The 57,671-nt window shown below is 70.8% G+C and carries 41 protein-coding genes and 3 rRNA genes (2 of these 44 running past the window's edge); 22 read left to right on the top strand and 22 right to left on the bottom strand.

Going from position 1 to position 57,671, the window contains the following annotated elements; genetic code table 11:
• Together SCAB_RS26530 and SCAB_RS26525 are read left to right on the top strand one after the other, a co-directional pair.
• Nucleotides 1-1,091, top strand: the 3' portion of a protein-coding gene (locus tag SCAB_RS26530) for a bifunctional glycosyltransferase/CDP-glycerol:glycerophosphate glycerophosphotransferase (RefSeq protein ID WP_013003162.1). 1,150 nt of this gene lie to the left of the window's left edge; only the last 1,091 of its 2,241 coding nucleotides appear in the window; the start codon falls outside the window, past its left edge; the stop codon is at nucleotides 1,089-1,091.
• Nucleotides 1,088-2,416, top strand: coding sequence for a hypothetical protein (locus tag SCAB_RS26525; RefSeq protein WP_013003161.1), 1,329 nt, complete (start codon nucleotides 1,088-1,090; stop codon nucleotides 2,414-2,416). Before SCAB_RS26530 ends, SCAB_RS26525 begins: the two co-directional genes overlap by 4 nt.
• 78 nt (nucleotides 2,417-2,494) lie before the next feature.
• On the opposite strand, the gene SCAB_RS26520 is transcribed toward SCAB_RS26525, so the two are convergent.
• On the bottom strand, nucleotides 2,495-2,908 hold the full coding sequence (locus SCAB_RS26520; protein ID WP_005486852.1) for an organic hydroperoxide resistance protein: 414 nt from the start codon (nucleotides 2,906-2,908) through the stop codon (nucleotides 2,495-2,497).
• Nucleotides 2,909-3,037: 129 nt separating this feature from the next.
• Here SCAB_RS26520 and SCAB_RS26515 point away from each other — a divergent pair, with 129 nt between their 5' ends.
• The 6 genes from SCAB_RS26515 to SCAB_RS26490 all read left to right on the top strand — a co-directional run bounded on the left by SCAB_RS26515 (nucleotide 3,038) and on the right by SCAB_RS26490 (nucleotide 10,206).
• Nucleotides 3,038-3,556, top strand: a complete 519-nt coding sequence (locus SCAB_RS26515) for a MarR family winged helix-turn-helix transcriptional regulator (RefSeq protein WP_013003160.1) — start codon at nucleotides 3,038-3,040, stop codon at nucleotides 3,554-3,556.
• Between the two features lie 265 nt (nucleotides 3,557-3,821).
• The gene (locus SCAB_RS26510) at nucleotides 3,822-5,414 is read left to right on the top strand and encodes a glycosyltransferase family 2 protein (protein WP_013003159.1); all 1,593 of its coding nucleotides are present in this window, start codon (nucleotides 3,822-3,824) and stop codon (nucleotides 5,412-5,414) included.
• Between the two features lie 73 nt (nucleotides 5,415-5,487).
• Entirely contained in the window at nucleotides 5,488-6,459 is a 972-nt protein-coding gene (galE, locus tag SCAB_RS26505) for a UDP-glucose 4-epimerase GalE (RefSeq protein ID WP_013003158.1), read from the top strand.
• 200 nt (nucleotides 6,460-6,659) lie between these two features.
• Nucleotides 6,660-7,094 carry a DUF6507 family protein gene (locus SCAB_RS26500; RefSeq protein ID WP_013003157.1) on the top strand — a complete coding sequence of 145 codons (435 nt, stop codon included), beginning with the start codon at nucleotides 6,660-6,662 and terminating at the stop codon, nucleotides 7,092-7,094.
• Nucleotides 7,091-9,556, top strand: coding sequence for a hypothetical protein (locus SCAB_RS26495; RefSeq protein ID WP_013003156.1), 2,466 nt, complete (start codon nucleotides 7,091-7,093; stop codon nucleotides 9,554-9,556). Before SCAB_RS26500 ends, SCAB_RS26495 begins: the two co-directional genes overlap by 4 nt.
• Nucleotides 9,557-9,576: 20 nt before the next feature.
• Nucleotides 9,577-10,206: a hypothetical protein gene (locus SCAB_RS26490; protein ID WP_013003155.1), complete on the top strand. Its 630-nt coding sequence runs from the start codon at nucleotides 9,577-9,579 to the stop codon at nucleotides 10,204-10,206.
• Nucleotides 10,207-10,248: 42 nt separating this feature from the next.
• Here the strand turns inward: SCAB_RS26490 and SCAB_RS26485 are convergent, their stop codons facing one another.
• The gene (locus tag SCAB_RS26485) at nucleotides 10,249-10,746 is read right to left on the bottom strand and encodes a DUF6174 domain-containing protein (RefSeq protein WP_013003154.1); all 498 of its coding nucleotides are present in this window, start codon (nucleotides 10,744-10,746) and stop codon (nucleotides 10,249-10,251) included.
• Nucleotides 10,747-10,826: 80 nt separating this feature from the next.
• Nucleotides 10,827-11,465 (bottom strand): TetR/AcrR family transcriptional regulator, encoded by a 639-nt coding sequence (locus SCAB_RS26480; RefSeq protein WP_013003153.1) that lies wholly within the window; start codon nucleotides 11,463-11,465, stop codon nucleotides 10,827-10,829.
• Nucleotides 11,466-11,641: 176 nt separating this feature from the next.
• Between SCAB_RS26480 and SCAB_RS26475 the strand changes: the two genes are divergently transcribed.
• A complete protein-coding gene (locus tag SCAB_RS26475; protein WP_013003152.1) occupies nucleotides 11,642-12,586 on the top strand; it encodes an ABC transporter permease in 945 nt (314 codons plus the stop codon).
• Nucleotides 12,579-13,424, top strand: a complete 846-nt coding sequence (locus tag SCAB_RS26470; RefSeq protein ID WP_013003151.1) for an ABC transporter ATP-binding protein — start codon at nucleotides 12,579-12,581, stop codon at nucleotides 13,422-13,424. Before SCAB_RS26475 ends, SCAB_RS26470 begins: the two co-directional genes overlap by 8 nt.
• Before the next feature lie 18 nt (nucleotides 13,425-13,442).
• Here SCAB_RS26470 and SCAB_RS26465 read toward each other — a convergent pair whose 3' ends face one another.
• Together SCAB_RS26465 and SCAB_RS26460 are read right to left on the bottom strand one after the other, a co-directional pair.
• Nucleotides 13,443-14,561 carry a glycosyltransferase gene (locus SCAB_RS26465; RefSeq protein ID WP_041669682.1) on the bottom strand — a complete coding sequence of 373 codons (1,119 nt, stop codon included), beginning with the start codon at nucleotides 14,559-14,561 and terminating at the stop codon, nucleotides 13,443-13,445.
• Nucleotides 14,558-17,455, bottom strand: a complete 2,898-nt coding sequence (locus SCAB_RS26460) for a bifunctional glycosyltransferase/CDP-glycerol:glycerophosphate glycerophosphotransferase (RefSeq protein WP_041669677.1) — start codon at nucleotides 17,453-17,455, stop codon at nucleotides 14,558-14,560. Before SCAB_RS26460 ends, SCAB_RS26465 begins: the two co-directional genes overlap by 4 nt.
• A 168-nt stretch (nucleotides 17,456-17,623) precedes the next feature.
• Between SCAB_RS26460 and SCAB_RS26455 the strand changes: the two genes are divergently transcribed.
• Nucleotides 17,624-18,667, top strand: coding sequence for a serine/threonine-protein kinase (locus SCAB_RS26455; RefSeq protein ID WP_173402907.1), 1,044 nt, complete (start codon nucleotides 17,624-17,626; stop codon nucleotides 18,665-18,667).
• A gap of 399 nt (nucleotides 18,668-19,066) precedes the next feature.
• Nucleotides 19,067-20,851, top strand: a complete 1,785-nt coding sequence (locus SCAB_RS26450) for a serine/threonine-protein kinase (RefSeq protein WP_269450654.1) — start codon at nucleotides 19,067-19,069, stop codon at nucleotides 20,849-20,851.
• Between the two features lie 62 nt (nucleotides 20,852-20,913).
• Here SCAB_RS26450 and SCAB_RS26445 read toward each other — a convergent pair whose 3' ends face one another.
• Nucleotides 20,914-25,887, bottom strand: coding sequence for an NAD-glutamate dehydrogenase (locus SCAB_RS26445; protein ID WP_013003146.1), 4,974 nt, complete (start codon nucleotides 25,885-25,887; stop codon nucleotides 20,914-20,916).
• A 607-nt stretch (nucleotides 25,888-26,494) separates the two neighbouring features.
• Here SCAB_RS26445 and SCAB_RS26440 point away from each other — a divergent pair.
• On the top strand, nucleotides 26,495-27,061 hold the full coding sequence (locus SCAB_RS26440) for a DJ-1/PfpI family protein (protein ID WP_013003145.1): 567 nt from the start codon (nucleotides 26,495-26,497) through the stop codon (nucleotides 27,059-27,061).
• A 38-nt stretch (nucleotides 27,062-27,099) separates the two neighbouring features.
• On the opposite strand, the gene SCAB_RS26435 is transcribed toward SCAB_RS26440, so the two are convergent.
• Together SCAB_RS26435 and SCAB_RS26430 are read right to left on the bottom strand one after the other, a co-directional pair.
• Nucleotides 27,100-27,768 carry an HAD family hydrolase gene (locus tag SCAB_RS26435; RefSeq protein ID WP_013003144.1) on the bottom strand — a complete coding sequence of 223 codons (669 nt, stop codon included), beginning with the start codon at nucleotides 27,766-27,768 and terminating at the stop codon, nucleotides 27,100-27,102.
• Nucleotides 27,769-27,861: 93 nt separating this feature from the next.
• Nucleotides 27,862-28,377, bottom strand: coding sequence for a DUF6912 family protein (locus SCAB_RS26430; RefSeq protein ID WP_013003143.1), 516 nt, complete (start codon nucleotides 28,375-28,377; stop codon nucleotides 27,862-27,864).
• Nucleotides 28,378-28,765: 388 nt separating this feature from the next.
• On the opposite strand from SCAB_RS26430, the gene SCAB_RS26425 reads away from it, so the two are divergent.
• The gene (locus SCAB_RS26425) at nucleotides 28,766-29,311 is read left to right on the top strand and encodes an Rv3235 family protein (RefSeq protein WP_041669675.1); all 546 of its coding nucleotides are present in this window, start codon (nucleotides 28,766-28,768) and stop codon (nucleotides 29,309-29,311) included.
• A 114-nt stretch (nucleotides 29,312-29,425) separates the two neighbouring features.
• On the opposite strand, the gene secA is transcribed toward SCAB_RS26425, so the two are convergent.
• The gene (gene secA / locus SCAB_RS26420) at nucleotides 29,426-32,272 is read right to left on the bottom strand and encodes a preprotein translocase subunit SecA (RefSeq protein WP_013003141.1); all 2,847 of its coding nucleotides are present in this window, start codon (nucleotides 32,270-32,272) and stop codon (nucleotides 29,426-29,428) included.
• Between the two features lie 317 nt (nucleotides 32,273-32,589).
• On the opposite strand from secA, the gene SCAB_RS26415 reads away from it, so the two are divergent.
• Both SCAB_RS26415 and SCAB_RS26410 read left to right on the top strand, forming a co-directional pair.
• Entirely contained in the window at nucleotides 32,590-33,159 is a 570-nt protein-coding gene (locus SCAB_RS26415) for a GNAT family N-acetyltransferase (RefSeq protein ID WP_013003140.1), read from the top strand.
• 112 nt (nucleotides 33,160-33,271) lie between these two features.
• Nucleotides 33,272-34,435, top strand: a complete 1,164-nt coding sequence (locus tag SCAB_RS26410) for a winged helix-turn-helix domain-containing protein (protein WP_013003139.1) — start codon at nucleotides 33,272-33,274, stop codon at nucleotides 34,433-34,435.
• A 54-nt stretch (nucleotides 34,436-34,489) separates the two neighbouring features.
• Here the strand turns inward: SCAB_RS26410 and SCAB_RS26405 are convergent, their stop codons facing one another.
• The 7 genes from SCAB_RS26405 to mtnA all read right to left on the bottom strand — a co-directional run bounded on the left by SCAB_RS26405 (nucleotide 34,490) and on the right by mtnA (nucleotide 43,201).
• The gene (locus SCAB_RS26405) at nucleotides 34,490-35,239 is read right to left on the bottom strand and encodes a response regulator (protein WP_013003138.1); all 750 of its coding nucleotides are present in this window, start codon (nucleotides 35,237-35,239) and stop codon (nucleotides 34,490-34,492) included.
• 205 nt (nucleotides 35,240-35,444) lie between these two features.
• The gene (gene hpf, locus SCAB_RS26400) at nucleotides 35,445-36,137 is read right to left on the bottom strand and encodes a ribosome hibernation-promoting factor, HPF/YfiA family (protein ID WP_374194914.1); all 693 of its coding nucleotides are present in this window, start codon (nucleotides 36,135-36,137) and stop codon (nucleotides 35,445-35,447) included.
• Nucleotides 36,138-36,451: 314 nt separating this feature from the next.
• A complete protein-coding gene (locus SCAB_RS26395) occupies nucleotides 36,452-37,255 on the bottom strand; it encodes a ComF family protein (protein WP_041670949.1) in 804 nt (267 codons plus the stop codon).
• A 188-nt stretch (nucleotides 37,256-37,443) separates the two neighbouring features.
• Nucleotides 37,444-39,279, bottom strand: coding sequence for an LpqB family beta-propeller domain-containing protein (locus SCAB_RS26390; protein ID WP_013003135.1), 1,836 nt, complete (start codon nucleotides 39,277-39,279; stop codon nucleotides 37,444-37,446).
• Nucleotides 39,269-41,356 carry an MtrAB system histidine kinase MtrB gene (mtrB, locus tag SCAB_RS26385; RefSeq protein WP_013003134.1) on the bottom strand — a complete coding sequence of 696 codons (2,088 nt, stop codon included), beginning with the start codon at nucleotides 41,354-41,356 and terminating at the stop codon, nucleotides 39,269-39,271. The genes SCAB_RS26390 and mtrB overlap by 11 nt, the downstream gene beginning before the upstream one ends.
• 1 nt (nucleotide 41,357) lies before the next feature.
• On the bottom strand, nucleotides 41,358-42,047 hold the full coding sequence (mtrA, locus tag SCAB_RS26380) for a two-component system response regulator MtrA (RefSeq protein WP_189823911.1): 690 nt from the start codon (nucleotides 42,045-42,047) through the stop codon (nucleotides 41,358-41,360).
• A gap of 8 nt (nucleotides 42,048-42,055) precedes the next feature.
• Entirely contained in the window at nucleotides 42,056-43,201 is a 1,146-nt protein-coding gene (gene mtnA, locus SCAB_RS26375; RefSeq protein ID WP_013003132.1) for an S-methyl-5-thioribose-1-phosphate isomerase, read from the bottom strand.
• A 140-nt stretch (nucleotides 43,202-43,341) separates the two neighbouring features.
• Between mtnA and SCAB_RS26370 the strand changes: the two genes are divergently transcribed.
• The 5 genes from SCAB_RS26370 to SCAB_RS26350 are packed head-to-tail and all read left to right on the top strand — an operon-like array spanning nucleotide 43,342 to nucleotide 48,883.
• Nucleotides 43,342-44,676: a glycerophosphoryl diester phosphodiesterase membrane domain-containing protein gene (locus SCAB_RS26370; RefSeq protein WP_013003131.1), complete on the top strand. Its 1,335-nt coding sequence runs from the start codon at nucleotides 43,342-43,344 to the stop codon at nucleotides 44,674-44,676.
• 4 nt (nucleotides 44,677-44,680) lie between these two features.
• On the top strand, nucleotides 44,681-45,397 hold the full coding sequence (locus tag SCAB_RS26365) for a DUF4129 domain-containing protein (RefSeq protein ID WP_013003130.1): 717 nt from the start codon (nucleotides 44,681-44,683) through the stop codon (nucleotides 45,395-45,397).
• Complete coding sequence (locus SCAB_RS26360) at nucleotides 45,394-46,584, top strand: DUF4350 domain-containing protein (RefSeq protein WP_013003129.1); 1,191 nt, start codon at nucleotides 45,394-45,396, stop codon at nucleotides 46,582-46,584. The genes SCAB_RS26365 and SCAB_RS26360 overlap by 4 nt, the downstream gene beginning before the upstream one ends.
• Nucleotides 46,584-47,573 carry an AAA family ATPase gene (locus SCAB_RS26355; RefSeq protein ID WP_086022888.1) on the top strand — a complete coding sequence of 330 codons (990 nt, stop codon included), beginning with the start codon at nucleotides 46,584-46,586 and terminating at the stop codon, nucleotides 47,571-47,573. Before SCAB_RS26360 ends, SCAB_RS26355 begins: the two co-directional genes overlap by 1 nt.
• Complete coding sequence (locus SCAB_RS26350) at nucleotides 47,573-48,883, top strand: DUF58 domain-containing protein (RefSeq protein ID WP_013003127.1); 1,311 nt, start codon at nucleotides 47,573-47,575, stop codon at nucleotides 48,881-48,883. The genes SCAB_RS26355 and SCAB_RS26350 overlap by 1 nt, the downstream gene beginning before the upstream one ends.
• 96 nt (nucleotides 48,884-48,979) lie before the next feature.
• Here SCAB_RS26350 and rrf read toward each other — a convergent pair.
• From rrf to SCAB_RS26330, 4 genes are all read right to left on the bottom strand, one after another.
• Nucleotides 48,980-49,096: ribosomal RNA gene (gene rrf, locus SCAB_RS26345) — 5S ribosomal RNA — on the bottom strand.
• Between the two features lie 94 nt (nucleotides 49,097-49,190).
• Nucleotides 49,191-52,313 (bottom strand): 23S ribosomal RNA (locus SCAB_RS26340).
• A 309-nt stretch (nucleotides 52,314-52,622) separates the two neighbouring features.
• Nucleotides 52,623-54,148 (bottom strand): 16S ribosomal RNA (locus SCAB_RS26335).
• Together the 16S, 23S and 5S rRNA genes form the textbook arrangement of a ribosomal RNA operon.
• A 578-nt stretch (nucleotides 54,149-54,726) precedes the next feature.
• Nucleotides 54,727-55,734, bottom strand: a complete 1,008-nt coding sequence (locus SCAB_RS26330; protein ID WP_013003126.1) for a stage II sporulation protein M — start codon at nucleotides 55,732-55,734, stop codon at nucleotides 54,727-54,729.
• Nucleotides 55,735-55,893: 159 nt separating this feature from the next.
• Between SCAB_RS26330 and SCAB_RS26325 the strand changes: the two genes are divergently transcribed.
• Nucleotides 55,894-56,847, top strand: a complete 954-nt coding sequence (locus SCAB_RS26325; RefSeq protein WP_013003125.1) for an RDD family protein — start codon at nucleotides 55,894-55,896, stop codon at nucleotides 56,845-56,847.
• A gap of 45 nt (nucleotides 56,848-56,892) precedes the next feature.
• Here SCAB_RS26325 and SCAB_RS26320 read toward each other — a convergent pair whose 3' ends face one another.
• Both SCAB_RS26320 and ahcY read right to left on the bottom strand, forming a co-directional pair.
• On the bottom strand, nucleotides 56,893-57,507 hold the full coding sequence (locus tag SCAB_RS26320) for a hypothetical protein (protein ID WP_013003124.1): 615 nt from the start codon (nucleotides 57,505-57,507) through the stop codon (nucleotides 56,893-56,895).
• Nucleotides 57,508-57,667: 160 nt separating this feature from the next.
• Nucleotides 57,668-57,671: the end of an adenosylhomocysteinase gene (gene ahcY, locus SCAB_RS26315; RefSeq protein ID WP_013003123.1), read on the bottom strand. Its footprint extends 1,454 nt past the window's final position; 4 of the gene's 1,458 nt are visible here — the last part of the coding sequence; its start codon lies beyond the right edge, outside the window — the gene reads right to left on this strand; its stop codon occupies nucleotides 57,668-57,670.

Genomic DNA, 57,671 nt, shown 5'->3' with positions numbered 1-57,671 from the left:
TCCGCGGGGTGTGGGTGGTGCGGCCGGAGCGGGTGGCGGCGCTCCCGCCCGGGGTGGAGTACGTGACGCCGGACTCGGCCGCGTACCGGCGGCTGGCCGCGCGGGCGGCGTACTTCGTCGCCGACACCCCCTGGCCCGGCGCCCTCACCAAGCGGCCGGGCAGTGTGCACGTCCACACCCACCGGGGGACGCCGCTGACGTTCATGGGCGCCGACCTGCTGCACAGGCCGGGCGCCCGGCTCGGGGCGGACGTGCCGGAGCTGCTGCGCCGGGCCGACCGCTGGGACCACAGTCTCGTCGCCAACCGCCACTCCGAGCTGGTGTGGAGCAGGGCGTATCCGTGCCGGTTCACCTCGCTGCGGACCGGCAGCCCGCGCAACGACGTCCTGGTGAACGCCGGGCCGGACGGCGGTGCGCGGATCCGTGCCCGGCTGGGCGTCCCGGCCGGGCACACGGTCGTGCTGTACGCGCCGACCGTCCGCGACCACCGGCGGGGCGGCCACGTCGAACGCCTCGACCTCGCCCGGTTCGCCGCCGATCTGCGGCGCGGCCTGGGCGAGGCCCACACCCTCGTCGTACGGCTGCATCCCTCGCTCGCGGACGGCCCGGCGCGCGGTTTCGGGCTCGCCGAGCTGCACCGGCGGGGTGTCGTCGTGGACGCGACGGACGAGCCGCACGCCGAGGAGGTGATGCTCGCCGCCGACGTCCTCGTCACCGACTACTCGGCCCTGATGTTCGACTACGCCAACCTGGACCGGCCGATCGTCGTGTACGCCGACGACCGGGACGCCGTCGCGGCGAGCCGGGGCGTGTACCTGGACATCACCGCCGACCCGCCCGGCCATGTGGCCTGTTCCTACAGGGAGTTGGCCTGGCTGTTCGACTCCGGGCAGTGGCGGGACGGTGAGTCGGCGCGGCTGCGGGCCGGGTTCCGCGAGCGGTACTGCGAGTTCGACGACGGGCGAGCGGCCGAGCGGGTGGTACGGACGCTGATGCTGGGCGAGCGAACGGTGACGGTGCCCGCGCCGAGGACGGCCGGGACCGCCGGGACCACCGGGCCGGTGGCGAGCACGGGCTTCGTGTTGTCATGAGGGCGCGGGCGTGGGTGCTGCTGCTCGCCGCCGGTTTCGCGCTGCTCCAGTTCGCGAGCGTCACCGGGCGCGCCACCCCCGACACCAAGAACTACGTCGCGTACGCCCTCGCTCTCGGCGGCGCGGGTCCGCGGGAGGCGGCGGCCGGGGCCGTCGACCACTACTGCGGGAGCAGGGCGGCGACGGCCGGGCGGAAGCAGGGGGTGGACGTGGTGCGGTTCCGCGCTCCGAGTGCGGCCGCGCGGGTGGCCGAGGAGTGCCGCCGGAAGCTGTGGCGGAAGGTGGACCGGGGACTGGCGGCCGGGCGGACCGACGGCCCCATCCCCCCGTTCGCCTCGGAGCGGTTCCAGCGGATCTTCGAGGTGCGGCCCGGGTACCCGGTGCTGCTGGCCCCGTTCGTCGCCGTGTTCGGGGTCGTGTGGGGGGTGTGGCTGGCGAGCGTGCTGATCGCGGCGGCCGGGGGCGTCCTGGCCTTCCTCGTCCTGCGCGCCGTCCGCGCCCCCACTCCCGTGGCCCTCACCGGGCAGGCCCTCTTCTACGTGCTCCCGTGCGGTGCGACCGCCATGCGGCCCATGACCGAGGGGGTGCTGCTGGCCCTGACGCTGGCGGCGCTGTGGGGGTGCGCGCTGGCCATGGAGGGGAGAGTGCGCGTGGGGGTGTCACTGGTGGGCGGGGCACTGGCGGCGCTGTTCACGGTGAAGCACTCGCAGGCCCTGTTCCTGGGGGTGTGTCTGGTGGGGGCGTGCGCGGTGGTCGCGGTACGGCGCTCACGAGGTGGTGAGCACGGTGGCGCACGCGGTGGTGAGCACGGTGAGGAACGCGGTGGAGAGCACAGTGAGGAGCGCGCGGGGCGCGGGCCGGTCGAGCCGTGGGTGCGGGCGGTCGCGGCCGTGTCGGCGGGCGCGGCGGTGTGCACGCCGGTGCTAGCCGGACTGCTGCGCTACCCGGCGTCCACCGAGAGTCTGCAGGACCTGCTCACCGACCACTACACGCACCCCGACCGGGCCCGGCTGTGGCCGGAGTTCCTGCGGCTGGAGTCCGCGTTCTGGGTGGAGTGGGTGCGCCGGCAGCTGATCCAGCCGCTGTTCCTGGCCGCGCTGGCGGCGGGCGCGTGGGGCGCGGCGCGGCAGCGGCCCGTGTTCGGGTGGTTCGTGATCGCCGGCGCGTGCACGGGAATCCTGAACCAGGCCGGGCACCCGGACATCACCATCTGGGGCGACCGGCTGATCGTGGTGGCGTGGCTGCTGCCGGTGCTGGGGCTGCCCCTGCTGCTGGAACGCGTCACGGCCCCGCGCGGCTCGCTCGACGTGGTGACGGCGAGCTGAGCCGGTGCCCGCCGGCGCCGATCCTCGCGGGGTCGCGCCGACGGGCCGCGGAGTGCGTGCCGCGGAGTACGTGCCGGACTACTCGACGACCAGCTCGACCGGGATGTTGTTGCGGGTGGCGTTGGAGTAGGGGCAGACCTGGTGGGCCTGCTCGACGAGCTTGCGGCCGGTGGCCTCGTCGACGGAGTCGGGGAGTTCGACGCGGAGGGTGACCTTGAGGGCGAAGCCCTCGCCCTGCTTGCCTATGCCGACCTCGGCGGTCACGGCGGCGTCGCTGACGTCCACCTTCGCGGCGCGGCCGACGAGGCCGAGGGCGCTGGCGAAACAGGCGGAGTAGCCGGCGGCGAAGAGCTGCTCGGGGTTGGTGCCCTGGCCGTTGCCGCCCAGCTCCACCGGGAGGGCCAGGTCGAGGTCGAGCTTGCCGTCGTTGCTGACGGCGCGACCGTCACGGCCGTGGGTGGCGGTGGCGACAGCGGTGTAGAGCGCGTCCATGGGAGAACCATCCCTTTCACAGGTCATCTCACGTCCGGCGGTCCGGTCCGACCGCCGTTCACGGACCTAAGTAGAGCACACAATTTAATTGCCCACAACTAAATGGCGGGCAGGAGTTACGCTGGATCCATGACCACGAGTGCCGTTCCCACGCCCGAGGGGGTCTCCCCGGAGATCTCCGGGCAGGTCCCCGAGGAGGAGTTCCTCCGTCTCGACCGGCAGATCTGCTTCTCCCTGCACGCCGCCTCCCGCGCCTTCAACGGCGTCTACCGGGTGATCCTCAAGGATCTGGGGATCACCTACCCCCAGTACCTGGTGATGCTGGTGCTGTGGGAGCGGGGCGAACTGCCCGTGAAGAAGCTGGGCGAGCATCTGCGGCTCGACTCCGGCACCCTCTCCCCGCTGCTCAAGCGCCTGGAGACGGCCGGGCTGGTACGCCGGGAACGCAGCGCGCGCGACGAGCGGTCGGTGGTGGTGCGGCCGACCGAGGAGGGCACCGCGCTGCGCGAGCGCGCCCTGGCCGTACCGCGCCGCATCGTCTCGGCGACCAGCTTCGACGTCGACGAGATCCGCGACCTGCGCGACCGCCTGGACCACCTGACGGCCGCACTGGACGAGGCGGCACTGCGACAGCAGCCGGAGAACTGACCGCGGCCCGGCCGCGACCGGCCGGACGGACGAACGGCCACGAACAAGCCACGTACAGCCACATACAGCCACGTACAGCCACTGACAGCCACGAACGGCCGGATGGCGCGACGGCCACGAACAGCCGGCCGGTACCCGGCGGAGAGCCCGAGCCCCGCCCGCTCGCACACACACCCCAGCCCCCGTACCCCCCCTTCCTCACCAGGCCGCAAAGTCGCCCTTAAGGGAAGATTGCTCACATATCTCTCACAGGTGTGGGGCAACCATGGCTCTCCGGCAGGCACAGGTCTCCATCGTCGTCATCGGGTACGACGACGCCGCCCACGTGGCGGACGCCGTCCGCTCGGCGCTGGCGCAGGGGCCGGCCGTCCGTGAGGTGATCGCGGTCGACGACTGCTCGGCGGACGGCAGCGGGGAGCTGCTGGAGCGGCTGGCCGAGACCGAACCCCGGCTGCGGACCCTGCGGCGCCGGACCAACAGCGGCGGCTGCGGCACCCCGCGCAACGACGGACTCGACGCGGCGGCCGCCCCGTACGTGATGTTCCTGGACAGCGACGACGTGCTGCCGCCCGGTGCCGTGGACGCGCTGCTGGGCGCCGCCCTGGAGCACGACGCGCCGGTCGCGTCGGGACTGTGCGTGCGCAGGGAGCTGCCGTCCGGCCGCGAGACCCCCTGGCAGCCCGAGCTGTACGCCCGGCGCATGCTCGTCCCGCACCCCGCCCAGCGCGCACGCCTGGCGCACGACACCCTCTGCGTCAACAAGCTCTACCGCACCGCCTTCCTGCGCGACCACGCGATCCGCTTCCCCGAGGGCCGCTTCCCGTACGAGGACTTCGTCTTCGGCGCGCGTGTGCTGGCCGCGGCGCCGCGGATCGCGCTCGTCCCCGACCGGGTGTACGTCTGGCACGTGCGCCGCTCGGCCACCCGGCTGTCCCTCTCCCTGGACCGCTCCGGCATGGCCAACTGGCGCGCCCGGACGCAGGCCGACCGCCTGTCGTACGACATCCTGCTGGGCGCCGGAGAGAAGCGGCTGGCCCGGGCGGCACGGACGCGCTTCCTCGACCGCTCGCTGCGGATGTACGCCCGCGAGCTGGACCTGCGCGGCGCGGAGTACCGGCGCGAGTGGTGGGCCGAGACCCGCGCCCACCTGGCCTCCTTCGACGAGGGCGACTTCGCGGCGGCGCCCGCGCCCGGCCGGGTCGTCGCCCGGGTGATCCTCGCCGCCGAGGAGCCCCGCGACCTGGCCCGCCTCAAGGAGATCGCGGCCCGCCCCGCCCGGCTGACCCCGCCCTACGCGCGCGCGGCCGACGGCACGCCCGTCTGGTCCGCGGAGCTGCCCCAGGTGGAGCTGGACCATCTCCTCGTCCGCCCCGTCCACCTGCTGCCGGCCGCCGTCGACGCGGAACTGCGGCCACGCGCGCGCGGGACGACGCTCCGGCTGCGGCTCCACGAGCTGTACGGGCGGATGACGCAGGCGGGTCCGCTGAGCGTGCGGGCGGAGTTCACCGCGCGCCGGGACGGGCGGGTGGGCTTCACCGGGTCGGCCCCCCTCGCGGCCGAGGCGGACTCCGACAGCTGGACGGCGGAGATCCCGCTGGACCTGTCCGCGCTGGGCGGCGGGACCTGGGACCTCCGGCTGCGGCTGCACTTCGCGGACGGCACCCACCGGGACACCACCGCGCACGCGGTCGCGGGCGCCGGGCTGCTGCGCCGGAGCGTCCTGCCGAGCACCCGCCACGGCGTGCTCCTCGCTCAGCCGTACGCGACGCACGCCGGGGCGCTCGCGCTGCGGCTCGCACCCGGTTGGCGGGGCGCGACGGACGTGGTGCTGCGCCGCCTGAAACGCCTGCTTCACTGAGAACCGACTGATTGCACCTGCATCATCACCGTGGCGTCACCCGCCGCCACGGCCTACGAGGGGACGGTCGTCCATGACCTGGCTGATCACCGGTGGCGCCGGCTACATCGGGGCGCACGTGGTGCGCGCGATGCTCGACGCGGGCGAGGAGACCGTCGTCTACGACGATCTGTCCACGGGGGTCGCCGAACGGGTGCCCGACGGCGTGCCGTTGGAGATCGGCTCCACCCTCGACGCGGAACGGCTGGCCCGCGTCGTCCGGGACCGGCGCGTCACCGGCGTCGTCCATCTCGCGGCGAAGAAGCAGGTCGGCGAGTCCGTCGAACTGCCGCTGCACTACTACCGGGAGAACGTCGAGGGCCTGCGCACCCTGCTGTCGGCCGTGACGGACGCCGGGGTCGGGTCCTTCGTGTTCTCCTCCTCGGCCGCCGTGTACGGCATGCCCGACGTGGACCTCGTCACCGAGGAGACCCCCTGCGTGCCGATGAGCCCCTACGGCGAGACCAAGCTGGCCGGCGAGTGGCTGGTGCGGGCCACCGGCCGGGCGACGGGCCTGTCGACGGCCTCCCTGCGCTACTTCAACGTGGCGGGGGCCGCGAGCCCCGGCCTGGCCGACACCGGTGTCCTCAACCTCGTCCCCATGGTCTTCGAGAAGCTCTCCGAGGGCGCCCCGCCACGGATCTTCGGCACCGACTACCCGACCCCGGACGGCACTTGCGTCCGGGACTACATCCATGTCGTCGACCTCGCCGAGGCCCATGTGGCGGCCGCACGGCGGCTGCGCGAGGCCCCGGGCACCGACCTGACCCTCAACATCGGGCGCGGGGACGGCGTCTCGGTGCGGGAGATGATCGACCGGATCACCGCGCTCACCGGCCACGCCGTGCCCCCCGTGGCCGTCGGGCGGCGGCCGGGCGATCCCGCGCGGGTGGTCGCCTCCGCCGGCCGGATCGCCGCCGAGCTGGGCTGGAAGGCGCGGTACGGCGTCGACGACATGATCGCGTCGGCGTGGGCGGGCTGGCAGGTGAACCACCCCACACGGTGAGAAATCCGGGGAGAACCGTGACGGGATCGTCGTACCGTGGGAACTGTCCGGTGTCGTTTGCGCGTGTGTACTGAGGGAAGCGAACAGGCGACCGGCGCACGAGCGCGCGAAGCGTGCGGGAGCACGACGAGCGGCGACGGGCGAGCACGGGCGAGCGACGAACAGACGTATCCGACAGGGGCGTTACGGGGGTAGCGGCGATGCCGGCATGGGACATCGATCCGATCAACGTGCAGACCACGCTGAGGTCGACCGGTGAGGCGGCGGGCGGCCTGGAGAAGGCCGCCAACTCGCTGGTGTCGAACATGGCGAGCGCGGCCGAGTCGGCCGGAACGGCCGTGCCGGGCGGGCAGTTCAGCGGCCCCATGGTCGGGCCGGTGGCGGCGGGCACCCCCCGGGTGCCGGTCGGGCCGGTCGCGGCGGCGCTGAGCAAGTACCTGCAGGAGCGGCAGCAGAAGCTGGCGTACATGGCGCAGCGGACCATCGACTCCGTGCAGGGCGCGGCCAAGGCGACCAACGCCTATGTCACGGGTGACCTGGACATGGCCGCCGAGCAGCAGGCCAACGCCCTCAAGGCGACGGTGGTCCCGCCGCCGCCGGGTGTCGGCGGCGACGGAGGGCAGGGGCCGAAGTGAGCGACGACATCCCCGTCATCCCGGAGGAGGTCCCCGAGTTCACCGGCAACCTGGAGCTGCTCGACCAGAACATCGCGGGCGTCCGCTCGGCCGGCACCTCCCTGAAGGACTCGGGCGCGGCGGTCCACACCCGCTTCGGCGGCCTCTCCGCGTACTACAAGGCCCCCGAGGCGGAAGCGCTGTTCGCGACGACCGCGCCGGTGGCGGCCAAGGGCGACGAGTTCGCCACCGAGCTGGAGACCGTGGCCTCGGCGCTGGACACGTACGCCGCCGCCGTCGGTCCGCTCAAGCAGAAGTTCGACCGGCTCCGCCAGGAGGCCGTCGCCTTCCGCGCGAAGATCGCGGACGACGACGAGTGGCGCGCCGACGGTGACCTCGTCGAGGAGAACAACAACCGCCGCTCGGACATCAACGCCACGTACGCCGCGTTCCAGGCCGCCGAGCGCGACTGCTACAACAAGATCGTCGCGCTGGTCGGCGGCGAGGCGCTCGTCGTCAACGACGGCTCGAACAAAGAGAACATGTACGGCTACCGGGGCGAGGACCTGGACCACGCCGGCGGGCTCCCGTGGGGCGACCCGGTCGAGGAGTCCAACCCCTGGTACTACATCCACGAGCACGTCTGGGACTTCGCGGTCGGCTTCGTGGTCGACGGGGTGTGGGGCACGATCAAGGGCCTCGGCACGCTGGTCGGCTTCAACGGCTGGGACGCGGCGGGGCAGGCGTGGGTCGGCCTCGGCAAGCTGGCGACCGGCATCGTCATCATGTCCAACCCGGTGACGGCCGCCGCGTTCTGGCTCACGCCCGACGACAAGCTGCCCTCCTGGATCCGCGACTCCCGTACGGCCGTCGTGGAGACCGGCAAGGCGCTCATCGCGTACGACGAGTGGGGCAAGAACCCGGCCCGGGCGGCCGGGGCGGTGACCTTCAACGTCGTGACCACGATCTTCACGGGCGGAGCGGGCGGAGCGGTCTCCGGCGCCGGCAAGGCGGGCGCCATCGCCAAGGCGATCTCCTTCGCGGGCAAGGCGGGCCGGATCGTCGACCCGATGACGTACATCACCAAGGGCGTCGGCGCGACGGCGGTGAAGATCAGCGACGTCATGGCGAGCCTGCGCGGCATCACCGACGGCACGCACATCAAGCTCGGCGAGGGCACGTACCGGATCGCCGATCCGGCGAACATCGCCGACGAACTGCCGTCGGGGCTCACTCCCGAGAACTCCGTCCGCATGGAGACGCCCACGGGCGAGGTCGTCTACCTCGACACCGACACGCTGGTCGTGCACAACGCCGACGGCACGGTCCGGGAGTCCCTGGACGGCATCAGGCACGAGGGGACGGCGGCCGAGCGGGGCGTTGACGCGGGGTCCCGGCAGCCCGAGTTGGTGGGCGCGGGGGCCAGGGCGGGCGACGGCGGCTCCGTGGTCGGGCGCGTCGGCGACGACCTGGGCGGGACCGGACGGGCCGGGGACACCGGCCTGCCGGGCGGCCGCGCGGGCGATCTGCCGGGAGGCCGCGCCGACCACCTGCCCGGCGGTCGCGCCGACGACCTGGGCCGCGGGCCGTCCGGGAGCCACGAGACGCCGACCGGTGGTGGCGGTGGCCCCCGGGGCGGAGACGGCCCGACGGGCGCCGGACACGGCGAGCACCCCACGGGTGGACACGGCGAGACGCCCGGCGGCGGCCACGGGGAAGGCCCCGGCGCGGGCGGGCACGGCGACGGACCCGGCGCAGGCGGGCACGGCGACGGTCCCGGCGGGGGCGACGGTCCCGGCGGCGGGGACGGTCCCGGCGGCGACGGCGCGGGCCGGCCGGACTTCAGCGAGGGCGACACCACGCTCACGCCTCCCACCGGCCCCATGCGCCCCGACCAGCACGCCGAGGTCGTGAACGCGCTCAGGAGCGACAAGCTCAAGCTCAAGTCGCAGGACCTGGAGCGCATGCTCACCCAGCTGAACAAGAGCCCCTACGGAGCCGGCATCGCGGAGCACATCACCCGTGGGAACCTCGCGGACATGCCCGGCTACAAGGACCTCCTGCTCCAGGTCAAGCAGGGCGACATGACGCCCTCGGTGCACATGGCCATGGAGCACGCGGCGGACCTGAGCGCCCGGGGCGCCAAGGACGTGGCCTTCGAGTTCAAGGCGCCGGGCGACAGGCTGGACCTGGACGTGCTGGTCCGGGCGGGTGACAGGATCGAGTACGGCGTCCAGCTGAAGGACGTGCAGTCGGTCTCCGGCATCAACTCCGCCGCCAAGAAGATCGCCGCCAAGCAGCTCGCCGGGGAGATCGCGGGCCAGAAGGTCGCCATCCTCGACATCCACGACGTGAAGGGCGCGGTCACCGATGACATCCTGAAGTCTGTCGAGAGGCACGCCAAAAGGATCAACGCCACCTTCGAACTGCGTTTCCAGGACGGCTCGATCACCATCCCGGCCAACGGCCCGACCTATCCGTGAGGAATTCCGTGTCCCTTCTCATGCGCGCCCCGAAGGAATGTGCGTCGTGGACGTGGGAGCTCGACGAGTCCGCGCCCTCGGGCCTGGACTCGGCGCTGTCCGTCGCGGCCCGGATGTGCGCCGTCCTGCGCGAGCACGAACTGCTGGTGCCCGACAGCCTCGAATGGAACTGGACCGTGTACGGCAGCGGCGGCACCGGGCTCGTCACCCGGATGGCGCTCCAGGGCCCCATGGACGACAAGGACGTGCCCCGGCGCATCGCACGCAGCCGCCCCGTCGGCTTCCCCGAGGCGTCGGTCGGGAGCGTGCTCGTGGTGGGGTCCGGGACCTGGATCGACGCGACGGGCGAGAAGCGCGGGGAACACCGGCTGGTCGAGCTGACGGTGGCCCCGGACGCACCCGGCATCTGGGTGGAGCTGGCCCTCCACCACGACGTCTGGGGCCCGTTCGACTTCCGGGGCGAGCCGCATCCCGAGGTGGAGCGGCAGAACGCCCCCCGGCTCGCGGCGGCCCTGCGGTCGCTCGACGCCGCCCTGGGCACCCCCGCCGAGCCCGGCGAGCCGACCTACTTCGGCTCCGCCGAGGGGCACGGCATCAAGCCCCCGGACGTCATCGACGGCCGGGGCCCGGACCTGACCGACCTCTTCTGACCAGCACCCGCACAGCTGCACGAGGGCCCGCGTCGCGGGCCCTCAGCCGCCCGCCTCGAAGGCGCCGATGACGTACTCGGCCTCGTCGTCGATCGCGTTCTCGGCCGGGTCCAGGGTGATCCGCGAGGGGTGGCCGTCGGGGGCGTACTCCGCCTCCGCCGTGTCGGCCCCCTCCCGCCAGGCGCTCTCCAGCCTGTCGATCAGGTCGCCGATGCTGGGGACCCGGCCGGGCCCGTCCGCCAGCGCCTTCCTGCCGTCGCCGTCGAGACCGACGGCGTCGGCCACCTCGCCGTCCCGCACCGTCACGCGGAAACGCCCCGTCAGGACCTGCGAGGTGGCGGTGAGCGTGTAGACGTACGAGGCGGGCTCCCGCCACATGACCTTGTTCGCCGCCGTGGTGCCCCCCGGGGACTCCCTCCCGGTCGCCTCGGGGGAGGCCGTCCCGCCCTCGCAGCCGGCCGTCACCCCCGTGGTGCCCGCGACCAGTACGGCGGCGAGGAGCACGGAACGAGCACGGGAGCGTAAGCGTACGAGAGTCACGGTGACCCCATTCCTGAGCGACTGTGACCAAGACGCCTCCCGCGCGGAAAACGTTCATCCCGGCGGGCTCCCCGCTCTCCCTACAGGGCCCGCAGTGCCGCGGCCGTGGCCCGCGTCAGGCTCTCCAGGTACCCCTTCGGCAGCTTCAGCGACCGCACGACCACCGACCGCCAGTACAGCGGCCCGAACATCACGTCCAGGGCGAGGTCCTCGTCGGCGTCCGCCGCGACCTCGCCGCGCGCGACCGCCGCCGCGACGATCCCCGTGGCCACGCCCTGCTGGCCCTCCCGCAGCGCCTTGCGCATCGCCTCGGCGATCTCCGGGTTGCGGGCGGCCTCGGCCTGGAGGTCGGGGATGATCTGGCCGGCGACCGGGTGCCGCAGGGCGCGGGACGTGACCTCGTAGAGCAGCCGGAGGTCGCCCTCCAGCGAGCCCGTGTCGGGCATCGGCAGGCCCTGGACGGCGACCGCCGAGACGAGGTCGAGCACCAGGTGCAGCTTGGAGCGCCAGCGCCGGTACACCGCCGTCTTGCCGACGCCCGCCCGGCGCGCGATCCCCTCGATGGACATCCGGGCATAGCCGACGGCCGCCAGTTCCTCGAAGACCGCGGCCCGGATCGCCTCGGTCACGTCCTCCCGGAGCACGGCCGCCCCGGCGGGGGCCCGGCGGCGCGGCCGTGGCGGCGGCTGCGCTGCGGAGGGGCCGGCGTTCGTCGTCATGGCCCCAGCATAGGGCGCGACGACGAAACGGTTGCGTTCCGACGTCGAATCGGCTTACTCTCGCGTTGCGACGATACGGTCCCGTCCCGACGTAAGAGCCGGGCAAGGACGGCGTAAGAAGCCCGGGCGCCCGGCAGCCGAGCACACGGACGCCCCCACTAGCGAAAGCAGCGGATGTGAGCCAGGTCCTCCACACACCGCCCCCTCCCGCGGCGGCCGACTCCCCGGCGGCGGCCGGCCGGGGCGCCCCCGCCGAGACCCCGGCCCAGCTCGCCGAGCGGTACGGCCTCAGCGTCAGCGGGGCCCGCCCCACCCTCGGCACGTACGTACGGCAGCTGTGGGCCAGACGGCACTTCATCACCGCCTTCGCCACGGCCAAGCTGACGGCCCAGTACAGCCAGGCGAAGCTCGGCCAGATCTGGCAGGTCGCGAACCCCCTGCTCAACGCGGCGGTCTACTACCTGATCTTCGGCCTGCTGATGGGCACCAAGAAGGGCGTGCCGGACTACGTCCCGTTCCTCGTGACCGGCGTGTTCGTGTGGACCTTCACCCAGAGCTCGATCATGGCGGGCACCCGCGCCATCTCCGGCAGCCTGGGCCTCGTCCGGGCGCTGCACTTCCCCCGGGCCTCGCTGCCCCTGTCGTACTGCCTGCAGCAGCTCCAGCAGCTGCTGTTCTCCATGGCCGCGCTGGTCGTGATCCTGCTGGCCTTCGGGGTACCGGTGGCCCTGTCGTGGCTGCTGGTCGTGCCCGCGCTGGCCCTGCAGTTCGTGTTCAACGCCGGCATCGCGATGGTGATGGCACGGATCGGCGCCGAGACCCCCGACATCTCGCAGCTGATGCCGTTCGTCCTGCGCACCTGGATGTACACCTCGGGCGTGATGTTCAGCATCGACCGCATCCTCGACAACCGGGACGTCCCGGCCCTCGTGCACCTGCTGCTGGAGTGCAACCCGGCCGCCGTCTACATCGACCTCATGCGGTTCGCGCTGATCGACAGCTTCCACGCGAGCCAGCTCCCGCCGCACGTCTGGGCGATCGCCGCGGGCTGGGCGCTCCTCGCGGGCGTCGGCGGGTTCATCTACTTCTGGAAGGCTGAGGAGACGTACGGCCGTGGCTGACACGATCACTTCCCCCCTCACCGTTGCGGACGCGCGGCACGAGACCGTTCCGGTCACCGCCCCCGAACTCGTCCCCACCGTCGTCGTCGACGGCGTCGACATCGTCTACCGGGTCAACGGCACCGGTGCCGGGCGCGGCACCGCCACCGCCGCGCTCAACCGCATCCTGCGGCGGAAGAAGTCCGAGAAGGCGGCCGGCGTACGCACCGTGCACGCCGTGCGGAACGTGTCGTTCACCGCGTACCGGGGCGAGGCCATCGGGCTCATCGGCACCAACGGCTCCGGCAAGTCGACCCTCCTCAAGGCGGTCGCCGGACTGCTCCCCGTGGAGAACGGCCGCATCTACACCGACGGCCAGCCCTCCCTGCTCGGCGTCAACGCGGCCCTGATGAACGACCTGACGGGCGAACGCAACGTCCACCTGGGCGGGCTCGCCATGGGCATGTCCCGTGAGCAGGTGAAGGAGCGGTACGAGGAGATCGTCGACTTCTCCGGCATCAACGAGAAGGGGGACTTCATCACCCTCCCCATGCGCACGTACTCCTCCGGCATGGCGGCCCGGCTGCGGTTCTCCATCGCCGCCGCCAAGGACCACGACGTGCTCCTCATCGACGAGGCCCTGGCCACCGGCGACCGCTCCTTCCAGAAGCGCTCCGAGGCCCGGATCCGGGAGCTGCGCAAGCACGCGGGCACGGTCTTCCTCGTCAGCCACAACAACAAGTCGATCCGGGACACGTGCGACCGGGTGCTGTGGCTGGAGCGCGGTGAACTCCGCCTGGACGGGCCGACGGACGAGGTGCTGAAGGAGTACGAGAGGTTCACCGGCGGCAAGAAGTAGGCACGGCGGGCGCCGCCCTCACCTCTCCAGGAAGGCGAACAGCGCCTCCCACCGGTCCAGGATCTCCTCCGTCCCGTACCGTCGGATGTTCCGTCCCGCCGCGTCGCCCATCCGGTCCCGCAGGCTCTTGTCTGTCATCAACAGGTCCAGCCTGCGGGCCAGTTCACCGGTGTTGCCGGGCGCGGCGAGGAGGCCGTCCTCGCCGTCGCGGACGATCTCGCGGACGCCGGGGGCGCAGTCGAAGGCGACGCAGGGCACGCCCATCGCCATGGCCTCCATCAGCGCGAGGGGGAAGCCCTCGGCCCGGGAGGACAGCGCGAAGACCGATCCGGCGCGCAGGGCCCCGGGCACGTCGTCCGTACGGCCCCGCCAGGACACCGAGCCGTCGAGGCCGAGGGCCGTGCACTGCTTGCGCAGCAGTTCCTCGTCCTCGCCGGAGCCGTGGACGAGCAGGGTCCAGTCGGGATGACGGGGTGCCACCTCGGCCCAGGTGTCGAGGAGCATGTCGACACCCTTCTCGTCGCTGAGCCGGCCGATGCTGACCACGGCCTTCGCGGTGCGCGGCGAGGGCGTCCGCGGCAGCCAGGGCACCGCGTTGGGCAGGTAGGAGACGTTGTTGAGGCCCTCACCGATCCACAGGTCGGCGTCCTCGCGGGTGAGGACGAGCATCCGGTCGACGTCCCGGTAGTACCTCAGCACCCGCCGGAAGCGCGAGGAGCGCCGCGAGGCCTCGAAGGACTCGTGGCTCATCCCGATGACCGTGAGACCGGTGGTGTCGGCGAGCCTCACCCACTCCATCGCCCACACCTGGGTCACGATGACCACCCCGCCGGGCCGCGCGGCCCGGAAGAGACCGGTGAGCACGGCCGCCCTGTCCCGTCCGCTCGCTTCCCGCGCACGGCCGGGTGGCGGCGGCTGCCCCTCGTACAGCCTGGTGGTGGGGTAGGGGAGTTCGCCCAGGTCGTGCGGGTCCTCGGGGGTGGCGATCCCGATGACGTGCACCCGGTGTCCGCGCCCGGTGAGGAGACGGGCCAGGTGGTGGGACCAGCTGGTCACCCCGCCCGTCTCGTCCACGCTGTTGGACACCAGGAAGACGTCCCGCGCCCCGGCCCGCCCTGTCCCGTCCGGCCCGGTCACGCGCGCCTCCACCCGGAGAAGAACTGGTCGACGACGCTCTGGGCCGCCGTCCCCTTGTCGTACTCGCCGAAGTCGGCCGTGAACCGCTCGCGCGCGGCGGCGTACTTGAGCGTCTGGTCCTCCAGCGTCATCGTCCGCAGGACGGCGTGCAGTTCCTCCTCCGTCCGCACGACCGGACCGGGCGCCCGTTCCAGCAGGTCGAAGTAGGTGCCCCGGCCCTCGTGCACGTACTCCTCGTAGTCGTACGCGAAGAACAGCATCGGCCGGTCGAGGAGGGCGTAGTCGAACATCACCGACGAGTAGTCCGTGATCAGCGCGTCCGCGAGGGCGAGCAGCGGGGTCACGTCGTGGTGGGCCGAGACGTCGACGACCCGGCCCCGGACCGACGGGGGGAGCACGACGTGGTCGAGGTAGTGGGCGCGCACGAGGAGGACGTACTCGTCGCCGAACGTGTCGGCGAAGCGTTCCACGTCGAAGGGGAGGGCGAGGCGGCGCTGTCCCCGGTGGCGGAAGGTGGGGGCGTAGAGCAGGATCTTCCGCTCCGCCGGGATGCCCAGCTCGGCCGCCAGTGGCGGGCGTTCGGAGGCGGGACGGGTTCCCCGGGCGCGCACGAGCGCGTCGTTGCGGGGGTAGCCCACCCGCAGCAGCACCTTCTCCCGGAGCCGGAAGGCCCTCGCCAGGGTGCGCACGTCGTGCTCGGAGCGGATGAGGAAGTGGTCGAAGCGGTCGAGGGTGCGCTGCTGTTCGGCCTGCTCGGCCCGGGTCTTGAGCTTCCATCCGGGTTCGTCGAAGCCCATGCGCTTGAGCGCGGAGCCGTGCCAGGTCTGGAGGTAGGTCGTGCCGGGGCGCTTGGTCAGCTTCAGCGGGAAGCTCTGGTTGTCGATCCAGAACTCGGCGCGGGCCAGCGCCCGCAGATACGGCAGGGACCAGCGGCGGACGAGGGTGGCGTCGGCCGGGAAGCCCTCGGGGCGGCCGGTGTGGGACCACACCGCCTCGAAGTCGAGGCCCTGACGGCGCATCTCCTCGTAGATCGCCCGGGGGCTGTCGCTGTACTGCCGGCCGAGGTGGCTCTCGAAGACCACCAGGCGCCGGCGCGTCGGCAGGCGCCGGAACACCTCCTCGTAGAGGCGGATCTTGGTTTCCCCCGAGGTGGCTCTCGCGCGCAGCGCCCTCGCCCCGCGGTAGCCGGACTTGGCGAGCCGGCCGGGTGTGCCGCGCAGCCCCCGGGTGACGAGGGCGTGGGCCTTCTTGTCGGGGACCAGCCGGAAGGCGAGGTGGCCGCGGGCGGAGACCTGCGGCTCGATCCGGTCGGCGACCAGCCGGGTCAGGCGCGGGCGGACCGGCAACCCGCCGGTGACCAGGCCCGGTTCGGCTGCGGTGAGCCGGCTGGTGGTGCGCTCGCCGTCGACGTCCAGGTGCAGGCGTACGTCCCAGACGGCGTCCACGATGCCGAGCGGGCGCAGCGTCCTCGTGATGTCGGCGGCGGCCTCCCAGGTGAGGTACGGCCCCTCGTGCCGGACGGTCGGCACCGGCACCCGGAAGGTCTGGAGGCGCAGACCGGGGCGGCGGGCGTAGAACTCCAGCTCGGCGGTGAGCCGGGCGCCGGGCGGGACGATCCCGAGGGGGTTGGTGACGCGTCCGGCGAGCCGGACACCGCCCCCGCCTCCCGCGTCCCGCTCGTACCGCGTCAGCTCGTTGCGCAGGAACAGCCTGCCGACCGGGCGGGAGTGGTAACCGAGTGCGGTGACGTCCAGGACGCGGCGCGCGAACGCCCCCTCCTCTCCCGGGGCGTCCAGGTGCTCGGCGCACCAGTAGACCCGCCCGTCGCGCTCGGCGAGCGGCGCGGACACCTTGTCACGGTTGGTGAGCGTGTCCACGGCCGGCAGCAGGTTGTCCCAGTCGCCCTCGCGCAGGAGGAAGGCGCAGACGGCGTGCACGGGGTCGGCCTCGTCGTACGCGGCCGGGTCGACCGACGTCAGATAGGCACGCGCCAGCCGGGCGAACTCCTCGCGGTAGGCCGTGTCACGGAAGGGCAGGTCCCGCAGGTGGAGCACCAGGTCGTGCTTGAGGAACTTGACGTCCTTGTGGAACTTCAGTTCCACAAGGCCCCGTTCGGCGAGGAGCCGGTCCACCCGGCGGTGGATCTCCATGCGGTGGGCGAAGTTGGCGATCTCGGCCCGCCGGTTGCTGATCGAGGCCGCGGCCGGCCCCGGGTTCTGGACGACGTTCCAGTCGTAGACCCGGTTGGGGATCAGGGTGATCCGGCGGGCGGCCGCGTACGCCTGGGCGGAGAAGAAGAGGTCCTCGTAGTGGATGCCGACGGGGAACAGCAGGCCGCCCTCGACCAGGAAGTCCCGGCGGTAGCACTTGTTGGTCGACAGGGTGTCGTAGACCAGCAGGTCGGGCAGCTCGGCGATCGAGTCGAGGGTACGGGTGCGGGCGTACAGCCACGGGTACCACTTGACCTCCTTGCGGGCGCGCGTGTCCACGTGGACGCGGACGCAGAGGCCGGAGACGAGGTCGGCGCCGGTGGTCTCGGCGGCCTCCAGCAGGTTCCGGCAGGCGTCGCGCTCCAGGACGTCGTCGCTGTCGAGGAAGACGACGTACTCGCCGCGGGCCTCCCGGATGCCGGCGTTGCGGGGTGCCCCGCAGCCGCCGCTGTTCTCGGGCAGCCGGTACGCCCGTACGCGGCCCGGGTGCTGGGCGGCGAGGCGGGCGGCCACCTCGTAGGAGCCGTCCGTGCTGTGGTCGTCGACGATCACGGCCTCGACGCCGCGCAGCGTCTGCTCCAGCACTGAGCGGACGGCCGCGGGCAGCCTGGCCGCGTCGTTGTAGACGATCACGACGACCGATACGGCGGGTCGCTGGTCCACGTCCGCGTTCACCCCACTCATCCCGTTTTTCACCGGTTCCCCTCCCCTCTATAGACCGTGGTGCGGTGCGGAGCCACTCGGGCGGACGGCTCCGCCGGTGCGCGGGTGGTGCGCGGGTCGCCTCATCCGCCACCGCCGCGGCCGTGCCGCGATACGCTCCGGAGAGAGGCTGAGCGGAGGGGGCGGTCGATGCGCGGGGTGGTGCCTGAGCCGCTGCGGGTGGAGGATCCGCGGGAGATCGCCGGGTATCCGCTGTACGCCCGGATCGGTGAGGGCGGGATGGGCACGGTCTATCTCTCGCGCAGCCGGGGCGGCCAGCCGGTCGCGCTGAAACTGGTCCGCCCGGAGTACGCCGGCAGCCCCGCCTTCCGCGAGCGGTTCGCCCGCGAGGTGACCGCCGGACGCCGTGTCTCGGGCTACCACCTGGTGCCGATCGTCGACCACGACGCCGGGGCGGAGCGGCCCTGGCTCGCCACCCACTACGTACCGGGTGTCCCCCTCGACCAGGCCCTGGAGACCCACGGCCCGCTCCCCGTCCCCACGGTCCTGCAGCTGCTGGCCTGCGCCGCGCACGCGCTGGACGCCGTGCACACCGCCGGGGTGATCCACCGTGACGTCAAACCCGCGAACGTGCTGCTCGCGGCGGACGGGCCCTGGCTGCTCGACTTCGGCATCGCGCGGGCGGCGGGCGCGGCCACCCTCACCACCGCCGGACGCCTCATCGGCACCCCGCGCTACATGTCCCCCGAGCACGCCCTCGGCCGCCGGGTGACCTCCGCGTCGGACGTCTTCGCGCTCGGCCTGATCGCCGCGGTCGCCGCCACCGGCGCCCACCCGTACGGCCGGGGCAACCCGCTGGCCATCGCGACCCGTATCGCCGCCACCGACATCGCCCCGCCCGCCCTGGACGGCATCGGCCGGCCGCTGCTCGACATCGTGCGCCGCTGCCTCACCGCCGACCCGGCGTCCCGTCCCTCCGCCGCCGCCCTGGCCGAGCACTGCGCGGGAGCGGCCCGCCGGGACGTGCGCGACTTCGACGGCTGGCTCCCGGCCCCGGTCGCCACGTCGGTGGCCCTCATCGAGACGGCCTTCCGCACGCTGTCACTGACGGAGGCGCCGACGGCAGCGACGCCGCACATCTCGGAGGCCCCGACGGTCCGGCGCCTTCCGCCGACGGCCCCGATCACGGTCCGGGACGAGGAATGGCGCCAGCGGGTGCGCCGGGAACCGTGAGTCGAGTGCGTGTGTCGGGTGCGGGTCCGGTGGGGCTTCTCGCGCAGTTCCCCGCGCCCCTAAAACCCCAGGCCCTGCGGGCCTGAAAAGCATGGGGCGCAGCCCCTGCTTTTCAGGGGCGCGGGGAACTGCGCGACCAGCCCCCACGCACCCGCACCCGCACCCGACACACGCACCGGACCACCCCGCCCCTACCGCGTCCTCACCCCCCGGTCCGCGGGAACCGCAACACCCACCCCAAGTGTCATAAGTGCCGTATAAGCTTCGGACCGCTTCAAGTGCCCAGACACAGCACAGGAGTTCGGCACCGCACCGGGGGAGGCTCCCATCAGCAGCAGCACTGGCGACATCCTGAGCCCACTGGGACCGCAGGACCCGAGAGAGACCGCCGGCTACCACCTGCACGCCCGGATCGGCGAGGGCGGCATGGGCACGGTCTATCTGTCGCACACCCGCGGCGGCCAGCCCGTCGCCCTGAAGGTCATCCGCCGCGAGTACGGCCAGGACGCCGACTTCCGCCGCCGCTTCGAGCAGGAGGTCCAGGCGGCCCGGCGCGTGCAGGGCTACCACATCGTCCCGGTGGTCGACCACGACACCACCGGCGAACTCCCCTGGCTGGCCTCGGCGTTCATCGCGGGCATCTCCCTGCACGACGCCCTGGTCGGCTTCGGCCCGCTGCCCCTGCCCGCCGTGTTCCAGCTCGTCGGCTGCGCGGCCCGTGCCCTGACCTCCATCCACGCGGCCGGCGTCATCCACCGCGACCTCAAGCCGAGCAACATCCTGCTGGGCTCCCAGGGCCCGTACGTCATCGACTTCGGTATCGCCCGCGCCGCCGACGCCACCCACCTGACCCAGTCCGGCGGTCTGATCGGCACCCCGCAGTACATGTCCCCGGAGCACGCGCTCGGCGAGCAGGTCACCCCGGCCACCGACGTCTTCTCGCTCGGCCTGATCGCCGCCGTCGCGGCCACCGGACGCCACCCGTACGGCGACGGCGGCGCCATCACCATCGCCGCCCAGATCGCCAACACCGCCCAGCGGCCACCGAGGCTCGACGGGTACGACGAGCGGCTGCGCCCCCTGCTGGAGCGCTGCCTGACCGCAGACCCGGCCGCCCGCGCCGGCACCGAGGAACTGGCCGCGCTCTGCCAGGAGTCGGCGGGCCGCGCCCTCGGCGACTTCCATGGCTGGCTCCCGGCACCGCTCACCGCCGAGATCGCCCGCCGTGAGCAGTCGGTCCAGAGCCCGCCGCAGCCGACGGCACCCGAGATGCCCGCCGCACCCCCGGCCGCCCCGCCGACCACGGCCCCGGCGGCACAGGGAACCGCACCGGGCACCGCCCAGGGCGCGCCCCAGCCGGGCCAGGCCACCGGCTTCGGCCCGCCGCCCCAGACGCAGCCCCCCGGCTACGGCTACCCGCCGCCGGCGACGGACACCTTCCACCTCACCCCGCAGTCCCAGGCGGGCCAGGCCCCCGCCCCGGCCAAGAAGAGCCGCCGAGGGCTGAAGGCGGCCCTCGTCGCCCTGGCCCTCGTCCTCGTGGCCGGCTCGGGCGCGGCAGCCGCGGTGTACGTGCTGGGCGGGAACGAGAAGAAGGACAGCGACGCGAGCGACACGAAGGGCAGCGGCAAGAGCGACGGCACGGGCAAGGACAAGGGCACCCCGACCCCCGCTCCCACCGACGACGACGGAAGCGGCGGGGGCGGCGGTGGCGACGGACAGGACGTCACCGACCCCTCCGAGTCCGCCACCGTGTCCGCGGACACCAAGTTCACCCTGGCCTTCGAGAATCAGTCCTTCGTCCTGCGCACGCCCGCCGAGAACTACACCTACATCGACCTGGACCGGCCGAGCATCGACATCAAGGCCGAGATGAGGGACGAGACACGGGAGATGTCGATCCAGAACGGCCAGTGGAGCTTCGAGACCACGATGGGCAAGAGCAGGGGCCGCACCCTCCAGCAGTGCCGCACGGGTGCGGACACCGACGCCCTGCCGTCCCTCGTGGGCCCCGACGACTTCGGCAAGGACGGGATCATCCCCGAGGGCTCCCTCCTCTGCACGGTGACCAAGGACGGCAACCTCGCCATGTACGAGATCACCAAGCTGACCCCGGGTGAGTACAGCTGGGAAGTGCCGAGCGTCGAGGGCAAGCTGACGCTCTGGAAGAAGAGCAGCGAGTAGCCCGGCCCCGCACACGCGAAGGGGGCGCCCCACAGCCGTGGGGCGCCCCCTTCGCCGTACCGCTACGAGTGCGAGCGCAGCAGCGTCCTCATCGTCCGCATCGCCACCGACAGGTTGGCGAGGTCGAACGCGTCGGAGGTCTGGATCTCCTCCAGGGTCGTCCGCGCCCGGCCCAGCAGCGCGGCGTTCTTCTGCTCCCACACCTTGAAGCGCTGCTCGGGCGTGGAGGAGCCGTTGCCCGCGGAGAGGACCTCGGCCGTGAGGGAGGCGTGCGCCGCGTACAGGTCCTCGCGGATCGCCGCGCGGGCCATGGACTGCCAGCGGTCGGCACGCGGCAGCTCGATGATGCGGTCCATCAGCTGGGTGATGCTCAGCCGGTCGGCGAGGTCGTAGTACACCTCGGCGACCTCCATCGGCGTCCGGCCGACCCGGTCCGCGACGGCGACGATGTCGAGCGTGGGGAAGGCGGAGGAGAAGCCCGCGACCCGCGTGGCCAGCTCCTCCGGGACCCCGGCGCCCGTCAGCTCGTCGTGGATCTCCTGGTACCACTCCAGGTCCGCGCCGCGCAGCAGCTTGGGCAGCTCGCCCCAGACCAGGTGGACGCCCTCGGTGAAGAACGCGATGGTCTCGGCGAGTTGCAGCGGCTGCGGCCGGTTGTTGAGCAGCCAGCGTGTGCCGCGCTCGACGAGGCGGCGGGAGTGCAGGCGGATCCGGGTCTGGACGGCCGCGTCGACCTTGTTGTCCAGGCCCTCGACGGCGTCCCACACCGCGCCCGACCCGAAGATCGCGCGGGACGCGGTCTGCGCCCGGACGATCTCCTCCAGCGAGGCCCCGGTCTCCTCCCGCAGGCGGTGCAGGAAGCTCGTACCGCCCGTGTTGACCGTGTCGTTGACCAGCAGGGTCGTGACGATCTCACGGCTCAGCGGGTGGCTGTCGATGTGCTCGGGGAACCGTTCGCCCAGCGCGGCCGGGAAGTACGCGTGCAGCAGCTTGCGCAGGTAGGTGTCGTCGGGCAGCTCGGTGTGCAGCAGCTCCTCGGCGACGGTGATCTTCGTGTAGGCGAGCAGGACGGCCGTCTCGGGGCCGGTGAGGCCCTGGCCCGCGTTGAGGCGCTCGCGGATCTGCCGGTCGGTGGGCAGGAATTCGATCGCCCGGTCGAGGCGGCCCTCCCTGACCAGGTGGCGCATGAAGCGCTGCTGGGCGTGGAGCATGTCCGGGGACTGGGCGAGGGCGTTGGCGATCGCCGTGTTCTGCGCGTAGTTGTTGCGCAGGACGAGGTGGCCGACCTCGTCGGTCATCTCGGCGAGCAGCTTGTTGCGCTGCTTGACCGTCATGTCGCCCTCGGCGACCAGGCCGTTGAGCAGGATCTTGATGTTCACCTCGTGGTCGGAGGTGTCCACGCCCGCGCTGTTGTCGATGGCGTCGGTGTTGACCCGCCCGCCGGTCTGCGCGAACTCGATCCGGCCCAGCTGGGTCAGGCCGAGGTTGCCGCCCTCGCCGACGACCTGGACCCTGAGGTCCCCTCCGTCGACCCGGATGGCGTCGTTGGCCTTGTCGCCGACGTCGGCGTGCGACTCGGTGGACGCCTTCACGTACGTGCCGATGCCGCCGTTCCACAGCAGATCGACCGGGGCCTTGAGGATCGCCTTCATCAGGTCGGCCGGGGTCATCTTGGCGACCTTGTCCTCGATGCCGAGGACGTCCCGGATGTGGGCGTTGATCGGGATCGCCTTGGCGGTGCGCGGGAAGACGCCGCCGCCGGTGGAGATCAGGTCGGTGTCGTAGTCGGCCCAGCTGGAGCGGGGCAGCTCGAAGACCCGGCGGCGTTCGGCGTAGGAGGTGGCCGCGTCGGGGCTGGGGTCGATGAAGATGTGCCGGTGGTCGAAGGCGGCGACGAGCCGGATGTGCTCGCTGAGCAGCATGCCGTTGCCGAACACGTCACCGGACATGTCCCCGATGCCGACGACCGTGAAGTCCTCGGACTGCGTGTCGACGCCCACCTCACGGAAGTGCCGCTTGACCGACTCCCAGGCGCCGCGGGCGGTGATGCCCATGCCCTTGTGGTCGTAGCCGGCCGAGCCGCCGGACGCGAAGGCGTCCCCGAGCCAGAAGTTGTAGCTCTCGGCGACCTGGTTGGCGATGTCGGAGAAGGTCGCGGTGCCCTTGTCGGCGGCGACGACCAGGTAGGTGTCGTCCTCGTCGTGGCGGACGACGTCGGCGGGCGGCGTGACCTCGCCGGCCACCATGTTGTCGGTGATGTCGAGCAGCGCGGAGATGAAGGTCTTGTAGCTGCGGATGCCCTCGGCGAGCCACGCGTCCCGGTCCACCGACGGGTCCGGGAGCTGCTTGGCGACGAAGCCGCCCTTGGCGCCGACGGGCACGATGACGGTGTTCTTGACCATCTGCGCCTTGACCAGGCCCAGGATCTCGGTGCGGAAGTCCTCCCGCCGGTCCGACCAGCGCAGCCCGCCGCGGGCGACCTTCCCGAACCTGAGGTGCACGCCCTCGACGCGCGGCGAGTACACCCAGATCTCGAACGCCGGTCGCGGCGCCGGCAGGTCGGGGATGGCCTGCGGGTCGAACTTCATGGAGACGTAGTCGTGCGGCTTGCCGCCGGCCGCCTCCTGGAAGAAGTTGGTGCGCAGCGTCGCCTTGATGACGGTGAGGAACGACCGCAGGATGCGGTCCTCGTCGAGGCTCGCCACCTGGTCGAGCGCCGCGTCGACCTCTTCGAGGAGCGCGTCGACGATCTCCCGGCCGGCCCGCTGCCGGTCCGGTGACATCCGCGCCTCGAACAGCGACACGAGCAACCGGGTGGTGTGGACGTTGTTGCGGAGGGTGTCCTCCATGTAGTCCTGGCTGAAGGTGGATCCGGCCTGCCGCAGGTACTTGGCGTACGCGCGCAGCACCATGGCCTGCCGCCAGGTGAGGCCCGCGCTCAGCACGAGCGCGTTGAACCCGTCGTTCTCCGCCTGTCCGGTCCAGGTGGCGGCGAAGGCCTCCTGCACCCGTTCCCGGGCGTCGTCCCCGGCGTAGTCGGCGCTGCCGGTCTGCTGCCTCGGCATCCGCAGCCCGAAGTCGTAGATCCACGCGGTCGTCCGGTCCGCGCAGCGCAGCTCGTAGGGCCGCTCGTCGATGACCTCGACGCCGATGCGGTTCAGGACGGGCAGCACCGCGGAGAGGGAGACCGAGCCGCCCTTGCGGTAGATCTTGAACCGGCGCTCGTCGGGCGCGGCACCCACCGGCTCGTACAGGCTCAGCTCGAAGTCCTCGTCCTGGTCGAGCGCTTCGAGGCGGACGAGGTCGGCGACGGCGGAGCGGGGGTTGTGGTCGGCCTTGTACCCCTCGGGGACGGCGTGGCCGTACTTGCGGAGCATCTCGGCGGCGCGCTCCTCGCCGACCTCGGCGTTGAGCGCCTCGGCGAACCCGTCCGACCAGGACCGGGCGGCCTCGACGAGCTTGGCCTCCAGGCGTTCCTTGTCGGCGTCGCTGAGGTGCGGCAGTTCGGTGCCGGGCTCGACGCGGACCACGAAGTGCAGCCGGGAGAGGATCGACTCGGTGTTCCAGGCGGTGAAGTCGACGCTGATGCCGCCCAGTTCCTCCTTCAGGATGTCGATGATCCTGAGGCGTACGCCGGTGGTGTAGCGGTCGCGGGGGAGGTAGACGAGGGCGGAGTAGTAGCGCCCGTACTCGTCCTGGCGGAGGTAGAGCCGCAGTCGCCGGCGTTCCTGGAGGTAGAGCACGGAGGTGACGATGGACCGCAGCTCGTCGGCCGAGGTCTGGAACAGCTCGTCGCGCGGGTAGGTCTCCAGGATCTGCAGGAGGTCGCGCCCGTCGTGGCTGTTGGGCGAGAACCCGGCGCCGCGCAGGACGTCCTCGACCTTGCGGCGGACGACGGGCACCCGGCGCACGGACTCGGTGTAGGCGGCCGAGGAGAACAGGCCGAGGAAGCGCCGCTCGCCGATCACGTTGCCCTCGGCGTCGAACTTCTTCACGCCCACGTAGTCGAGGTAGGACGGGCGGTGGACGGTGGCCCGGCTGTTGGCCTTCGTCAGGACGAGGAGCTTGTGCTCACGGGCCTTGGCGCGGGCGTCGGCGGGCAGCCGCTCGAAGGAGGGGCTGACGGGGTGCTGGTCCTCCCCCGAGTGGTGCGGGTCGGAGCGCAGGATGCCGAGGCCGGTGCCGGCGACGGCGGCGAGCGAGTCGTCCTCGCGCAGCTCGTACTCCCGGAACCCCAGGAAGGTGAAGTGGTCGTCGGCGAGCCAGCGCAGCAGCTCGCGGGCCTCCTCCACCTCCTGTTCGCGCAGGTCGTCGGCGGTCGGCTCGGCGGTCAGCCCGTCGGCGATCCGGACCGCCGCGTCCCGCATCTTCTCCCAGTCCTCGACGGCCTCGCGGACGTCGGACAGGACGCGCACCAGATCGTTGTTGATCTGCTTGAGGTCCGCCCGGTCGGTCTCGCGGTCGATCTCGACGTGGATCCAGGACTCGATGTGCGCGTCGTGCGGCAGCGTCTCACCGGCGGCCACCGCCGCGGCGGCCGCGGCGACGGCGGCCGGCTCGATGACCAGCTCGACGAGCTTGCCGGTGACGTCCCGCCGTACGACGACCTGGGGGTGGATGACGACATGGATGCCGCGCCCCTGCCGTGACAGCTCGTTGGTCACGGAGTCGACGAGGAAGGGCATGTCGTCGGTGACGACCTCGACCACGGAGTGGCTGCACGTCCAGCCGTTCTCCTCGACGGTCGGGGTGTGCACCCGTACGTTGGCCGTGCCCTGGGGGCGGTTCTCGGCCAGCCGGTAGTGGGAGTGCGCGGCTCCGAAGACGTCGACCGGGTCACGGCCGCCGAGGTCCTCCGGGGCGGTGTGCAGGTAGTAGCGCTGGAGGAACGCGAGCACGGTCTCGTGGTCCGGGATGCCGGACGTACTCTCGCTCGTCGTCCCAGTCGGTAGATACCCCCCGACCGGGCTGTTCTCAGCTACCCGGGCGGCCCGTTCGAGCAGCTCGGCCTTGGCTTCGTCCAGCTTGGTCTGCATTGTCCTCTGGCTCCTGTCGCGCGCCGTTGCGTGACGTAGAAGGAAGTACGAACTCGTGCCCTCCGACGCGCCACCACGACACGGGGTGTCCGGTCTGGTTCGACGCTATGCCGCAGGGCGAGACGAGCGGGGGGAAATCAGCCATTCTCGGTGCCCGACGGGGATGTGACGCTGCTCTCGGCGGCGTGCCGTCCGTGGGGGTACCCGGCGTCCCGGGAGCCCTGGTGGCTCCCTCCCGCCCGCGAGGACCAGCGACCGCCGCCCGGACACGGATGTCGTCCGTGCTCACCGGGCGCAGGGCAGGGACGACGACGTCCCCGCGAACTATCGCGCTGATCACGCCACAAGGCTATCCCTCCGGACGGGGGGCACGTCATGAGCCGTATGTGTACAAAACAGGGGGTGGAACTTTGACGTTCTGCACAGTACCCCTCGCGCACTTTTGAGCTTACCTCCGCGCAACCGAGCCTATACGCGCTTTCGCCGGGGCCGGGATTCCGCCCACCCCCTTGGCAGATCCGCACCCCGGATGCACGTTGCCCAGGAGGCCATAGCCTGACGAAGGAAGCCCTGCGGCATCGAGGGCGGCATCGAGGGGAGCCCCACCATGACGGCCAAGATCCTGATCGTGACCGGCGACGCGGCGGAGTCGCTGGAGGTCCTGTACCCCTACCAGCGCCTCCGCGAGGAGGGGTACGAGGTCCATATCGCGGCCCCCAGCCGCAAGAAGCTCCGGTTCGTCGTGCACGACTTCGAGCCGGGCTACGACACCTACACCGAGAAGCCCGGCTACTCCTGGCCCGCAGACCTGGCCTTCTCCGAGGTCGACCCCGGCCAGTACGCCGCCGTCGTCGTGCCCGGCGGCCGGGCCCCGGAGTACCTGCGCAACGACCCCGAGCTGCGCAAGATCCTCAAGTCCTTCTTCGACACCGACAAACCGGTCGCCCAGATCTGCCACGGCCCGCTGCTGACCGCCGCCGTGGACGCCCTCTCGGGCCGCCGCGTCACCGCCTACCCGGCCCTCGAACTCGACATGCAGGCCGCCGGCGCGACCTTCCAGGACGCCGAGACGGTCGTCGACGGCACACTCGTCTCCGCCCGCGCCTGGCCGGACCACTCCGGCTGGATGCGCGAGTTCCTGACAGTGCTGCGGGCGAAGGCGCCGGTGACCTAGCCGGGAGCGCCTCGGCAGCGCGGACCGCGACGGCCGGGTTACGCGGCCAGCCGCCCGGCCTCGGCGACGGCCTCCTCCAGGGTGTCCACGACGGGCACCCCGACCCACTCCAGGCTGGCCCTGCTGTGGGAGCCGCCCGTGTAGAGCACGGCCTGCGCTCCCACGTGCCGGGCGGCCACGGCGTCGTCGGCGGCGTCCCCGATCACGACGGTCCGTCGCGGCTCCACGCCCACAAGACTGCGCAGATGCCGGACCATGTGCTCGGCCTTGCTGCCCCCGGAGGGGCCGGTGCGCCCGTCGACCCGGACGAAGTGCGGCTCGATCCCGAAGCCCCGGACCAGCGGGACCAGTTCCTCGTGCACGTACATGCTGAGGATCGACTGGCTGCGCCCGCCGGAGACCCACTCGGTGAGCAGCCCCGGCACACCGTCGGTCAGCCCGCAGGCCACCCGGTGCTCGGCGTAGTACCGGTGGAAGACCACGTCCATGGCCTCCCACTCCTCGTCCGAGGGCAGCCGCCCGATCAACCGCTCGTAGAACTTCGGCACCGGGACGCAGTACAGCTCCCGGTACCGCTCCAGCGTGATCGGCTCGATCCCCAGCTCCGCGAACGCCGCGTTCGTCGCCCCGATGATCGCCTCGTTGTCGTTCAACAAGGTCCCGTTCCAGTCCCAGACGATGTGCGCCCCGGCTCCGTTCATCCCCATACAGGAAAACTACCCCTCACCACCGACAACGCATTCCCACCACCCCCGGCGGCGGCCCGGGCGGGCGCGGCGGCACCGCAGGCTCCGGCCGGATCAGCCACCGAGCCCCACGAGGTTCGGGATCTCCTGGGTCGCGTACCAGAGCAGCTCGTGGTCGTCCGCCCCGTCCACGATGAACTGCGCGTCGTCGTCCCCCTGATCCGCCGCCCCCAGCGCGTCCGCGGCCTCCCCCACCTCCTCCTCGGCCTCCGCCGAGTCGACGTGCACGGCCGCCGCCTTGCCCAGCGGCACGGGCCCGGCCACCCGCACCTCCCCGAGCGCCGCCGGATCGAGGCCCCGGTCGGGATCGGCCACCGCGTCCCGGTCGGCCACGTCCACCGCCACGACGACCCTGCGCCGCACGGCCCCCGGGTCCACGGCCAGCAGCCGCAGCGAGGCGTGCGCCGCCCGGTTCAGCGCGGCGTACTCCAGCTCCTCGATGTCGTCGGACAGGTACCACTCCCGCAGGGCCGGGGTGACGGCGTACGCGACGAACGCCCCCTCCCCCAGCTCACCCGTCTTGTACGCCTCGGCGAGCCCGGGGAGGGTCAGGGGGACGTAGACGCGCATGGCAGGCCGCTTTCGTAGTCGTGATCTCGGAGCGTTCCGGAGCGGCCGGCGGTGCGTCCGGGCGGTCCGTTCGCGCGCTGCGTCCCGGGTCCCGCCGCGAAGGCCCCGCGAAGCCTCCGGAGGCCCTTCAGGATACGTGCGGGCGTCCCCTTTCGAGCGCCCGCCCGGCGCCCCGGACGCGTCCACCCCGGGCCCGTCGTCTCACCCGGTACGCCCGCGCCCCGCCGGGCCCCGACCCCCTCACCGTCACCCTGATAGGTGAACCTCGCCCGACCCCCGGCAATGGCCCACGCCTCCTTGCGACGGTCCCCTCCGGCCTCGTACAAGATCCCCATCGCCAAGTTACCGACTGGTACCCGGCAGCCTCACCCACGAACGGGGATTTCCGATGAACAAGGTCATGACCAGGACCAGGCGCACCCCCGGCACCCGCCCGCCCGTCCGCCACGACACCCGCCGCCCGGGCCGTACCCCGGCCCGTACGGCCCCGGGAGAGGGCCGCCCGTCGGCACACCGCTCCACGACCGCGGCGCCCGCGGTCCAGCCCCCGCCCCGCACCGCCCCCACGACCGCCGGGCACACCCCGCACCCCCGCCCCACCGACCGCTTCGCCGACCTCCTCCTCGCCGTGCTCAGCGGCCGGCGGCCGGTCCACAGCATGCTGCGCCACACCGCCGGGCGGGCCTACGACGAACTGGCCCGGCTGACCGAGCACGGCACCCTGTGCCTGCCCCGCGGCGCCGACCCCGTGGTCCGCGACATCGGCTACTACGTGGCCGGCCCCGGCGCCCTGGAGGTCTTCGCCCGCATCGGCGCCGGCGACCGCCTCCGCGCCATGGCCTTCCGCCTGGAACACGGTCCCGACCACCGCTGGCGCTGCACGGCGGTGGAACTCGGCGGTCCGAGGCTCCCCCGCCCGGACGACGAGGACTGAACGGCGGCGCCACGACGCGCGAAGGGCCGGGCACCCGAAGGTGCCCGGCCCTCACAGCCTCACGGCCCGCGTCCCACCGCCGCGCCGGGCGCGGCGGTGTCGTGCGGCGCGCCCCTACTTCTTGCGGCGGCGGCTGGTCTTCGCCTGCTGCTTGCGGCGCTCCGCGCGGGTGAGGCCGTCGGCCTCGGAGCGGATCGGCTCGTCCTCGGGGAGGTCGCCCTCCACGATGCCGCCCTCGCCGTCGACGGTGGGCGCGGAGAAGTGCAGCCGGTCACGGCGCTGCGGGGCCTCCAGGCCCTTGGCGCGGATCTCCGGCCGCGACGCACCCGCCTGGGCGGGGACGGCGTCGCCCTTGTCCAGGGACGGCTTCGCGTCCTCGACCGGGACCTCCTCGACCTGCTGCTCGACCTGGACCTCCAGGTTGAACAGGTAGCCGACGGACTCCTCCTTGATGCCCTCCATCATGGCGGTGAACATGTCGAAGCCCTCGCGCTGGTACTCCACCAGCGGGTCCTTCTGCGCCATCGCGCGCAGGCCGATGCCCTCCTGGAGGTAGTCCATCTCGTAGAGGTGCTCGCGCCACTTGCGGTCCAGCACCGACAGCACCACCCGGCGCTCCAGCTCACGCATGATCTCGGGGCCGAGCTGCGTCTCACGCGCCTGGTACTGCTCGGTGATGTCGTCCTTGATGGACTCGGCGATGAACTCGGCGGTCAGCCCGGCCCGGTCCCCGGCGGCCTCCTCCAGCTCGTCGACGGTGACCTTCACCGGGTAGAGCTGCTTGAAGGCGCCCCACAGCCGGTCGAGGTCCCACTCCTCGGCGAAGCCCTCGGCGGTCTCGGCGGTGATGTACGCGTCGATGGTGTCGTCCATGAAGTGCTGGATCTGCTCCTGCAGGTCCTCGCCCTCCAGGACGCGGCGCCGCTCGCCGTAGATGACCTCGCGCTGCCGGTTGAGGACCTCGTCGTACTTGAGGACGTTCTTCCGGGTCTCGAAGTTCTGCTGCTCGACCTGCGACTGGGCCGAGGCGATCGCGCGGGTGACCATCTTGTTCTCGATCGGGACGTCGTCCGGCACGTTCGCCATGGACATCACGCGCTCGACCATCTGGGCCTTGAAGAGCCTCATCAGGTCGTCGCCCAGCGAGAGGTAGAACCGGGACTCACCGGGGTCGCCCTGACGGCCGGAACGGCCGCGCAGCTGGTTGTCGATACGCCGGGACTCGTGCCGCTCGGTGCCGAGGACGTAGAGCCCGCCGAGCTCCTTGACCTCCTCGAACTCCGCCTTGACCGCCTCCTCGGCCTTCGCGAGGGCCTCGGGCAGGGCGTGGGCCCATTCCTCGATGTGCTCCTCGGGGTCGAGGCCGCGCTGGCGCAGCTCCGCCTCGGCGAGGTCGTCGGGATTGCCGCCGAGCTTGATGTCCGTACCGCGGCCGGCCATGTTGGTGGCGACGGTGACGGCACCCCTGCGGCCGGCCTGGGCGACGATCGTCGCCTCCCGGTCGTGCTGCTTGGCGTTGAGCACCTCGTGCTGGACGCCGCGCTTGCTCAGCTGCTGCGAGAGGTACTCGGACTTCTCGACCGACGTCGTACCGACGAGGATCGGCTGGCCCTTCTCGTGCTTCTCGACGATGTCGTCGACGACCGCCTCGAACTTCGCGACCTCGGTGCGGTAGATCAGGTCGGACTGGTCCTTGCGGACCATCGGCCGGTTGGTCGGGATCGGGACGACACCGAGCTTGTAGATCTGGTGGAACTCGGCGGCCTCGGTCATCGCCGTACCGGTCATGCCGGACAGACCGGGCTGTTCCTTGCCGTTGTGGTCGTGGCGCTTGTAGAGGCGGAAGAAGTTCTGCAGGGTGATCGTGGCGAGTGTCTGGTTCTCGTCCTTGATGTCCACCCCTTCCTTCGCCTCGATCGCCTGGTGCATGCCCTCGTTGTAGCGGCGGCCGGCGAGGATACGGCCGGTGTGCTCGTCGACGATCATGACTTCGCCGTCCATGACGACGTAGTCCTTGTCCTTCTTGAAGAGCTCCTTGGCCTTGATGGCGTTGTTCAGGTAGCCCACCAGAGGGGTGTTCACCGACTCGTAGAGGTTGTCGATGCCCAGCCAGTCCTCGACCTTGCTGACACCGGACTCGTGGATGGCGACGGTGCGCTTCTTCTCGTCGACCTCGTAGTCGCCGGTCTCCTCGATGCCCTTGAGGGGGTTGCCGGGCTCGCCCTTCTTCAGGCGCGTGACCAGCTTGGCGAAGTCGCCGTACCACTTGGTGGCCTGGTCGGCCGGGCCGGAGATGATCAGCGGCGTACGGGCCTCGTCGACGAGGATGGAGTCGACCTCGTCGACGATCGCGAAGTTGTGGCCGCGCTGGACGAGCTCGTCCTGGGACCACGCCATGTTGTCGCGCAGGTAGTCGAAGCCGAACTCGTTGTTCGTGCCGTAGGTGATGTCGCACGCGTACTGCTCACGGCGCTGGGCCGGCGTCATGTTGGCGAGGATGCAGCCGACGCTCAGACCCAGGAACTTGTGGACGCGGCCCATCATCTCGGAGTCGCGCTCGGCCAGGTAGTCGTTGACCGTGATCAGGTGGACGCCCTTGCCGGACAGCGCGTTCAGGTACGCGGGCAGGGTGCCGACGAGGGTCTTGCCCTCACCGGTCTTCATCTCGGCGACATAGCCGAGGTGGAGGGCGGCACCGCCCATCATCTGCACGTCGTAGTGGCGCTGGCCGAGGGCGCGCTTGGCACCCTCGCGGACGGTGGCGAACGCCTCGGGGAGCAGGTCGTCGAGGGTCTCACCGTCGGCGTACCGCTGCTTGTACTCCTCGGTGAGGGCGCGCAGCTCGGCGTCGGAGAGGTCGACGAAGTCCTCTTCGATGGAGTTGACCTGGTCCGCGATGCGGTGCAGCTTGCGCAGGATTTTGCCTTCGCCTGCACGCATGATCTTCGAGAGGACGGACACGGGGGTTTGTCTCCTTGCCGGTCGGGCCTGGGGAGGGTCGGTTTCAATGACAGTTGACAGTCTTCAATCACAGCTTGAGCAACGGCCATCGTAAGCGAGGACCCCGCCGTGCCGGGAGGTCTGGCGGTGACAGCTCACCAGGACAACGGGCGGGCGCCGCTGATGGTGCCGCGTTCCGCCCACCAAATGCGCACATCGTGACCGTTCCCTCACGCGCCGCGCCTCCGCGCCGGTCACCGGCACCCCCGCGACGGCCTCGGACGGACCGGCCGGCAAACGGGATGGCGCCCGCGGGTTCCACCGAGCAGAATCGCCCGATGGAACCCGTCACCCTGACCACCGAGCGCCTGCTGCTGCGCACCGTGGACCGGCGCGACACCGCCACGGTGTACGCGGCCGCCCAGGACCCGGACATCCAGCGCTGGACCACGATCCCCTCGCCGTATCTGCGTGAGCACGCCGAGGGTTTCGTCGAGCGGTCCGTTCCCGAGGGCTGGGCCGACGCCTCGATGTTCACCTTCGGCCTCTTCCTGCCCGCCGGGGAACTGGCGGGGATGCTCGGCATCACCATGCGCCTGCCCGGCACCGGCGAGATCGGCTTCTGGGCCACCAGGGAGCACCGCCGCCACGGCTACGTCACCGAGGCCGCCCGCGCCGCCGCCCACTGGGCCTTCGCCTCGCTCGCCCTCGACCGCCTCGAATGGCGCGCCGAGGTGGGCAACGCCGCCTCCCGCGCGGTGGCCGAACGCACCGGCTTCGTCCTCGAGGGCACCCTCAGGTCCGGCCTCGACAACCACGGGGTCCGCCGCGACTGCTGGCTGGCCTCCCTGCTCCCCTCGGACCTGGGCCTGCCGTCCGCGACGCCGTACGTGCCGGCGCGGCCCTGACCCCGCCACCGTGCCGTCCGGGCCACCGCCCCGGACGGGCGCCGGCCCGGGGCGGTGGCCCGGCCCCCCGGCCCGGCCCCGCCTGTCAGTGCCCTCCCCTACCCTGCGGAGCATGACCTCCCTTCCGCGCCCCAGCACCGAACTCTCCGCAGACGAGGCCCGCCGGATCGCCCTCCGGGCGCAGGGCTTCCTCGGCGCCCCGGACCGCAGGTCCGGCGTCCGGGGCGTGCTGCGACACCTGGGCGCGGTCCAGCTCGACACCATCTCGGTCCTCGCCCGGTCCCACGAACTCATCCCGTACGCCCGCCTCGGCGCCGTGGGCCGCACCGCCGTCGACCGCGCCTACTGGACGGACACGCACGCATTCGAGTACTGGTCCCACGCCGCCTGCATCCTCCCCATCGAGGAGTGGCCCCACTTCGCCTTCCGCCGCCGGGCCTACCGCTCCCGCCCCCAGTGGAACCACCAACTCCCCGACGGCGCCTACGAGCGGGTCGTCAAGCAGCTCCGCGACGAGGGCCCCCTCACGGCCACGGAGCTGGGCGGCGCGAAGCGCACCAGCGAGTGGTGGGACTGGTCCGGGGAGAAGGTCGCCGTCGAACGCGCCCTGATGCACGGCGAGGTGGTCTGTGTTGAGCGCCGCGGCTGGAAGCGGGTGTACGACCTCGCCGAGCGCGCGATCCCCGGCCACCTCCTCCATGACGAGCTGGACGACACGGAGTGTGTACGCCGCCTGGTCCGGCTGGCCGGTGAGGCCCTGGGCGTCGGCACCCGCGCGGACATCGCGGACTACCACCGCCTCAAGGGCGAGCAGTTCGACGCGGTGGTCGCCGACTCGGGCCTGGTCCCGGTGACGGTGGCGGGCTGGGCCAAGCCGGCCTGGGCCGACCCGGTGGCGCTCGCCACGCCTCCGCGCGGCCGCCACCGCACCACGCTCCTGTCCCCGTTCGACTCCCTGATCTGGGAACGGGCCCGCACGGAGCGCATCTTCGGCTTCACCCACCGCCTGGAGGCCTACGTCCCCAAACAGAAGCGGGTCCACGGCTACTTCGCGATGCCTGTCCTGTCCGGCGGCCGGCTCGTCGGCCGTGTCGACCCCGCCCGCGACGGCCGCACCCTGGTCGCCAAGCAGGTCACCCTCGACGGCCCGAAGGCGGTCCCGGCCGTGGCCCAGGCCCTTCTCGAGGCGGCGACCTGGGTGGACTGCACGGACGTGCGCGTCGAGCGGGTCGACGCACCGGAACTGCGGGAGCCGCTGGTGCGCGCCCTGGCGTGATTCCGGGCGGGGGGCCGCCCGGCGGATCCAGAGGGTCTGGCGGATCTGGCGGATCTAGCGGATTTCGAGGATCTTCTCCCGCATCGCGTAGACCACGGCCTCCATCCTGGAGTGCAGCTGCAGCTTCTCCAGGATGTTGCGCACATGGTTCTTCACGGTGTTCTCGGAAATGAACAGTTCCTTGGCGATGTCGCGGTTGTTCATCCCGGTGGCCACCAGCTTGAGCACTTCCAGTTCCCGGTCCGTCAGCCGCGGCGCCGGCACGAGACGCCGCTCGTCGGTCCGCTGGATCATGGACTTGAACTCGGTGAGCAGCTTCGAGGCCATCGAGGGGCTGATCTGCGACTGCCCGTCGGCGACGGCGCGGATGGCCGTGGCCACCTCGTCCGTGGAGATCTCCTTGAGGAGATAGCCGGTCGCCCCCGCCTTGATCGCGTCGTAGAGGTCGGCCTCCTCGTCGCTGATCGTCAGCATGATGATCTTCGCACTGGGGGCCACCTCCTTGATGGAGGTGCACGCCTCGATACCGCCGCGCTTGGGCATCCGGACGTCCATCAGCACGATGTCGGGCAGCAGGTCCGCGGCCTTGTCGACCGCCTCCGCCCCGTCACCGGCCTCACCGACGACCTGGATGTCCTCCTCGGCGGCGAGCACGATCTCCAGGCCGCGGCGGAAAAGCGCGTGGTCGTCCACGACGAGGACCCGGATCGGCTCCTTGCGCGAGGAGCCCTCGGCGGAGTCCATGCCGGTGGAGCCGCCGTCGGCATTCACGTCACGCATCGGTCCGAAACTGCTGTCCGCCATCGTTCCTCCCCCTGAAGGCCGTGGCCCTGTGTTTCTGTGCCATTGCCAACCCAAGGCAACGGCCCCCCGGTTGGGGCCGGTTCGGCCATGATTTCATGCCCGGCCCGCTCTGCGGTGACAGAGCGGGCCTCAAGGGGTCGCACACCGGTGCCCCTGGGGGCGCACAAGCGCTCCAGGGGCACCGGCCGGTGTCACCCGGCGCCGCTCAGCCGCCGAGCGCGCCGCCCGCGGCGTCCGGATGCGCCTGGGCGACCATCGGGTCCGTGCTGAGGTGGATGACGCCGTAGTCGTAGGCGTGCCGCCGGTAGACGACACTCGGTTCCTTGGTCTCGGAGTCGACGAAGAGGTAGAAGTCGTGCCCGACCAGCTCCATCTCGTAGAGAGCCTGGTCGAGGGTCATCGGGGATGCCACGTGGGTCTTCTCGCGGACGATGAGGGGCCCCTCGCCCTTCACCTCCAGCGAACCGATCTTCTTGGTGGGAACGCCCTCCGCCTTCTCCTCGTCGGCGACGTACCCGTTGCCGTTGAGCGTGGCCACGCCGGGGACGTGGTCGGCGACCTCCGCGGCCGTCAGACGGCGCGCTCCACGGCGCGTGTAACGCTTGTCGTGCTGCTTGCGCAGCCGGGCCTCCAGCTTGTCCGCCGCCAGGTCGAGCGCCGCATACGGATCGCTTGCCGCTGCCTCGGCCCGGATCACCGGCCCGCGCGAGTGGAGCGTGATCTCCACCCGGTCGCTGCGGTCGGCCTGTCGGGGGTTGGGCTCCTTGGACACCTCGACGTCGAGGCTGATCACCTTGCCGTCGAGCTTCTGGATCTTCTCCAGCTTCAGCTTCTCGGCCACGTGCTTGCGGAACCGCTCGGGCACCTCGGTCTTGCGGCCCTTGACGACGATGTCCACGCAGAACTCCGTTCCCGGATCGCTCCGCTCCACTGGCGGAGCATCTCCCTTGTGCACCAGGTTCCGGTGGCTCCCGGAACCGCGGACTCGGTGACTTCCACCTCCTCCTCCCCCGTGGACAAGATCTCCACCCACCGGCACGGGGTGATTCGGAAAAGCCGCAGCGCAGCATTCAGATATGTGGTGAACGGCCGGGGCCATTCCCTCACAACCGAACATATCTCGCCCGGCCGGATGTCGTCACCCTCTACTGGGGCGTACCTCCGTTCAGGTGAAATGGCCCTTTCATTACCTGCAACGATGCAAGTTCTCTGTCAGTTCCGGTTTATTTCGAAGGAGTCGGGTGGTGCAGCGACCACGGCCGCGCTGATCCTGTCCTCGACACCGTTTCCCCTCGTCGTTCCCGTCACCCCCCGTGTTCGCACCGCCGCCTCCGGCTTTCCTCTCGCAACGAACTCCCCCGTCCTCGCCGCATGCCCGGCCCGCGCCGTCCGAACCGCCCTGGCCGCCTCCGCGAGCGAGGCACCCGTCGTCATCAGGTCGTCCACGAGCACGATCGCGCCCCCGTCCAGCAGAGGGGTACCCCCCGCTGCCACCTCCAGAGCACCCGCGAGGTTCTCCAGCCGCCGCCGGGCGTCCAGCCCCGCCTGGTCGGCCACCGCCCGCCGCTGCCGCAGCACCCCGGCGACCCGGGCCGGCGACCCGGTGCGCCGCAGCTCCCCGGCGGCCGCGAGCGCGATCCGCCGCGCGGGGTCGTGCCCCCGCGCCCGCACCGCCCGCCGCGCCGACGGCACGGGGACCAGCAGCACCGGCCCGCCGCCACCGGCCCGTACGGCCGCCCGTACGGCCCCCGCCAAGGCCGTGCCGAGCGGTCCGGCGAGCGCCAGCGCCCCCCGTTCCTTGTGCGCGATCAACGTGGCCCGCACCGCGTCCTCGTACGGCGCCGCCGCGTGCACCACGGGCAGTCCCGACGGCTCCGGCACCGGTCGCACCCGGCCCGGCGCGGCGCCGGTCAGAGCCGCCCGGCACTCCGCACAGAGCACCGCGCGAGACCTCCCGCACCCCCCGCACTCGGCCGGCAGCACCAGATCCATGAGGTCCCGCCACCACCCCCGCATGCCCTCCACTGTGCCGACGCACACGCGGCTCCGCCACCCCTGTGGACAACCGCCTGTGGACAACTCATCGCCATCGCACAGTGGTTGTCACCCACACGAATGACGGGCGCGGGAACGACGAGTGCCCGCGCCGCGCTCGTCCCGGATGGACCGGCGCCGCGCTCGTCCCGGATGGACCGGCGCCGCGCTCATCCGGGATAGACCGGCGCCGACCCTTCCTTGACGACCGTCTGCCACTGCGCCCCGGGCGACAGCCGGACGATCCCGTCGGCCGAGTGCGCGACCAGCGGCTGGCTCTCGTCCTCGGACGCGGCGATCTCCTCCACCCCGGTGAGCGCGGAGGGCCCGGAGCCGGGCGTCGGGGACCCGTCGACCCGCACGTACCGCATCTGCTGCACGCCGCCGGGCTCGCGCCCCACGACCACGAGCTGGCTGTCGCCGGCCCACGACATGGCGGTGACGTCCTCCAGGTCCGGCGTCACGGACCGCAGTTCGACGATGGAGACGGTGGTGCTCTCCGCGTCGGCGTCCCGTTCGATGCGCCCGATGTACAGCGCCCGCTCGCCCTCGTTGTTCAGGATCAGCGCCACCCGCACCCCGTCGGCGGCCACCCGCACCGCCTCGATGCGCCCGTCGAGGTTGGGCGTCCTGACCTCCAGCGGATCGCCCATGCCGTCCGCCAGGACCAGCAGACGCGGGTCGTCGGGGTCGCGGTCGGCCACCCACAGATCGCCCCGGCCGTCCCAACTGGGTGTCGTCAGCCGGTCCTTAGCGGTGGCACCGGAACTGTGCAGCACCGGCTCGCCGATCGCGCCCCCCGGCGTCAGCGGCGCCACGTACAGGTCGCTCCCGTCAGCCGACACACCGGCCGCCTGCTCCTCGTTCCGCGAGACGGCGGCCGACCGCAGCTGTTTCGCTCCGTCACCGAACGCCCCGGGAACGGGCGTCGGCGTGGTCACCGCACCCTGCCCGGACAGCCGTGCGAGCTTGCGGTCGCCGTCGATGAAGTACTCGAAACTCGCGCTCCTGTCGGCGCCGTGCGAGGCGACACCGTCGGCCTCGCTCTCGCTCAGCGCACAGAGCTGCGTGCCCTTCGACCCCTGCAGCTCCACGTCGGTCACGCCCGTGGGCATGTAGTCCTGCAGCGTGAACAGGAGTTGGGCGGCCATCTCCTTGCACCTGCTCGCCGAGACCCGGTCGGCCTTCTTGTTCAGCGGCACGACCAGACTGTTCTGGTCGTCGGGCGTCAGCGCCCGGGTGCCCTTCCTGAGGGCCGTACCGGAGGGAAAGCTCGTCCTGGCGACCGGGTTCAGCCAGCTGGTGGGACCCTGCAACAGGTCGCGGACCACCTGGGTCACCGGGTCGACCTGGCTGCGCACGTAGACGGGGTCGGCGACGGTTCCCGGTTCACCGGACTGCGCGGCGGAGGTGAAGTAGTACTTGTTGATGGACTTGTAGTTGCGCTCGAAGTCGGAACGGCCGAGCACCACCCCCGACGGCAGTCTGTCGATGCGCCACTGCCCGGTGTCCTTCACGCGCGTGAGATGCACGGTCCTGCGGTACTCGCCGCTCGTGGGCGTGTACGCGTGCTGCTCGTCGACCCGGGCGACCCTCTTGCCCGACAGCTCGAACCGGTAGTCGTCGGCGTCGGGACGGTCCCCGGTGACGGCGGTGTAGGGGGTCGGGGCCTCGGCGAGGACCGTGGTCGACTCGTTCGGGTCCCACTCCTTGGCCGCGTCGCCGGTCAGATACTTGCGCGCGGTCTCGTATCTGAGGTCGTCGCTGGTCAGGGCCTCCAGGAAGCCCTGCACGATCTCCTGCGGCTCGGCGTCGTCGCCGGGCGGCAGCGCGAAGACCCGCACCTTGGAGTCCTGCCTCGGGGTGGACTCGACGTCGCGCAGGTCACCACTGCCCGGCATCGACGCGCACCCCGCCAGCAGCACGGCGCACACACCGGCACTCCCGAGACGCACGGCCACCCGCACCGGACGCCCACGGCCGCCTTCCGCACGGTCAGCGCCCACGGAATGCCTCCCCCTGCTCGTGCTGTTCCGCACCGCTGCCGGCCGGCTTCTCCGCGGCCTCGTCCGGACCGCCGTCGGGCCGCCGCGCGGGCGGTGCCGGCGGCGGTGTCACGGACGGCCCGCCCGGCCGGGGCACCACACGCGCGCCGTTGCCCGGCAGCGCCGTCGGATCCGCCGTGGGAGCCTGCCCGGCGCCCGGCCGGGGCCCTATGGCCGCCGCCCTGGCGGCTCCGTGCTCACCGGCCTGGACCGGCACCGTGGCGAGCTTGCCGCCGCCCGCGAGCGGCCGACCGGCGTCGTTGAGCCCACGATGGCGCCGGGAGTCCTTCGGCTCCAGGGGTATCGGGGAACCGCGCAGCGGCTCGTCCGCCGTCCTCGGCAGCGTGAGCCGGAACTGCGAACCGCCGCCCGGCTCGCCCCACGCCTGCAGCCAGCCCCCGTGCAGCCGGGCGTCCTCCAGGGCGATGGAAAGCCCCAGTCCCGTACCACCGGTCGTCCGTGCGCGGGCCGGGTCCGCCCGCCAGAAGCGGCTGAAGACCCGCGTCGCCTCCCCCGGCTTGAGGCCCACGCCGTAGTCGCGCACCGCCACCGCGACCGCGCCGCCCGCCGCCGCGAGCTTGACCAGGACGTCCTTGCCCTCGCCGTGCTCCACGGCGTTGACCACGAGATTGCGCAGCACGCGCTCCACCCGCCGGGCGTCGGCCTCGGCCACGACGGGCTGCTGGTTGCCCAGCACCCGTATCCGGGTCCCCTTGCGCTCCGCGAGGGGCTCCGCCCCGCTGACGACCTTCCGCACGACCTCACGCAGGTCTATCGGCTCGGCCTCCAGGGCCGCCGCGCCCGCGTCGAACCGGCTGATCTCCAGCAGGTCCGCGAGCAGCGACTCGAACCGGTCCAGCTGGTCGGCGAGGAGTTCGGCCGACCGCGCGGTGACCGGATCGAAGTCCACCCGCGCGTCATGGATGACGTCCGCCGCCATCCGTACGGTCGTCAGCGGCGTCCGCAGCTCGTGCGACACGTCGGAGACGAACCGCCGCTGCATCCGGGACAGGTCCTCCAGCTGCTGGATCTTCAGCTGCAGGTTCTGCGCCATCTTGTTGAAGGCCTCGCCGAGCCGCGCGATGTCGTCCTCGCCGCTGACCTTCATCCGTTCCTGCAGCCGCCCGGCGGACAGCCGCTCGGCGATCCCGGCCGCCATCCGCACGGGCGTGACGACCTGCCGCACCACGAGCCAGGCGATCGCCCCGAGCAGCACCACGACGAACAGCCCGGCCGTCGCCAGGGTCCCCTTGACCAGGCTCAGGGACTTCTCCTCCTGCGTGAGCGGGAAGAGGTAGTACAGCTGGTACGGGTTGCTGTTGGGATCGCTGACCTGTTTGCCGATGATCAGCCCCGGCTGGGACTCCTGCCCGTTGTCGTAGTGGATCCGGGTGTAGCTCTGTACGGCGCCGGTGCCGTCGTCGACCCGCTCCCGCAGCTCCGCGGGCACACTGAGGTCCCAGTCCACGCCTCCGGAGACACGCGGGCCGAGGCTCCCGGTGTCGCCGTCGGCGGAGGCCGGGCTGAGCGTCACCACGTCGAACGCGCCCTGGCCGCCGCTGGAGAGCGAGGTCACCAGGTTGGTCGTCCACTCGCCGACGTTCTGCACCCGGTCGCCGTCCGGATCCGGGTTGTCGTTCCCCGCCGCGCTCGCGTCGTCGTCGGCCTTCTGCTCGGCGACCGTGAACCCGCCGGTGGCCTGGCTCTGCGAGGCCTTGACCTTGGCGTCCAGCAGCCCGTTGCGGACCTGCCCGATGACGACGAAGCCCAGCAGCAGCACCACGCTGAGCGACATCAACAGCGTCGTCACGACGATCCTGAGCTGGATGTTGCGCCGCCACAGCCGCATCACGGGCAGCAACGGGCGGCGCACCCAGCGCATGAACAGCCTCAGGACCGGGCTGCCCTGGACCCCGCCCTGGAGCAACCCGTCCTCCAGCAGACGCCTCCAGCCGGAACCGGGCGCCTTCCGGCCGACAGGCCGCTCCGCGCGGGTCCCCGGCTGGCCGGGCGCCGAAGCGGCACTGTCACCGGACATCTCAGCTGGGCCCTGCCTTGTATCCGACACCACGGACGGTCACCACGATCTCCGGCCGCTCCGGGTCCTTCTCGACCTTGGAGCGCAGCCGCTGCACATGCACGTTCACCAGACGGGTGTCCGCCGCGTGGCGGTACCCCCAGACCTGCTCCAGCAGGACCTCCCGGGTGAACACCTGCCACGGCTTGCGCGCCAGTGCGACCAGCAGGTCGAACTCCAGAGGCGTCAGCGCGATCGACTGCCCCTCACGCTTCACCGAGTGCCCGGCCACGTCGATCACCAGGTCACCGATGGCGAGCTGCTCCGGCGCCGGCTCCTCCGACCGCCTCAGCCGCGCCCGGATCCGTGCCACCAGCTCCTTCGGCTTGAACGGCTTGACGATGTAGTCATCCGCGCCCGACTCCAGGCCGACCACCACATCGACGGTGTCGCTCTTGGCCGTGAGCATCACGATCGGCACCCCGGACTCCGCCCTGATCAGGCGGCACACCTCGATCCCGTCGCGGCCAGGCAGCATCAGATCCAGCAGCACCAGATCCGGTTTGGCCTCGCGGAACGCGGCCAGCGCCTTGTCGCCGTCGGCTACGAAAGACGGCTCAAAACCTTCACCACGCAACACAATGCCGAGCATCTCGGCCAGTGCGGTGTCGTCGTCGACGACAAGGACTCGTCCCTTCATGAATGCCATCATCCCATTAACTAAATCGTTACCTGGCGTGACCTGTCACACAGCTCTGCGAGCGCCTCAGCCGTCACGGGCGAAACAACCCCCTCCTCGGTGACGATCGCCGTCACCAACTCGGGCGGTGTCACGTCGAACGCGGGGTTGTACGCCTGGGTCCCCAGGGGTGCCACCGCGATCCCGCCTCCCGCCTCCGCTCCCGCCGACGGAACCTGAGGTGCCGTGATCTCCGTCACCTCATGCCCCGCGCGCTGTTCCACCTCGATGGACGCCCCGTCCGGGGTGTCCGCGTCCACCGTCGTCAGCGGTACCACCACGATGAACGGCACGTGGTGGTACCGGGCGAGCACCGCGAGCGGATAGGTCCCGACCTTGTTCGCCACCGATCCGTCGGCGGCGATCCGGTCGGCTCCCACCAGCACCGCGTCCACCTCTCCTGCCGCGAACAGCGAGCCCGCAGCATTGTCCGTGAGCAAGGTGTACGCCATCGCGCTGCGCGCCGCCTCATAAGCGGTCAGACGGGCCCCCTGCAGCAGCGGACGCGTCTCGTCCACCCACAGCCGCCGCAGCCGCCCCACCCGGTGCGCCGCGAGCGCCACCGCGAACGCCGTGCCCTCACCGCCCGACACCAGCGCCCCGGTGTTGCAGTGCGTGAGCACCCGGTGCCCCCCGCCCGGCAGCAGCTCGTCCAGCAGTGCCAGACCGTGCGCGGCCATACGGGAACTGGCCTCGGCGTCCTCCCGGTGCAGCGCCCGCGCCGCGGCGAGCGCCGCCTCGGCAGCCCGCTTCCGGTCGCCCGTCCGGCCCAGCTCGGCCCGGTACGCGTCCCGCGCCCGGCGCACACCCACCGCGAGGTTCACCGCGGTGGGCCGGGCGCTCTCCAGCGCCGCGGCGGCGTCCTCCACGTCGAACCCGCGCGCGGCGGCGAGCGCGACGCCGTACGCCCCGGCGATCCCCAGCAGCGGCGCCCCGCGCACGGCGAGGACACGGATCGCCTCCACCAGCGCGGGCGCGTCCGTGCACACCAGCTCGACCTCCTCGGCCGGCAGTCTCGTCTGGTCCAGGAGGACCAGGACGGGGCCTTCGGGCGGCTCGTCCCAACGGATCGCGGGTATCTCGGTCGGCCGGGTGTCGTCGCCGGTTCGCGCGTACTGATCAGCCATGCGGTCAGTCTGCCCCGTATCCGTCGGACAATTGAAGGTACGCAGCGGATACGGCCCCCGGTCACGTCGCGCGGACCGCGTGGCACGATGGGCGCCAAGCTGCCGCCGCGACCGCGGACGAGCACCGTGAAGGAGCGACGATGAAGGACACTCCGGGCTGGGCCTCGCCCGGATCCGCCCCCTCCGGCGGCCAGGAGCCGGACCCGCAGGGCTCCGCGCGGCCCGAGGACCGGACCGACGCGGACCGCGCACAGCCCGCGGACCAGGCGGGTCCCGACCAGGCACCGCAGCAGTCCAAGTGGTCCAAGGAGCAGCCGCCGCCCGCCCAGTGGTCCGCTCCCACCCCGCAGGCCCCCGGCGCGACCCCGCCACCACCGCCCGTCCCGGGCTGGGGCGGCCACCCGGGCCCCGGTGCCCCCGGGGGCCACGGAGCACCCGGCTACGGCACTCCGGGCTGGGGCGGCGGCTGGGGCGGCCCCCCGCCCGCCGCCAAGCCCGGTGTGATCCCGCTGCGCCCCCTCGGCATCGGCGAGATCCTCGACGGCGCGGTCTCCACCATGCGCACGCACTGGCGCACGGTCCTCGGCATCTCCCTGGCCGTCGCGGTCGTCACCCAGATCGGCGTCATCCTGCTCCAGGGCTTCGTCCTCGACGACACCGCGAGCGCCGACGCCCTCAACGACCCCACCACCACCCCCGGCGAACTGGGCCGCGCCCTGCGCGACACCCTGCTGAGCACCTCCGTCGTCATGGTGATCTCCCTGCTGGGCACGATCATCGCGACGGCCCTGCTCACCACCGTGACCAGCCGTGCCGTCCTCGGCAGGTCGGTGACCACCGCCGAGGCCTGGCGGGACGCCCGCCCCCAGCTTCTCAGGCTGGCCGGGCTGACCGTCCTCCTGCTCGTGATCGCCGTCCTGGTCATGGCCGTCGGCGTGCTCCCCGGCGTCCTCCTCGCCACCGGCGGCTCCACCGGCGCAGGCGTCCTCCTCGCCCTCCTCGGCGGACTCGGCGCCTTCGTCCTCACCGTGTGGCTGATGATCCGCTTCTCGCTCGCCTCCCCCGCGCTGATGCTGGAGAAGCAGGGCGTCCGCAAGTCCCTGGGCCGCTCCGGCAAGCTGGTGCGCGGCTCCTGGTGGCGGGTCCTCGGCATCCAGCTGCTCGCCGCGATCATCGCCTACATCGTCGCGTCGATCGTCGTGATCCCCTTCTCCTTCGCGGGCGCCGCCCTCGACGGGGACGGCATCTCCGGCCTCCTCGCCACCGGCGGCACCACACTCGGCTGGACCTACCTCGTCATCAGCGGCGTCGGCGCGGTGATCGGGTCCACGCTCACCTTCCCGATCAGCGCGGGCGTCACCGTGCTGCTCTACATCGACCAGCGCATCCGCCGCGAAGCCCTCGACCTCGAACTGGGCCGCGCCGCCGGTCTCCAGGGCTACGGCGACGCCCCGGGCGCCACCCCGGGGAGCTGACGGGGTGAGCCTGGCGGGGGGAGCACTGACAGCCGTACCGGCGGCGTGGCGCTCGGCGGACGAGCCGCCCCTCACCCTCCCGCGCGACCCCGCGCGCGAGGCGGCCCGACGCGAGCTGTCCAAGGGCATGTACCACCAGAACGACCCCAGTTGGTACGAGCGCGCCATGGACGCCTTCTGGGAGTGGCTCGACAAGGTCTTCGGCGCCGCCTCGGCCGCCACCCCCGGCGGCACGCTCGGCCTCGTCGTCATCGTCCTGGCCGTACTGGCCCTGCTGGGGGCCCTGTGGTGGCGCCTCGGCGCCCCACGCCGCGCCCCCGCCTCGTCCGCCGTCCTCTTCGACGACCGCCCCCGCAGCGCCGCCGAGCACCGGGCGGCCGCCGAGGCGCAGGCCGCCCAGGGCCACTGGAACCAGGCCGTCCAGGAACGCATGCGCGGCGTCGTCCGCTCCCTGGAGGAACGCGCCCTGCTCGACGTACGCCCCGGCCGCACCGCGGACGAGGCGGCCTCCGAAGCGGGCACCTCGCTCCCCGCCCACGCGGACCGGCTGCACACCGCCGCCCGGGACTTCGACGACGTCACGTACGGCGGCCGGTCCGCCTCCGAGGAAACGTACCTCCGGCTCGCCGCACTCGACACCGACCTGGAACGCGCCAGGCCAGTAACGGCGAGCAGCACCCCCGACACCGCCCGCAGCACCCGCCCGGGAGCCGCCGAATGACCACCGAGGCCACGCGTCCGTCCACCTCGGTCTCGCCCACGGCCCGCCAGGTGTGGACCCGCGCGCGCGGTGTCGTCCTCGCGGCGGTGATCCTCCTGACGGCCGCCGCCGTCATCGCCGTGATCCGCTCCGGCGCCCAGCACGGCCGCCTGGACCCCCGCTCCGCCGACACCGACGGCAGCCGCGCCGTCGCCGAACTCCTCGACGACCGGGGCGTGTCCACCCGGCTCGTCACCACCCTCGACCGGGCGGCCACCGCGGCCGGCCCCGACACGACGCTCCTGGTCGCGAACCCGGACCTGCTGACCGACCCCCAGCAGCGCCGCCTCCGCGCGGCGACCGAGGACTCCGGCGGACGCACGGTCCTGGTGGCCCCCGGCCCCCCGTCCGTGAGCACCCTCGCCCCCGGTGTCACCGCCGACACCGCCCTCAGCCTGGACTCCACGCTCAGGCCCCGCTGCGAACTGCCGGCCGCCCACCGCGCGGGCAGCGCCGACACCGGCGGCATCCGCTACGACGTCACCGTCGGCGCGGCCGACACCTGCTACCCCGAGAACGGCCTGCCCACCCTGGTGCGCGTCCCCGCAGCCGGGGGCAAGGGCGACACCGTCGTCCTCGGCGCCCCCGACATCCTCCTCAACAACAGCCTCGACGAGCAGGGCAACGCCTCCCTCGCCCTCCAGCTCCTCGGCTCGCGCCCCCATGTGGTCTGGTACCTCCCCTCGCTGTCCGACTCCGCCCCCGACACCGGCGACCGCGGCTTCCTCGGCCTGCTCCCCTCGGGCTGGTTCTGGGGCACCCTGCAGCTCTTCCTCGCCGGCGCCGTCGCCGCCTTCTGGCGCGCACGCCGGTTCGGCCCCCTGGTGCCCGAGAAGCTCCCCGTCGCGATCCGCGCCTCCGAAACCGTCGAAGGCCGCGCCCGCCTCTACCGCAAGGCCGACGCCCGCGACCGCGCGGCCGCCGCTCTGCGCTCCACCACCCGCACCCGCCTCGCCCCCCTCGTCGGCGTCCCCGTCTCCCGGGCCCACACGCCCGAGGCCCTGCTCCCCGCCCTGTCCGCCCACCTCCACGGCGACGGACAGCCCCTGCACCCGCTGCTCTTCGGGCCGCCGCCCGGCGACGACGCGGCCCTCATCGCCCTCACCGACCACCTCGACGCCCTCGAAAGAGAGGTACGCCGTTCATGATGGACCCGACCACTGACAACGCCACGGCCACCGGGGACCCGGGCACCGCCCGCGCGTCCCTGGAGGCCCTGCGCGCCGAGATCGCCAAAGCCGTGGTCGGCCAGGACCCCGCCGTGACCGGCCTCGTCGTCGCCCTCCTCTGCCGCGGACACGTCCTGCTGGAAGGAGTCCCCGGCGTCGCCAAGACCCTTCTCGTCCGCGCCCTCGCCTCCGCGCTCGAACTCGACACCAAACGCGTCCAGTTCACCCCGGACCTCATGCCGAGCGACGTCACCGGTTCCCTCGTCTACGACACCCGCAGCGCCGAGTTCTCCTTCCAGCCCGGCCCGGTCTTCACCAACCTGCTCCTCGCCGACGAGATCAACCGCACCCCGCCCAAGACCCAGTCCTCCCTCCTCGAAGCGATGGAGGAACGCCAGGTCACGGTCGACGGCACCCCGCGCCCGCTCCCGGACCCGTTCCTGGTGGCCGCGACCCAGAACCCCGTCGAGTACGAGGGCACCTATCCCCTCCCCGAAGCCCAACTGGACCGCTTCCTCCTCAAGCTGACGGTGCCGCTGCCGTCCCGCGAGGACGAGATCCACGTCCTCACCCGTCACGCCGAGGGCTTCAACCCGCGCGACCTGCGCGCCGCCGGCGTACGCCCCGTCGCGAACGCGGCCGACCTCGAAGCCGCCCGCGCCGCCGTCGCCACGACGACCGTCTCCCCCGAGATCACCGCCTACGTCGTGGACATCTGCCGCGCCACCCGGGAGTCCCCCTCCCTCACCCTCGGCGTCTCCCCGCGCGGCTCCACGGCCCTCCTCGCGGCCTCGCGCGCCTGGGCCTGGCTGACGGGCCGCGACTACGTCATCCCCGACGACGTCAAGGCACTCGCCCTGCCGACCCTCCGCCACCGCGTCCAGCTCCGCCCGGAGGCGGAGATGGAGGGCGTGACGGCCGACGCGGTCATCAACGCGATCCTCGCCCACGTCCCCGTCCCCCGCTGATGGCCCCCACCGGACGCGCCGCACTCCTCGCGGCCCTCGGCACCCTCCCCGTAGGCATCTGGGAACCCGGCTGGACGGGCATCCTCGCGGTGAACGCTCCCCTGGCGCTGGCGTGCGCCTGCGACTACGCCCTCGCCGCTCCCGTGCGCCGCCTGGGCCTCCTGCGCTCCGGTGACACCTCCGCACGCCTGGGCGAGACCGCGGACGTCACCCTCACGGTCACCAACCCCGCCAACCGTCCCCTGCGCGCCCAGCTGCGCGACGCCTGGCCGCCCAGCAGCTGGCTCCCCGGCTCCGAAGTGGCGGCCTCCCGCCACCGCCTGACGATCCCTCCGGGCGAACGCCGCCGCGTCACGACCCGGCTGCGCCCGACCCGCAGGGGCGACCGCCAGGCGGACAGGGTCACGATCCGCTCCTACGGCCCCCTCGGCCTCTTCGCCCGCCAGGGCAGCCACCGGGTCCCCTGGACCGTACGGGTGCTGCCTCCGTTCACCAGCCGCAAGCACCTGCCGTCCAAGCTGGCCCGGCTGCGCGAACTCGACGGCCGCACCAGCGTCCTGACCCGGGGCGAGGGCACGGAGTTCGACAGCCTCCGTGAGTACATCCCCGGCGACGACACCCGTTCCATCGACTGGCGCGCCACGGCCCGCCAGTCGTCGGTGGCGGTCCGCACCTGGCGTCCCGAGCGGGACCGCCACATCCTCCTCGTGCTGGACACCGGCCGTACCTCCGCGGGCCGCGTGGGCGACGCCCCCCGCCTCGACGCCTCCATGGACGCGGCTCTCCTGCTGGCCGCCCTCGCCTCCCGCGCCGGCGACCGGGTGGACCTTCTCGCCTACGACCGTCGCGTACGGGCCCTCGTCCAGGGCCGCTCGGCGGGTGACGTCCTTCCGTCCCTGGTCAACGCGATGGCCCCGCTCGAACCGGAGCTGGTCGAGACGGACGCCCGGGGCCTCGCGGCCACCGCGCTCCGTACGGCCCCCCGTCGAGCCCTGATCGTCCTGCTCACCACCCTCGACGCGGCCCCCGTGGAACAGGGCCTGCTCCCCGTCCTGTCCCGCCTCACCCAGCGCCATTCGGTCCTGGTCGCCTCGGTCGCCGACCCGCACATCGCCCGGATGGCGGAAGCCCGAGGGACCACGGACGCCGTCTACGAGGCCGCTGCGGCGGCTCAGTCCCAGACGGAGCGCCATCGCATCGCCGACCAGCTTCGCCGCCACGGCGTCACGGTGGTCGACGCGACTCCGGACAACCTGGCGCCAGCCCTCGCGGACGCCTACCTGGCACTGAAGGCGGCAGGACGCCTCTGATCGGAGCTCGAATCAGGCGAATTCCCCGGGAAACCTGGAAAGGACCGGAAACGCAGAAAGGCCCACACCATAAGGTGTGGGCCTTTCCCAATATTTGTTCGGCGGCGTCCTACTCTCCCACAGGGTCCCCCCTGCAGTACCATCGGCGCTGTAAGGCTTAGCTTCCGGGTTCGGAATGTAACCGGGCGTTTCCCTCACGCTATGACCACCGAAACACTATGAAACACTCAACCGCACCATCCCCCGTGACCAAACGGGAATGGGGTTGTTCGTGGTTTCAGAACCAACACAGTGGACGCGAGCAACTGAGGACAAGCCCTCGGCCTATTAGTACCAGTCAACTCCACCCATTACTGGGCTTCCATATCTGGCCTATCAACCCAGTCGTCTACTGGGAGCCTTACCCCATCAAGTGGGTGGGAATACTCATCTCGAAGCAGGCTTCCCGCTTAGATGCTTTCAGCGGTTATCCCTCCCGAACGTAGCCAACCAGCCATGCCCTTGGCAGAACAACTGGCACACCAGAGGTTCGTCCGTCCCGGTCCTCTCGTACTAGGGACAGCCCTTCTCAATATTCCTGCGCGCGCAGCGGATAGGGACCGAACTGTCTCACGACGTTCTAAACCCAGCTCGCGTACCGCTTTAATGGGCGAACAGCCCAACCCTTGGGACCGACTCCAGCCCCAGGATGCGACGAGCCGACATCGAGGTGCCAAACCATCCCGTCGATATGGACTCTTGGGGAAGATCAGCCTGTTATCCCCGGGGTACCTTTTATCCGTTGAGCGACGGCGCTTCCACAAGCCACCGCCGGATCACTAGTCCCGACTTTCGTCCCTGCTCGACCCGTCGGTCTCACAGTCAAGCTCCCTTGTGCACTTACACTCACCACCTGATTGCCAACCAGGCTGAGGGAACCTTTGGGCGCCTCCGTTACCCTTTGGGAGGCAACCGCCCCAGTTAAACTACCCATCAGACACTGTCCCTGATCCGGATCACGGACCCAGGTTAGACATCCAGCACGACCAGACTGGTATTTCAACGACGACTCCACCCGAACTGGCGTCCGAGCTTCACAGTCTCCCAGCTATCCTACACAAGCCGAACCGAACACCAATATCAAACTGTAGTAAAGGTCCCGGGGTCTTTCCGTCCTGCTGCGCGAAACGAGCATCTTTACTCGTAGTGCAATTTCACCGGGCCTATGGTTGAGACAGTCGAGAAGTCGTTACGCCATTCGTGCAGGTCGGAACTTACCCGACAAGGAATTTCGCTACCTTAGGATGGTTATAGTTACCACCGCCGTTTACTGGCGCTTAAGTTCTCAGCTTCGCCACCCCGAAGAGTGACTAACCGGTCCCCTTAACGTTCCAGCACCGGGCAGGCGTCAGTCCGTATACATCGCCTTACGGCTTCGCACGGACCTGTGTTTTTAGTAAACAGTCGCTTCTCGCTGGTCTCTGCGGCCACCCCCAGCTCAAGCAGCAAGTGCTATCACCGGTGATGGCCCCCCTTCTCCCGAAGTTACGGGGGCATTTTGCCGAGTTCCTTAACCATAGTTCACCCGAACGCCTCGGTATTCTCTACCTGACCACCTGAGTCGGTTTAGGGTACGGGCCGCCATGAAACTCGCTAGAGGCTTTTCTCGACAGCATAGGATCATCCACTTCACCACAATCGGCTCGGCATCAGGTCTCAGCCTTGTGTGATCCGGATTTACCTAGATCACGGCCTACACCCTTACCCCGGGACAACCACCGCCCGGGATGGACTACCTTCCTGCGTCACCCCATCACTCACCTACTGCAAGTCTGGTTCGTCGGCTCCACCACTCCCCTTTGCCCGAAGGCTCCGGGACGGCTTCACGGACTTAGCATCGCCTGGTTCGATGTTTGACGCTTCACAGCGGGTACCGGAATATCAACCGGTTATCCATCGACTACGCCTGTCGGCCTCGCCTTAGGTCCCGACTTACCCTGGGCAGATCAGCTTGACCCAGGAACCCTTGGTCAATCGGCGCAAACGTTTCTCACGTTTGTATCGCTACTCATGCCTGCATTCTCACTCGTGAACCGTCCACCACTGCCTTCCGGCGCGGCTTCACCCGGCACACGACGCTCCCCTACCCATCCCAGCAGGCGTTGGCCCTATACGCTGGAATGACACGACTTCGGCGGTACGCTTGAGCCCCGCTACATTGTCGGCGCGGAATCACTAGACCAGTGAGCTATTACGCACTCTTTCAAGGGTGGCTGCTTCTAAGCCAACCTCCTGGTTGTCTCTGCGACTCCACATCCTTTCCCACTTAGCGTACGCTTAGGGGCCTTAGTCGATGCTCTGGGCTGTTTCCCTCTCGACCATGGAGCTTATCCCCCACAGTCTCACTGCCGCGCTCTCACTTACCGGCATTCGGAGTTTGGCTAAGGTCAGTAACCCGGTAGGGCCCATCGCCTATCCAGTGCTCTACCTCCGGCAAGAAACACACGACGCTGCACCTAAATGCATTTCGGGGAGAACCAGCTATCACGGAGTTTGATTGGCCTTTCACCCCTAACCACAGGTCATCCCCCAGGTTTTCAACCCTGGTGGGTTCGGTCCTCCACGAAGTCTTACCTCCGCTTCAACCTGCCCATGGCTAGATCACTCCGCTTCGGGTCTTGAGCGTGCTACTGAATCGCCCTGTTCGGACTCGCTTTCGCTACGGCTACCCCACTCGGGTTAACCTCGCAACACACCGCAAACTCGCAGGCTCATTCTTCAAAAGGCACGCAGTCACGACGCATTGAGTAAACTCAATGCGCGACGCTCCCACGGCTTGTAGGCACACGGTTTCAGGTACTATTTCACTCCGCTCCCGCGGTACTTTTCACCATTCCCTCACGGTACTATCCGCTATCGGTCACCAGGGAATATTTAGGCTTAGCGGGTGGTCCCGCCAGATTCACACGGGATTTCTCGGGCCCCGTGCTACTTGGGTGTCTCTCAAACGAGCCGCTGATGTTTCAGCTACGGGGGTCTTACCCTCTACGCCGGACCTTTCGCATGTCCTTCGCCTACATCAACGGTTTCTGACTCGTCTCACAGCCGGCAGACTGTGAAAGAGAGATCCCACAACCCCGTATACGCAACCCCTGCCGGGTCTCACACGCATACGGTTTGGCCTCATCCGGTTTCGCTCGCCACTACTCCCGGAATCACGGTTGTTTTCTCTTCCTGCGGGTACTGAGATGTTTCACTTCCCCGCGTTCCCTCCACTTGCCCTATGTGTTCAGGCAAGGGTGACAGCCCATGACGACTGCCGGGTTTCCCCATTCGGAAACCCCCGGATCAAAGCCTGGTTGACGACTCCCCGGGGACTATCGTGGCCTCCCACGTCCTTCATCGGTTCCTGGTGCCAAGGCATCCACCGTGCGCCCTTAAAAACTTGGCCACAGATGCTCGCGTCCACTGTGCAGTTCTCAAACAACGACCAACCACCCGTCACAACCCGCTTCACGCGAATTTTTACCGGGGCCGGCACTGAAGGCAGCCGTACGGCCATACCCTCAGACACCCAACAGCGTGCCCGACCAGTCTCTCGTCCGGAGATCATGCTTTCCACACCCACAAGGGGTAGTACTCACAGCCTCCGGCCCGACGAACCGGCCGAATAATCAACGTTCCACCCATGAGCAACCACCGTCGAACATTCGCCGACGTTGTGGCCCTGGCTGCCTTGCGGCAGCTAGATGCTCCTTAGAAAGGAGGTGATCCAGCCGCACCTTCCGGTACGGCTACCTTGTTACGACTTCGTCCCAATCGCCAGTCCCACCTTCGACAGCTCCCTCCCTTACGGGTTGGGCCACCGGCTTCGGGTGTTACCGACTTTCGTGACGTGACGGGCGGTGTGTACAAGGCCCGGGAACGTATTCACCGCAGCAATGCTGATCTGCGATTACTAGCAACTCCGACTTCATGGGGTCGAGTTGCAGACCCCAATCCGAACTGAGACAGGCTTTTTGAGATTCGCTCCGCCTCACGGCTTCGCAGCTCATTGTACCTGCCATTGTAGCACGTGTGCAGCCCAAGACATAAGGGGCATGATGACTTGACGTCGTCCCCACCTTCCTCCGAGTTGACCCCGGCAGTCTCCTGTGAGTCCCCATCACCCCGAAGGGCATGCTGGCAACACAGAACAAGGGTTGCGCTCGTTGCGGGACTTAACCCAACATCTCACGACACGAGCTGACGACAGCCATGCACCACCTGTACACCGACCACAAGGGGGCGACCATCTCTGGCCGTTTCCGGTGTATGTCAAGCCTTGGTAAGGTTCTTCGCGTTGCGTCGAATTAAGCCACATGCTCCGCTGCTTGTGCGGGCCCCCGTCAATTCCTTTGAGTTTTAGCCTTGCGGCCGTACTCCCCAGGCGGGGAACTTAATGCGTTAGCTGCGGCACCGACGACGTGGAATGTCGCCAACACCTAGTTCCCACCGTTTACGGCGTGGACTACCAGGGTATCTAATCCTGTTCGCTCCCCACGCTTTCGCTCCTCAGCGTCAGTAATGGCCCAGAGATCCGCCTTCGCCACCGGTGTTCCTCCTGATATCTGCGCATTTCACCGCTACACCAGGAATTCCGATCTCCCCTACCACACTCTAGTCTGCCCGTATCGAATGCAGACCCGGGGTTAAGCCCCGGGCTTTCACATCCGACGCGACAGACCGCCTACGAGCTCTTTACGCCCAATAATTCCGGACAACGCTCGCGCCCTACGTATTACCGCGGCTGCTGGCACGTAGTTAGCCGGCGCTTCTTCTGCAGGTACCGTCACTTTCGCTTCTTCCCTGCTGAAAGAGGTTTACAACCCGAAGGCCGTCATCCCTCACGCGGCGTCGCTGCATCAGGCTTTCGCCCATTGTGCAATATTCCCCACTGCTGCCTCCCGTAGGAGTCTGGGCCGTGTCTCAGTCCCAGTGTGGCCGGTCGCCCTCTCAGGCCGGCTACCCGTCGTCGCCTTGGTGAGCCGTTACCTCACCAACAAGCTGATAGGCCGCGGGCTCATCCTTCACCGCCGGAGCTTTCCACACTCATCGGATGCCCGAGAGTGTCGTATCCGGTATTAGACCCCGTTTCCAGGGCTTGTCCCAGAGTGAAGGGCAGATTGCCCACGTGTTACTCACCCGTTCGCCACTAATCCCCACCGAAGTGGTTCATCGTTCGACTTGCATGTGTTAAGCACGCCGCCAGCGTTCGTCCTGAGCCAGGATCAAACTCTCCGTGAATGTTTACCCGACTGTGCTTAATTAAAAGCGTCGGTGCACACATCACGAGAGCGGAACCACCGGAGGAATAGTCCGATGGTTCACAGCGTCCTCGCTGTGTTTTATTTCAAAGGAACCTCGTCCCAGCAGATGCTGGAGACGGGGTATCAACATATCTGGCGTTGATTTTTGGCACGCTGTTGAGTTCTCAAGGAACGGACGCTTCCTTTGTACTCACCCTCTCGGGCTTTCCTCCGGGCTTTTCCCTTCGGTCTTGCTGTCTTGCGTTTCCGACTCTATCAGACCGTTTCCGGTTCCGATTTCCTCGGTGCTTTCCAGGTTTCCGCTTTCGCGTTTCCCTTTCCGGCGAGTCCGACTTTATCAGAAGTCTTTGGCCGGACTGACCGGCCGTTCGTTTCCGATTCATCGGGTGGGCTCACTCGGGAAATGCCTTCACGAGAAGCCGATAGATTTTCACTGCGCCCTGGGGTATGACCACCTCTAGGCAACTGTTCGAATCTACCTCCCCACAGGCACCGTGTCAACGGCTCTTGCGGGAACGAAGAGGAGACTAACAGTCCGGCAGGGGTGGACGCACATCAGGCCGCCGTGGGGACCGTGGCGCTGCGTTCGTGCTCCTCCACATCGCCCGTGTCACCGGCGCGGACGGCACGTCCGCCCAGGACGTAGACGTAGGCCAGGAAGGCGAGTTCGGCGAGGACACCGATGCTGATGCGGGCCCAGGTGGGCAGGCCGGACGGGGTGACGAAGCCTTCGATGGCGCCGGAGACGAACAGGACCAGCGCCAGGCCTATCGCCATGCCCAGGGCGGCTCGGCCCTCCTCGGCCAGGGCCACGCGCCGGGTGCGCGGCCCCGGATCGATGACGGTCCAGCCGAGGCGCAGGCCGGTGCCCGCGGCCACGAAGACGGCCGTCAGTTCCAGGAGGCCGTGCGGAAGGATCAGCCCGAGGAACACGTCGAGGCGCCCGGCCGAGGCCATCAGACCGATGCCCACACCCAGGTTCAGCATGTTCAGGAGCAGGATCCAGAGGACCGGCAGGCCCAGGAAGATGCCCAGGACCAGGCACATCGCGGCGGCCTGGGCGTTGTTCGTCCAGACCTGGGCCGCGAAGGACGCGGCGGGATGGCTGGAGTAGTACGTCTCGTACTGGCCGCCGGGGCGGGTCATCTCGCGCAGGGCGTCGGGGGCCGCGAGGGATGCCTGGACCTCCGGGTGGACGCCGATCCACCAGCCGAGGAGCGCGGCGACGAGTGTGGAGAGCAGGGCGGTGGGGACCCACCAGTGCCGGGAGCGGTAGACCGCGGCGGGGAAGTGGTGGGTCAGGAAACGGGTGACGTCGCGCCAGGAGGCCCGCCGGTTGCCCGTCACCGCGCTCCGCGCGCGTGCCACGAGTCGGCTGAGGCGTCCGGTCAGCTGGGGGTCGGGTGCGCTCGACTGGATCAGTGAGAGGTGGGTGGCCGTGCGTTGGTAGAGCGTGACGAGCTCGTCGACCTCGGCACCGTCGAGCCGGCGCTGGCGGCGGAGCAGGGCGTCGAGGCGGTCCCACTCGGCACGATGGGCGGACACGAAGACGTCGAGGTCCATCGGGTGTGCTGCTCCTCGTCCCTCTGTGAAACCGCGTGTCGGCTTGTCGTACTGGTCTTACTGATCTCACTGGTCGTACTGCGGCGCGATCTGTCCTCAGCTTGGCAGACTGGCCACTCTCGGGGCAGGTCAGGGCAGGAAACCGGAAGGACTACGGGTGTGAGTGAGCTGGTGACGGGCGAGGCGGTGGCTCTGGAGCTGCGTCCCGCGAAGCTGCCGAGCCGGGCGCTGGCCGTACTGCTCGACCTGGTCGTGGCCGTGGTCGTGTATCTGGCGGTGGTCCTGGTCCTGGTGCTGTCGACGGCCGGCCTCGACGAGGCGGCGCAGACGGCGATATCCATCGCGAGCTTCCTGCTCGTCCTGGTGGGCGGGCCGATCGCGGTGGAGACGCTGAGTCATGGGCGTTCGCTGGGGAAGCTGGCGTGCGGGCTGCGGGTGGTGCGGGACGACGGGGGACCCATCCGGTTCCGGCACGCGTTGGTGCGCGGTGCGGTCGGTGTGGTCGAGATCCTGATGACGTTCGGCGTCGTCGCGTGCATCGCCTCGCTCGTGTCGGCGCGGGGGCGGCGGCTGGGTGACGTGTTCGCGGGGACGCTGGTGGTGCGGGAGCGGGTGCCGAGCGGGCAGACGGCGTTCGTGCCGCCGCCACCGCCCTGGCTGGCGGGGCGGTTCTCCGAACTCGACCTGTCCGCCGTTCCCGACGGGCTGTGGCTGGCCGTCCGCCAGTACCTCACCCGCATGCGGCAGCTGGACCCGCACGTCGGGGCGGCGATGGCGGAACGTCTCGCCACGGACCTCGCGGCGCGGACGGGGGCTCCGCCGCCGTACGGGGTACCGCCGGGCGCGTACCTGGCGGCCGTGGTCCACGAGCGGCAGGCGCGGGAGGCTCGGCAGGCGTTCGCGGGCGCGGCCGGCGCGGCGGGCGTACCGGGTGGGCCTGTCGGTGGGCCCGGCTGGGGCGCGCCGGGGACTCCGTCGGTCGCTCCGGCGTACGCGCCGCCCGGGGGGTACGTGAGCCCCGGCGCGACCACTCAGCCTCACACGCCGCCGCCTCAGACGCCTCAGACGCCTCCTGCCGAGCGTCCCGCCACCGGGTTCGCGCCACCCGCGTGAGTGTTCGCCCGGCTGCCGGTCGGCAGTCGGCAGTCGGGCGCGCTCTCAGTCGAACGTCGACGGCGGTGTCTCCAGGTGTTCCAGCTCGATCCCGGGGGCCGCGAGGACGACGTCGCCGGCGAGGTGGACGCTGTGCTGCTCACCCGTGTCCAGGGCTGTGACCTGGTACGTGTCCACGGTCAGGGGGCCGTTGTCAGTGGCGTGTGTTTCTCTTTCGATCAGCGCCCAGGACTGGTCCAGGGTGCGGGGGGCCAGGACCGGGTCGGTGAAGGCCACGAGGCGTAGCCGCGTGGCGGGCGCGGAGGGGGTGAGGCGCAGGAGGCGGGCGGTGGCGATCAGGAAGGCGGGGGAGGTTCCGGTGAAGGCGTGGGCGCGGACGTTGCCTTCGGTGGCCTCGGTGCCGGCGGGATCGGTACGGACCCAGGTGACGCCGTCGAGGGCGGCGCCGCGGACCTGCCAGCTCGCGGCGTGCAGTTCGAGGCGGATCGGGCGGCCGAGTTCGTCGAGGGCGAGGTCGACGGAGCCTGCGTGATCACCGGACGGGGTGGTCCGTTGGGAGACGTAGCGCCAGCCGGACGGGCCGGGCGCGCAGTGGAAGTGTTCTTCGGCGAGGGGGGTGTGGTCGTGCGGGTCGTGGAACGAATACCGGCCGCGGGGCATGGGGGTCCTGGGGTCCTGACGGGTCGGCCCGGTCCGGTGCGGAGCACGGGGCGAACGGGCAGGCCCCCGGCACGGGGGTGCGGGGGCCTGCCTGGGAGCTGCTGCCGGGACGGGTGCGTCCCTGCGCGTCACCGCGCGGACGCACCCGCCGTCGGGCGGATCAG

The sequence above is a fragment of the Streptomyces scabiei 87.22 genome, from assembly GCF_000091305.1.
GTDB classification, from domain to species: domain Bacteria; phylum Actinomycetota; class Actinomycetes; order Streptomycetales; family Streptomycetaceae; genus Streptomyces; species Streptomyces scabiei.
The sequence above is the reverse complement of the archived record's forward strand: the minus strand, read 5'-3'. Positions and strand labels throughout refer to the sequence as shown.

Excerpts from the sequence above, each read along its gene's own strand:
- SCAB_RS26525 (WP_013003161.1), top strand. The coding sequence starts at position 1,088 with ATGAGGGCGCGGGCGTGGGTGCTGCTGCTCGCCGCCGGTTTCGCGCTG.
- SCAB_RS26520 (WP_005486852.1), bottom strand. The coding sequence starts at position 2,908 with ATGGACGCGCTCTACACCGCTGTCGCCACCGCCACCCACGGCCGTGAC.
- SCAB_RS26515 (WP_013003160.1), top strand. The coding sequence starts at position 3,038 with ATGACCACGAGTGCCGTTCCCACGCCCGAGGGGGTCTCCCCGGAGATC.
- SCAB_RS26510 (WP_013003159.1), top strand. The coding sequence starts at position 3,822 with ATGGCTCTCCGGCAGGCACAGGTCTCCATCGTCGTCATCGGGTACGAC.
- galE (WP_013003158.1), top strand. The coding sequence starts at position 5,488 with ATGACCTGGCTGATCACCGGTGGCGCCGGCTACATCGGGGCGCACGTG.
- SCAB_RS26500 (WP_013003157.1), top strand. The coding sequence starts at position 6,660 with ATGCCGGCATGGGACATCGATCCGATCAACGTGCAGACCACGCTGAGG.
- SCAB_RS26490 (WP_013003155.1), top strand. The coding sequence starts at position 9,577 with ATGCGCGCCCCGAAGGAATGTGCGTCGTGGACGTGGGAGCTCGACGAG.
- SCAB_RS26480 (WP_013003153.1), bottom strand. The coding sequence starts at position 11,465 with ATGACGACGAACGCCGGCCCCTCCGCAGCGCAGCCGCCGCCACGGCCG.
- SCAB_RS26460 (WP_041669677.1), bottom strand. The coding sequence starts at position 17,455 with ATGAGTGGGGTGAACGCGGACGTGGACCAGCGACCCGCCGTATCGGTC.
- SCAB_RS26455 (WP_173402907.1), top strand. The coding sequence starts at position 17,624 with ATGCGCGGGGTGGTGCCTGAGCCGCTGCGGGTGGAGGATCCGCGGGAG.
- SCAB_RS26445 (WP_013003146.1), bottom strand. The coding sequence starts at position 25,887 with ATGCAGACCAAGCTGGACGAAGCCAAGGCCGAGCTGCTCGAACGGGCC.
- SCAB_RS26440 (WP_013003145.1), top strand. The coding sequence starts at position 26,495 with ATGACGGCCAAGATCCTGATCGTGACCGGCGACGCGGCGGAGTCGCTG.
- SCAB_RS26435 (WP_013003144.1), bottom strand. The coding sequence starts at position 27,768 with ATGGGGATGAACGGAGCCGGGGCGCACATCGTCTGGGACTGGAACGGG.
- SCAB_RS26430 (WP_013003143.1), bottom strand. The coding sequence starts at position 28,377 with ATGCGCGTCTACGTCCCCCTGACCCTCCCCGGGCTCGCCGAGGCGTAC.
- SCAB_RS26425 (WP_041669675.1), top strand. The coding sequence starts at position 28,766 with ATGAACAAGGTCATGACCAGGACCAGGCGCACCCCCGGCACCCGCCCG.
- SCAB_RS26415 (WP_013003140.1), top strand. The coding sequence starts at position 32,590 with ATGGAACCCGTCACCCTGACCACCGAGCGCCTGCTGCTGCGCACCGTG.
- SCAB_RS26410 (WP_013003139.1), top strand. The coding sequence starts at position 33,272 with ATGACCTCCCTTCCGCGCCCCAGCACCGAACTCTCCGCAGACGAGGCC.
- SCAB_RS26405 (WP_013003138.1), bottom strand. The coding sequence starts at position 35,239 with ATGGCGGACAGCAGTTTCGGACCGATGCGTGACGTGAATGCCGACGGC.
- SCAB_RS26395 (WP_041670949.1), bottom strand. The coding sequence starts at position 37,255 with ATGCGGGGGTGGTGGCGGGACCTCATGGATCTGGTGCTGCCGGCCGAG.
- mtrB (WP_013003134.1), bottom strand. The coding sequence starts at position 41,356 with ATGTCCGGTGACAGTGCCGCTTCGGCGCCCGGCCAGCCGGGGACCCGC.
- mtrA (WP_189823911.1), bottom strand. The coding sequence starts at position 42,047 with ATGATGGCATTCATGAAGGGACGAGTCCTTGTCGTCGACGACGACACC.
- mtnA (WP_013003132.1), bottom strand. The coding sequence starts at position 43,201 with ATGGCTGATCAGTACGCGCGAACCGGCGACGACACCCGGCCGACCGAG.
- SCAB_RS26370 (WP_013003131.1), top strand. The coding sequence starts at position 43,342 with ATGAAGGACACTCCGGGCTGGGCCTCGCCCGGATCCGCCCCCTCCGGC.
- SCAB_RS26360 (WP_013003129.1), top strand. The coding sequence starts at position 45,394 with ATGACCACCGAGGCCACGCGTCCGTCCACCTCGGTCTCGCCCACGGCC.
- SCAB_RS26355 (WP_086022888.1), top strand. The coding sequence starts at position 46,584 with ATGGACCCGACCACTGACAACGCCACGGCCACCGGGGACCCGGGCACC.
- SCAB_RS26350 (WP_013003127.1), top strand. The coding sequence starts at position 47,573 with ATGGCCCCCACCGGACGCGCCGCACTCCTCGCGGCCCTCGGCACCCTC.
- SCAB_RS26330 (WP_013003126.1), bottom strand. The coding sequence starts at position 55,734 with ATGGACCTCGACGTCTTCGTGTCCGCCCATCGTGCCGAGTGGGACCGC.
- SCAB_RS26320 (WP_013003124.1), bottom strand. The coding sequence starts at position 57,507 with ATGCCCCGCGGCCGGTATTCGTTCCACGACCCGCACGACCACACCCCC.